The sequence below is a fragment of the Flavobacterium sp. LC2016-23 genome (genome assembly GCF_009674775.1).
Classification (GTDB): domain Bacteria; phylum Bacteroidota; class Bacteroidia; order Flavobacteriales; family Flavobacteriaceae; genus Flavobacterium.
In genome coordinates, this window is the sequence record NZ_WKKE01000003.1 from 1 (window position 1) to 57,671 (window position 57,671).

Consider the following 57,671-nt stretch of genomic DNA (forward strand, 5'->3'; position numbering starts at 1 on the left):
AAATAATTTTTCAGTTTGATTTAGTAACCTGTCAGTATTTCTTAGAACGCTTGTCGCTGTTGCGGGTGCAAAAGTAGCGCCTTTATTTACATTTACAAGCCTTTTCTTTATATAATTTCAACCTTTTTTAAAACTTTTTCTTAACTCTCTGATAACATACTTTTTATAAATTAAACTTTTTTATGTTTTGTGGGAAAATTCAGGTGATGATTATGCTTTTCGCAATCCGGGCGTTTGCCCGTACGCCATTTTTAAGGACTTTACATTTTAAAATGTCTTTTTGCCTATTCTCCTATATAGATTCAGACACTCCCTTTTGTATGGTTTGAGGCGCTTTTTCTTTACTGATTGCTATGGGAAGCTATTTTCTTCTCTTTGTCGTAAAGGCGATAAGTCCCTTTCTTACCTATATAACGCACACCTCTTATGAAAACCACTGCCCTAGCCCCGATGGAAGTGGAAATCCTTTTGTCCGCCGCGGCGGACAAAAGATTGGAGCGGACAGCGGGATTAAGCTCCTTATCAAATTACAATTTCTTAAATTCCAAATTCCAAAAGAGTTGAATTCGGTAAGGGGACGGAATAATCGCTGTATACCTAATGTATCTATAAAAAATAAACCCGACAGGTTTTGAAAACCTGTCGGGTTGGAGAAGCGAAATCCTTCCTTATATATAGGACAAGTTTATCCTTATTATATTCCGAACAAAACCACATACATTATCAGAATCCATATTCTTCTTACATATTATAATATAAACATGTCGATATGTATTGTATGTATTTTTGTAATGCGTTATATTTGCATTCACAAAATTATAAACAATGATTAAGATTACTTTACCCGACGGGTCAATTAGAGAGTTTGCTTCAGGCGTAACTCCGATGGAGGTTGCGAAAAGCATTAGCGAAGGATTTGCCAGAAACGTGATTTCTGCGTCTTTTAATGGTACAACAATTGAAACCGAAACTCCATTGACGACCGACGGTAGTCTTATATTATATACCTGGAATGATGCAGAAGGAAAAAAAGCTTTCTGGCATTCCACTTCGCACGTCATGGCGCAAGCGCTTGAGGAATTGTATCCCGGAATTAAATTAACTCTCGGACCTGCCATTTCTAACGGTTTCTATTATGATGTTGATTTTGAAGATCAGAAGATCGTTGAAGCTGATTTTAAAAAGATTGAAGATCGCGTTCTTGAGATTTCAAGAGAGAAACACGAATTTAAAATGCGCCCTGTTAGTAAAGCTGATGCTTTGGCAATGTATAAGGATAACGTTTACAAAACTGAACTGATTTCGAATCTTGAAGACGGAACAATCACATTTTGTGATCATGCTACTTTTACTGATTTATGCAGAGGCGGACATATTCCGAATACCGGTATCATAAAAGCTTTTAAAATCATGAGTGTGGCCGGCGCATACTGGAGAGGTGATGAGAAAAACAAACAGCTGACTCGTGTTTACGGAACTTCTTTCCCTAAACAAAAAGACCTGACTGAATATCTTGAACTTCTTGAGGAAGCAAAACGTCGCGATCACCGTAAACTTGGAAAAGAATTGGAATTGTTTGCTTTCTCTCAGAAAGTAGGACAAGGTTTGCCTTTATGGTTGCCTAAAGGAGCTGCTCTTAGAGATCGTCTAGAACAATTTTTAAAGAAAGCCCAAAAGAAAGCGGGTTATGAGCAAGTAGTTACTCCACATATTGGACAAAAGGAACTTTATGTAACTTCTGGTCACTATGCAAAATACGGTGCTGATAGTTTTCAGCCTATAAATACTCCTGCTGAAGGGGAGGAGTTTTTATTGAAACCTATGAACTGTCCTCATCATTGTGAGATCTACAATGTAAGACCTTGGTCGTACAAAGATTTACCAAAACGTTATGCCGAATTTGGTACTGTTTACAGATATGAGCAATCCGGAGAACTGCACGGTTTAACCCGTGTAAGAGGATTTACTCAGGATGATGCGCATATTTTTTGTACTCCGGAGCAATTGGATGAAGAGTTTAAAAAAGTAATTGATTTAGTATTATATGTATTCGGATCATTAGGTTTTGAAAACTTTACGGCTCAAATTTCGTTGAGAGACCAGGAAAACAGAGAAAAATACATTGGTTCTGATGAAAACTGGGAGAAAGCTGAAAACGCTATTATCAATGCTGCCGCTGACAAAGGATTAAATACTGTTGTAGAATATGGTGAAGCTGCTTTCTACGGTCCGAAGCTTGACTTTATGGTCAAAGATGCCCTGGGAAGACAATGGCAATTGGGAACAATTCAGGTCGATTACAACCTTCCTGAGCGTTTTGAATTAACCTATAAAGGTGCTGATAACGAATTACATAGACCAGTAATGATTCACAGAGCTCCTTTTGGATCTATGGAACGTTTTATTGCAATTTTACTAGAACACACTGCAGGAAATTTCCCACTTTGGTTAATGCCTGAGCAGGCTATTATCTTGTCTTTGAGCGAGAAATATGAAATATATGCTAAAAAAGTTTTAGATTTGCTAGAAAATCACGAAATTCGCGCCCTAATTGACAACAGAAGCGAGACTATCGGTAAGAAAATTAGAGATGCAGAGATGCAGAAAATACCATTTATGCTTATTGTCGGTGAGGAGGAAGAGAAAAACGGAACAATTTCAATTCGTCGTCACGGTCAGGAAGGAAAAGGGAATATTACAGTTACAATTGATGAATTTGTCGCTATTGTAAACGAAGAAATAAAAAAGACATTAAAAGTTTTTACAGTTTAACTTAAATTATAAAGTCATAGCAATAAGAAGCAACAGAGGTTACCAACCTCGAGTAGAAAAAAAAGACGCACACAGAATAAACAACCTTATTCGTGGTGTGCAAGAAGTGAGACTAGTAGGTGAAAACATCGAACCAGGTGTATTTAAACTTGCAGAGGCTTTACGTTTAGCGGATCAATTTGAATTGGATTTGGTTGAAATTTCACCAAATGCTGAGCCGCCGGTTTGTAAAATCATGGATTACAAGAAATTTGTTTACGAACAAAAGAAACGTGACAAGGTATTAAAAGCTAAGTCTACACAAGTTGTAGTAAAAGAAATCAGATTTGGTCCTCAAACGGATGAGCATGATTACGAATTCAAAAGAAAGAATGCTGAAAAGTTCCTGAAAGAAGGTGCTAAACTAAAAGCATTCGTTTTCTTTAAAGGACGTTCGATTATCTATAAGGATCAGGGTCAGATTTTATTACTACGTTTGGCAACGGATTTAGAAGAGCATGGTAAAGTAGAAGCGATGCCTGTTTTGGAAGGAAAGAGAATGATTATGTTCATTGCTCCGAAGAAAAAGAAATAGTGTTCAGTTTTAAGTCTCAGTGTTCAGTTGTGAACTTGAAACATTAAACTTGAAACAAAAATATAAGTAAGTAAGAATAAATTAAAACACTAGGAAAAATGCCTAAAATGAAAACAAAATCTAGCGCCAAGAAACGTTTCAAAGTTACTGGTTCTGGAAAGATTAAAAGAAAGCATGCTTTTAAAAGTCACATCTTGACTAAAAAATCTAAAAAACGTAAATTAGCTTTGACACACTCAGCGCTAGTTCACTCTACAGATATGAAAAGCATCAAACAACAATTAAGAATTATCTAATAATTCTTTAGGTTAAAAATCATTTAAATATAACCTTGGAGTATGGCCATTAAGTTCCTTTGATTTAATTCAGGACGCCTGCTACAAAAACACATTAAAATTATGCCAAGATCGGTAAATTCAGTTGCTAAAAGAGCAAGAAGAAAAAAAATAATGAAGCAAGCCAAAGGTTTCTTTGGCAGACGTAAAAACGTTTGGACAGTTGCTAAGAATGCAGTAGAGAAAGCAATGTGCTACGCTTACCGCGATAGAAAACAAAACAAAAGAAATTTCCGTGCTTTATGGATTCAACGTATCAACGCTGGAGCCAGATTGGAAGGAATGTCTTATTCTCAATTCATGGGAAAAGTTAAAGCTAACGGAATCGAATTGAACCGTAAAGTTCTTGCAGATTTAGCTATGAACCACCCTGAAGCTTTCAAAGCAATACTTAATAAAGTAAAATAAACGTTTTATAAACTCAATTTAGATTACTTACTTATCATAGAAAAACCATTCGTTAACGCGAATGGTTTTTTGTTTTTATAGAATCAACATTTAAATTAATCAGTTTAAAAGATAACTTCGTGACGAAAAATTTTCTAATCCTATTATTTACAATACACAGCTTGTCTACCATCGCACAAGTAAATAATCTTGACAAAAAGACTATCAATACAATAATTGGTGTAATTGACAAGCAAGATGTCAGTTGTAAATCTGAAATTGAAAGAGCAAAAATGGATTTTAGGTTCCAAGAAATCTTTTATTATATTGAACCCCAAGGATATCTTGATAGCGATTCTAAAAGACACCATCCTTATTTAAATAAATTACTAAAAAAAAGAGGAATTGAATTTCGTGAATCTCCTGAAACAGAATTTGCGTTATTCCATATAGAAGATGATGTAAAAAGTTATCCCGCAATAACCAACTGCTACTGTAAGGCATCTAATGAATTATTAAATCTAAAGTACGGTCGCAACTTTATAAAAGACATTGAAAAAACAGCTGACAGTATGTATGTAATGAGCAGAATAGATGATCCTTTTCAATATCCATCCGGAGTCGACAACTATTGTATAGTATATCCAAAAGCCGCAGATTTCCTTGATCAGAAAATTCAAATTCAAAAAGATTTTTTTTCCAATTTCAAATATCCGGCTGGTTTTATGCATCTAATACATAAAAGAGATTTTATGGCGAAAACCATGTTTACAATAAATAAAGATGACAAAGTCTCTGATATCAAGATAAATCTTGAATTTGAAAATCCCGAAAATCAAAAATTTTATAATGATATCCTTAATCAACTTATTTATTTCATTGAGAATGCAAAATGGAAAGCTGCTGTCTCTGGCGGCATAAAAGTAAACAGCTCCTTTAAGATTAACTTCTACAATGAAATTATTTAGCCTTCTGAATTTAAAAAGTACATTTGTACAACAGCAAATTCCTCTTTATGCACCAACCCCTTTTTGATCATATAGAAAAATTCGTAACACTGGAAGCTTCAGAGATTGATACTTTGGAATCGTGTTTAAGTTTGTTTAAAATTAAAAAGAAAGAACATGTATTGCAGGAAGGACAAATCTGCAACACCCTTTATTTTATTGTTAAAGGATGCATGAGGCAATATATTATTAATTCCAAAGGAACCGAGCAAACGCTTCAATTTGGCATAGAAAACTGGTGGATTACGGACTACCTGAGTTATCATAACCATACCCCTTCCCATTTTTACATTCAGGCTGTAGAAAACTGTGAAGTTATTGCCTTAGAAAAACCGATTCTTGAGTCCATTCTTATTCAGATTCCAAAGCTGGAACGATACTTTAGGGTTGTTTCACAGAAATCATTCGGAGCGGCTCAAATGCGCATCAAGTTTTTGTTTACGATGTCTGCAGAAGAAAGATACCATCATATCAATAACCTGTTCCCCGAATTTGTACAGCGCGTTCCTCAATACATGCTTGCCTCCTATTTAGATTTTTCGGCGGAATTTATGAGTAAAATCAGAGCGGGAAAAGTCTAACCGGCATTTCTTGAAGTAGTTCAAGTTTTGGAAAGCAGATATAAATGAACTTTGTATCAAACTTTAAAAAACAAGTAAAATGAAACCAAGAATCGTTATTCCCAAAGTAGCACCTGAAGCTTATCAGACCATGTTAAGTTTAGAAAAATACATCGCTACAACATCATTAAGTCCTGTTCACAAGGAACTCATCAAAATTAGAGCATCGCAAGTAAATGGCTGTGCATATTGCATTAATATGCATACAGCAGATGCACGAAAATTAGGTGTATCCGAACAACGCATTTATTTATTAAGTGCATGGCGCGAAGCTGATGTTTACACGGATGAAGAAAAAGCAATTTTAGCTTTGACTGAAGAAGTTACCTTAATAAACCATCACGTCTCTGAAGAAACCTATGAGAATACCGCAAAATATTTTGATGAAAAATCACTTGCTGAGATAATAATGATGATCATTACGATCAATGCCTGGAACAGAATTGGAATTGCTACCGGCATGAGAGCAGTATAATTTAAAGATAAGTTTTACAAAAAAAATGCAAATACCAACCCTCGCCTTCGAGGGTTTATTTGTATGTACCTATATATGAGAATTTGGTTGTTTTAATTTGAAAGAATATTCAAAATACCGTATTTATACGTGCTGCCAATTTATAGAATTTTCTATTTTTGGCGCAATGATACCTCAAAAAACACTAATTTACCTTTATATATCTTTTACTCTCCTCTTCTTTTCTTCCTGTCAAAAGAAAGGTATCTTCATTCCAAAAGGAACTAAAAGCAAAAAAGAAGTTCAAAAACTTATCAAAACTGCTGATGATTTTAACACCAATAAACAATTTGACAGCGCTTTTTATTATTACAATAAAGCAAAAATAAATTGTAATTCGGAAAATAACCCTGATGATTATATTTATTGCCTATGCAGTATGGCAGAGATACAACAAAATCAATATGATTTTAGTGGCAGTGAGACGACTATAAAGGAAGCTTTACCACTTTTAAACAGTATAAAGGATTCCGTTTACAACTGGAAGATCTACACCATTCTGGGGATTGACAATACTAATGTCTATAATTATAATAATGCGCTGTATTACTTTTATAAAGCACTATCCCTAAAAACAGATGAAGCTAAAAAACTAAAAACAAAAAATAATATTGCATCTGTTCTTATCAAACAGCAAAAATACAATGAAGCTTTACAGATATTACTTTCCTTATGTGTAGATAAAAACATTCACGAGAATCCGGAATACTATTCTAAAATACTTGACAAGATTGGCTTTTGTTATTTTAAACTTGAAAACAGGATCGCGCTGTTCTACTACACTAAAAGTCTGGAAATTAAATCTGAACTAAAAAATGATTCTGAACTGGGCAAGACATACTACTATCTTGCGGAGTATTATCAAAAACACGATCCTGCTTTATCGATAAAATATGCAAATTTGAGTTACAATAAATATAGTATCACAAACTGTATCGACAACAGATTAAGGACTCTTGGACTGCTTATAAAAAACAATTCCGGTACAGAATTAAAGAGGAACTCCATTACCTACGTTGAATTGACAGATAGCATCTTTGAGATAAAACAAAAAGCAAAAAACCTATTTGCAAGAATTAAATATGATTCGAAAAAAGAAAAAGAGGAAAACTTAAAACTAAAATCCCGAAAAATTAAAAACGAACTGCAATTAGCAAGACAAGAGAACCAGAATATTATCTCTTACATCATAATTTTAGCGGCTTTAGTCTTCATTATCATTCTGTATTTTTATCTCACTTCAAGAGCAAATCGCGAAAAACTAAAGGCAACTTATCATAGTGAGACAAGAATATCGAAGAAGTTACATGATGAACTCGCTAATGATGTCTATCATGCCATGGTTTTTGCAGAAAATACAGATCTTTCAATACCGCAAAACAAACAACTGTTAATAGATAATCTTGATACTATTTATACCCGAACCAGCAATATATCTAAAGAAAAACAACCCATTAACACTGACAAAGATTATATTCTTTCATTAAAACAAATGATTTCCGGATTCTATACCCCGAATATTACTCTTTTGCTAAATGATTTAGATACTATTGTATGGGATGAAATCGAAAAAACGAAAAAGATAACCCTTTACAGAACACTGCAGGAATTACTGGTAAACATGAAAAAACACAGTAAAGCAACATTGGTTGTCCTTACTTTCAAAAGAAACAATAGTACAATCTTAATAAATTATAGTGATAACGGACAAGGTATTGATCTGAAAAAAATAGTACTGAGAAATGGACTTCACAATGTAGAAAATCGAATTTATGCCATAAAGGGAAGCATTGATATTGAATCAACTCCTGGGAAAGGTTTTAAAGTCTTTATTAAATTTCCTTTACACGAATGAAAAATATAAATCGATTTCTAAAAAAAACAGCTATCAAATACTTTCTGCTCAAAATAACGATAGTATTACTGATTATTTCTTCTGTTCATTCCTGCAGAAGAGAAAATCATATTAAACCTGAAGAAAAAAATCATACTGCAGAGATTAAAAAGATCATGGATACAGCAGATCTCTTATTTGATACGAATAAAAGAGACAGCGCTTACAAGTACTTTAATAAAGCCCTGACTATCACAGAACCAACGAAAAATCCGGACGAATATGTTTATTCTCTCGCTTGTATGGCTGAAATGCTGCAGCTTGAAGGTGACTACATTAAAAGCGAGTACCTGCTGACTAAAACCATGCCTTATTTAAATAAAACAACAAGACCCCGATTTAAATGGTATGTATACACCGTAATGGCTAATAACTATCACAATACTTACGATTTTAAAAATGCAGTGCTTTACCACAAAAAAGCATTACTACATACTATTTCTATTTTAAAAAAGAATCAGACTTTAAGCAATATAGCAGGCGTTTACAAAGACCAGGAAAAATATGATGAAGCCATAAAAATATATTTGCCTTTGGTTGAAAAAAAACACATTGATAAAACCAATTTAGATTTCAGCAATAGAAATCGTGCCATAGCACTGAATAATCTGGGGTACTGTTATTATAAAACTAACAATCCTAAGGCTTTACAATGTTTTGAAGAAAGCTTAAAAATCAACCTTCAACTAAATGACCGGGAAGGTGTAATGTTCAATCACAGATTTATTTCGCTCTACTACTTAAAAAACAATCCAAAACTTGCTCCAAAACATGCTGAATTAGCTTATGAGATATCCTGCGAAGATAAATTCCCAACAAAAAGAATCAATTTTTTAAGTGTATTAATACAATGCAGCACCGGGAAAGATCTGAAAAAATACGCTCTCGAATACATTCATCTTACGGATAGTATTAAAGAAGTCAGGCTGAAGGCAAAAAATCCATTTGCCCAAATTAAATATGATTCAGAACTGGACAAGGCAGAAAATCTACAGCTAAAAACGTTACACTCAGAAAACCAATTACAACTGGAACGACAAAAAAACCGAAATATAATATCTTACATCATTATCTTCTGCATTCTGATCTTTATATCACTTCTTTCTTTCCATCTAATTATGAAAGGAAGAAAAGAAAAGAATGAAGCCATATATAACAGTGAAATCCGAATTTCAGAGAAACTAAAAAGTGAACTTTCAAACAACATTTACGAGGCTATTTCTTTTGCAAAGAGCGAAAATCTGGAAAAAAGCGAGAATAAAGAGCAATTATTAAACAATTTAGAAATTATATATTCCCGCACCAGAAATATATCAAAAGAGAACAGTTATATTATAACGGATGAAAATTATGTTTTTATTTTAAAGGAAATGATAGCCGGATTTAAAACTGAAAATGTAAACATTTTACTAAACGGTCTGGATACAATTGCCTGGAATGATATTGACAAGAACAAAAAAATAATTCTTTACCGAATAATTCAGGAGCTATTTGCCAACATGAAAACACATAGTGAAGCTACTTTGGCAAGCATTACTTTTAAAATAAATAATAAAAATTTATTCGTAAATTACACTGATAATGGCGTTGGGATTACAAAAAACACATTTATTTCAAAAAATGGACTACAAAATGTGGAAAGCCGTATAAAAGCTATCAATGGAACTATTAATTTTGACACTTATTCCCAAAGTGGATTTAAATTAAGTTTTTCTTTCTCTATATAAAAAACAGCAGTATGTTCAAAAAGGTTTTAGTTGCAGAAGATTTAGATAGTATAAGCATAGGAATTATTCAGGTTCTTGAAGACCTGAACATACCTGTAATCGATCACGTAAAGTATTGTGATGATGCATTAATAAAAATAAAAAAAGGAATAACAGAAAATAATGCTTACGATTTAATAATAAGCGATCTGTCATTTAAATCGGACCACAGGAAAATAAAGCTTTCTTCGGGTGAAGAACTCATAGAAGCCGTAAATAAGGTACAGCCTTCCATAAAAAAGATTATATTTTCGATAGAAGATAAATCGTATCGCATCAAATCTCTTTTCAACGATTTAAAAATTAATGCATACGTAACTAAGGGACGAAATAGTATTGAGGAATTAAAAACCGCCATTGAGAGAACTTTTGGAAATGAGGAGAGAATAGTATCCTCTGACTTATCGCTTAGTTTTAGCGACAAAGCTTTAATTGAAATTGAATCTTACGATATTTCTATTTTAAACCTTTTGGCTAAGGGGTATACTTTAGAAAATATCTCAAAAGAATTTAAAGTCATTGCATTAACTCCAAATGGAACAAGTAGCATTGAAAAAAGAATCAATAAATTAAAAATATATTTTAAAGCCAATAATAATGTCCATTTAATTGCTATTGCAAAGGATTTTGGATTGATTTAGTTTTAATCTCGTTACGGTTTCCCGTAAGGAAATTTGCTTTTATAAATCTAAATTTGTGTAAAATCTATTTAAAATACTCATGAAACCAAAATACATAATTACTTTAGAAAAAGATAAAAGCAGAAAAATTATCTCGCGAATTAATACACCCAAAAACAAAATTGTAATCAAAGCGATGTTACTCTGTCTTTTTCTTTCCATAAGCTTTGCTTTTGTATCAGAGAAAACAGGATGGATCGAAGTGGACTGGAATATCATTTTTATTCCAACACTTTTAGTTTTGCAAATAATAATTATCACAAGTGCCTTAAAAAACAGATATAAGAAACACTAAATATACGGACTTCAGAAACATTTGTTCGCAAGAAGGAGAAGCGACAAATTTTGAAAATGCTTATATTTGATCCTTTAAATACTGCATGAAAAAAATCCTTCCCCTTTTTATTCTATTCTTTACTTTTCAGTCTTTTTCCCAGATAAAAGTCCTTTCATGGAACTTAGAAAATTTTGGAAAATCAAAAACAGAAACTCAATTAAATTTTATCGCCGGCACGCTTCGCGGGTATGATATTATAACCATTCAGGAAGTTGTGGCAGGTTACGGTGGTGCCAATGCGGTTGCAAGCCTTGTTGAAATTCTGAATAAAAAAGGATCCAAATGGGATTATCGTGTAAGCGATCCCACAAGTGGCAGCAGCTACAAAAAAGAACGATATGCATTTATCTGGAAAACAAACAAAGCACACCTGAAGGGAAATGCCTGGCTGGAAAAAAAATATACGATGGAAATTGATCGGGAGCCGTATTTTGCCAGTTTTGAAGTTGCTAAAAAAACATTTACGCTGGTTACTTTCCACGCGATTACAAAAAGTAAACAGCCTGAAACAGAAATAAAGTATTTCAAATTTCTCCCACAGGAATACCCGAATCTAAATTTGATTTTTATCGGGGATTACAATTGCCCTCAATCACATACTGTTTTTAATCCGTTGAAAAAGATGGGATATGCTCCTGTTTTTCAAAATCAAAAAACAACCTTAAAACAAAAATGTATCGGTGAAAATTGTTTAGCCTCAGAATTTGACAATATTTTTTACAGAAGTACTTCTTTATCTAACCTCAATTCCGGAATAATTCCATTTTATAAAAAGTTTACTTCCTTAAAAGAGGCACGTCAAATATCAGATCATGTTCCGATCTGGTTTGAATTTTCAATCCGATAAACTACGTTTTCAGTTTTTTCTTTCTTGCCGCAGGGAACAATACATTATTGAGGATTAATCTGTAACCCGGAGAATTTGGATGTAAATCTAAAACAGTTGGCGGATCCCCTACCTGATGTTGAAAATCTTCCGGATCATGGCCGCCGAAAAAGGTAAACATTCCTTTCCCTTTTTCTCCGTGAATGTATCTGGACTCCCCGTTAAGTTCGCAAACGCCCATTACCAAAACATTAGATTTTATTAAAGCCGAATCAAAAGAGGTTGTTTGTCCCATAAAGCCTTTTACCAGTTGTGTATGATTTTGACACAACATGCTTGGAATTGGATCCCATTTTGCCGAAAATTCCATCAGAGAGAAATAATCTTTTTCCATCTGAATTTTTCGTTTAGACGTCATATCAATATCTGAAAACTCATATACTTCAGGTTTTCTTTCTAAAGTGAAATTTTTAAAGGCAAAAGAATTGGCATAATTTAATTTAGACTGGTAATTGGATTCACTTGCATCCCCATCAAACATGGCTTCACAAATATCAACTCCATCAGCTGCGAGTGCGATATCAAAACTATCTGTTGCAGAACACATTGCAAACATAAATCCTCCGCCTACGACAAAATCCCTTATTTTTTTTGCAACCGCGCCTTTCTCCTGCGATACTTTGGCATACCCTAATTTTGCTGCGAGTGCCTCGGCGTCCTTTTTTTGATCAATATACCAGGGTGTGTTTTTATAAGCCGAGTAAAATTTGCCATACTGACCCGTAAAATCTTCATGGTGCAAATGCAGCCAATCGTAAAGCAGTAACTGATCACTCAGAACTTCTTCATCGTAAATGGGTGTAAAAGGTATTTCAGCATACGTTAAAACTAACGTTACAGCATCGTCCCACGGTTGTTTCCCCTTTGGTGTATACACGGCAATTTTTGGTGCTTTTTCGAGAACTACGGATTCCATGTTTTGAGAAGGGCTCGAAATATCATTTAAAATCGAAGCTTCTTCACTATCTGAAATTATTTCAAAACTGACTCCCCTAATTTTACATTCTTTTCTAATTTCTTCTGCATCAGGCAACAAAAACGAGCCTCCGCGGTAATTCAGCAGCCAGCTGGCTTTGTAATCTTTACTTAAACACCAGTACGTAATCCCGTAAGCTTTTAGATGATTCTGTTGTGTAGTTTCATCCATCGGTATTAATATGAAAGAGGCTCTGGCAGTTAGTGAAAACAGAAGTATGGAAATATAAACTAATCCTTTATTCATCAGAAAATTATTTTAGTAAAGATATAAAGGAAGGATTAAAAAATGCAACTGCATAACTGTTTTATCTATAAAATTGAAAAATTTGTCAGAAGAATTTGCAAAATCACGTAAAAACACCTGTAATTCAACTACACTTTCTGATTAAATTTGTGAGCAAATAACCAATTATATAAATCAATGAAAAATTTAATCATGAAATCCAATGAAAGCAAGAATGAACCAAAGGGATTAAAAATATTGCAGAAAATAGGTATCTGCGTACTTGTTTTAACTATAATAGTGTATTATGTTTTATCGATCCAGTTTTTAACAAGCTAAATTGTCAAAACTGCGATTTCATTTTGAATTGCATAAACCACTAATCCGGCAATATTCCTGGACTCCGTTTTTAATAATAAATTATTACGGTGTCCTTCGACTGTCCTTGGACTTAAAAAAAGCTGATCAGCAATTTCAGAAGTTGTTTTTTGCTGGCAAATAAGCTGAAGAATTTCTATTTCACGTGGTGACAGAAACCCGGTTTCTAAGTTACACTTATTATTTTTTGAGGAAATGATGGTATCCTGGATTGTTTTTAGAACAGTCTGACTGTAGTAAAACCCTTTTCGGGATACTTCATTAATGGTATGTATTAAATCTTTTGGAGTTGTATTTTTTATCAGGTAGGCAACAGCTCCCACCTGGATCATATTAGCGACGAACGATTTTGTATCGTAACTTGTTAAGGCTATTATTTTTATATCCGGATAGGCTTTTCGAATAATTTTTGTGGCTTCAACCCCATTCAGGACAGGCATCTTTAAATCCATGATAATAATATCCGGTTTTATTTCATTGTCTTCTAAGCGGGAAATTAGTTCTTCTCCGTTTGAAGCTTCAAAAATAATTTCGATATTATCTTCTCTTTGCAGTAAAAAAGAAATTCCTTTCCGAAATAAAATTTCGTCGTCGACTAAAGCAATTTTAATAGCACCGCTCATTTTTTATTTGGTTTTGGTCGTTTAGTATGCCGAAATTACAAAATATGCTTTTAAAAAAACGAAAAATGCCTTTGTTTATTAGTAAAAATTTGACTTTTATCTTAAAACATACTTTAGAAAGTAAACATTACAGCAATACCATTGCCTATTTCAGAATTTATTTGAATTGTTCCGTCCAGAAATGATAAACGGCTGTCTATATTTTTCATACCAAGTCCCTTCTGGTTTTCTACATTTTCCATATCAAAACCTACTCCGTTATCTTCATAATTACAGGTTTTCATATCACCATCATTCCTAAAGGTAATCCAGATTTCGCTCGCTTTTCCGTGTCTCATGGAATTGTTCATTAATTCCTGCAATATTCTGAAAACATGCAGATGCCGGTCGATTTCTTTGTCATCAAAATCAATTTCATTTTTATAATACACCTTTACCGCTTTAGAACTTTCGAACTCTTCGCATAATTCTTCAACAGCAGCATTAAGTCCAAATTTCTCAAAAACGGGCGGCAACAAATTATGTGCAATTTTTCTGGAATTCTCTAAAGCCTTTGTCGTTAAATTTATGATATTTTCTGTAATCTCAAGAGTTTCTTTTTCCGTTAAATCGGGAGCGGTGAGTAAATGACTATTTAACGATACGATATTCAATTTAGAGCTGATATCATCATGTAAATCCTGGGCAATTCGTTTGCGTTCCTCTTCCTGAGTTACGATAACGGCATGTAACTGTTCCTTCTGATACTGCAATACCAAATCTTTTTTTTCCAGTTCTTTCTGAATGATTTTTTTTCTTGAAAAATAGAAGAATACGACTATTGCAATGGCCATCACCACAAAAAAAAGAGAGGTGTATAATATTATCGCAACAATCTCTTTTTCAGGAATTGAATTCATACTCATATAGAAATATTTATTTCGCTTTTAAAACAGAAGCAATTAACCATTACGAATACTTTTAGACTGAGAAATGGTCTTTTTGGAAAAGCTTTTTTTCCATTCGTATAAAATAAACAGTTGATTTACTAAAACTAAAACAGCATTTAACGTCCAGCTTAGAAATTTCAGATTTTCACTTAATCCTATTGTTAAATTACCTACCAGAAACAAAATGGCACTTGCCAGCAAATAAATTATTATACCGACTGTGATAAAGTAATATTCCTTTTTATCCGTAAGCATATCGTACAAATGCAAAAGTGCAAAAAACACAACCAATAAAGAGGTAATCGTAATTTCCAATAAGTTAAACTTAAAAAACATACTTGGATCAAAGAAATACTGAACTGCTAAAACCACTAATCCGGCACAAGTTCCGGTCAGAATTACTTTCTTTTTCAAGACATCTTTCACCAGTAAAAAATAGAATACTGCCAGTAATATTAATTGTCCGACAAAGTAAAAATGAGACATAAACAGATTTACTTTTTTACAGTAAAGCAAAATGACACAGATAAGCTGTACAGCAACTAATAATGCAAGATAAGCAGTAAAAATTTTATAGGCCTTTCCAAATTTGGAAAAGCCTATTATGTATAAAATAAGGTTAAGTAGTAAAAAGAAATAACCTGTATTTGCAATTAATTGATACATTTTTTTAAGGATTCATAGGACTTGTAGGATCACCATTTGGAGGACATGGCTGTGTCATATTATAAACAACGCCGCCACCACCGTCAGTTGCAGCTGCACTATCTTTAGCGGCAACTCCTGTTTTGAATACATCTTTGTAGATACCCGTTTTAGCATCCAATTTTGTACCTACAAACATTAAAACCTGCTGACCTGCATTGTTAATCCCTTTGTAAGCACGCACCGCATCAATATCCTGGTCCAGTACTTGTCTCAGTGTTTCCAATGGAATTAAGTAAGCGTCCACTTTGTTTTTACCATCTTCCTCAAGGCCAGATGATTTTCTGTATTTATCAGCCCATAATTTTCCTTCAGCCAAAGGAATTTCTACACTTCCTAAATTCTCTTTTTCTAACATAATATAATTTTGTTTTTGGTTACAAGTTACTATGCAATTATTTTATTAACTGCATTGCTAAACTACAGAATTATATTAAGAAAATTCACAATAAGAGATAAAAAAAAAGCCTTAAAATAAGGCTTTACAATTTCTTAAAATGGTACATCACTGTCATCATCGTCGTCATTTAAGTTACTGCCAAAGGCTTCATTTGCCGAAGGCAGGTTTTTTGTTATAAACGGATTTTCCTCATGATTCATTTTAGAAGGCAAATCGTCATAATTACCTGAAAAATCATCAAGGTTATCGAATTTTCCAAGATGTCCTATAAATTTCAACCGGACGTTTTCGATACCACCATTACGGTGTTTCGCGATCATTATCTCTGCCTGGCCGGTAGTTGGCGAAGCCTCATCATCATCCCATTCGTCAATTTTATAATATTCCGGTCGGTACAAAAACGAAACAATATCAGCATCCTGCTCAATCGCTCCGGATTCACGAAGATCCGACAGCAACGGACGTTTACTGGAACCACGTGTTTCAACGGCACGCGATAGCTGCGAAAGTGCTATTACCGGAACGTTTAGCTCTTTTGCCAAAGCCTTTAAATTTCGGGAAATCGTAGAAATCTCCTGCTCACGATTTCCTCCTCCTTTACTGTTTCCTCCGGCAGTCATCAATTGCAAATAATCCACAATGATGATTTTAATACCGTGCTGTGAAACCAGACGACGGCATTTTGCTCTTAAATCAAAAATAGAAAGTGAAGGCGTATCGTCAATAAACAGTGGTGCTTTTTCTAAGTTTTTAACTTTGGTACTCAGCATCTCCCATTCGTGAGGTTCTAATTTACCCGTACGTAATTTTTCTGATGACAATCCTGTTTCTGATGAAATTAACCTCGTGATCAACTGAACCGATGCCATCTCCAAAGAGAACAAGGCTACCGGATGCCCAAAATCAATCGCCATATTTCTGGCCATTGAAAGTACAAAGGCAGTTTTTCCCATCGCCGGTCTCGCCGCAATAATAATTAAATCACTCGGCTGCCATCCGGAAGTCAGCTTGTCTAAGTTCGTAAAACCGGTTTCAACCCCGCTCAGACCTTCTTGTTTTGCAATTTCCTCAATACGTTTTTTGGCCTGAAGTACTAAACTTTGGGCAGTTTCAGAACTACGTTTAATATTTCCCTGTGTTACTTCATAGAGTTTTGATTCGGCTTTATCCAGCAAATCAAATACATCTGTTGTTTCATCATAAGAGTCTTCGATAATTTCAGTCGAAATACGAATCAAACTCCTCTGAATAAACTTTTGAAGAATAATACGGGAGTGAAATTCGATATGCGCGGAAGACGCTATTTTTTGTGTAAGCTGAATTAAATAAAAATCACCGCCTGCCAGTTCTAATTTTCCATTTTTTTTAAGCTGGGTGGAAACGGTTAACAAGTCAATTGGCTGCGTTTCGGTAAAAAGCTGTACGATAGCTTCAAAAATAAATTTGTGAGCGTCTTTATAAAAAGCATCGGCTTGTAAAATATCAATTACATCATCGACCCCTTTTTTATCAATCATCATCGCCCCAAGTACAGCTTCTTCTAAATCAAGTACTTGAGGCGGTAATTTCCCTCTTTCTAAATTAATAATTGTGGTTTTATCGACCTTTACAGGATTTATGTTTTTGAAATTTTCCATATAGCGAAAGTAGCAAAATTTAAAAAAACAATGCTATCGAGTTATAACTATTAATTGTTTATAAATATGTTTTTTTGTTCATAACCAAAAAAAAATCCGAAACGGTAAGGCTTCGGATTTTTAAATAAATTGTAAGAATTTACTCTTTAAACTCGCCCATTTTACTATATTTGTCCATTCTTTGGGCAATTAAGTCGGCTGTTGATAAGTCTTTCAATTCGTTATACCCTTTAGTGATATATTCCGCCACGGTCTTAAAAGTAGTTTCGCGATCGTAGTGCGCTCCTCCAAGCGGTTCCGGAATTACATCATCTACTAATTTTTGCCTTTTCATGTCAGATGATGTCAATTTTAAAGCATCAGCTGCACGTTCTTTGTACTCCCAGCTTTTCCATAAAATGGAAGAACAGGATTCCGGTGAAATTACGGAGTACCATGTATTTTCCAACATGTATACTTTATCTCCCACACCTATTCCTAAAGCTCCTCCGGAAGCACCTTCCCCCACAATGATGGTAATGATTGGCACTTTTAAACGAACCATCTCAAAAATATTTCTGGCAATAGCTTCTCCCTGTCCTCTTTCTTCAGCTTCAAGTCCAGGATAAGCACCCGGAGTATCTACAAGAGTTAAAACCGGAATACCGAATTTCTCTGCCATTTTCATCAAACGCAACGCTTTACGGTACCCTTCAGGATTTGCCATACCAAAATTACGGTATTGACGTGTCTTGGTATTATATCCTTTTTGCTGACCCACAATCATAAAAGATTGTCCGTTTACTTTTCCTAAACCGCCAACCATTGCTTTATCGTCTTTAAAACCTCTGTCTCCGTGAAGTTCTAAAAAAGTATCACCGCAAATAGCCCTGATATAATCTAAAGTATAAGGCCTGTTCGGATGTCTTGACAATTGTACCCTTTGCCAGGCTGTAAGGTTTTTGTATATTTCTTTCTTAGTTTGTTCTAATTTCTTGTTGATTTCCTTACAAGTTGGCGTAACATCAACGTCAGATTCTTTTCCAATTATAACGCACTTTTCTAACTGTTCTTCAAGTTCTTTTATTGGAAGCTCAAAATCTAAATATTCCATGGATTTTTGAATTTTGTTTGTAAATCGAACCGCAAATATAAAAATATTATATCATTGGCAGAATTAAATGTTATTTAATATGTAAAAATGCAATTTAAAAATAAGGTAAATATTACACTTTTTTCTTATTTTGATAGTGTTTAAATACGCCGTTTAAAATAACTGTGATAACAATTATTACCGCACCAATATAAAATTCCGTGCTCATTTTTTCTTTTCCTCCAAGAATGAAATACGCCAGCATAATCCCGTAAACAGGCTCTAAATTAGTGGTTAACATCACCGTATAAGGCGTTAAACGCTGCATTACTTTTACTGAAGCAGTAAAAGCATAGGCTGTACAAACTGATGCCAGCACGAGTAACAAACCCCAGTTGTTCAGTGACATTGAAAAGAAATCCGCCTTAAATTTTCCCTGAAATAAAAAATAGACAGAAATAAAGAAAACACCGGCGCCAAACTCATAAAAAGTAATTACCGATGGTTCATGATCCGCTATTAATTTTCCATTCATAAGCGTAAACAATACACCCAGAATAATAGAAGCCAGTGCAAAATAAACCCCCTGCAGGTATTTAATTTCCACCTGAAGGATCAGTCCTAAACCTCCAATGATGATAAGTCCGAAGAAAACTTCGTACCACAGGATTTTTCGTCCATAAAATATGGGCTCTAAAAGAGATGCAAAAAATGCCCCCAGCGAAAAGATCGAAAGTGTAATGGAAACATTAGAAATATGAATGGCTTTAAAAAAGAAGATCCAGTGTAAAGCAATCAGAAGTCCGACAAAAATAAGTTTAAAAAATTCTTTTACGGGAACCTTAAAAGATTGTCTTTTGCAAACAATAAAAATGCCCAGAAAAATCCCGGCAAGAAGCATTCTGTACCATACCAGATTTTCGGCATCAATGGTAATCAAAGCGCCCAAAATGGCTGTAAATCCCCAGATAAAAACTATTAAATGAAGGTTTAAGTAACTTTTTAAATTATCGTTTCGCATTACGTAATAAGTAAACGGCCAGAATTCCAAAAACAATATTCGGAAACCAGACAGCTAGTAAAGGTGAGAAAGTAGATTTTTCGGCAAGAGTACCAAATATTTTATCAAAAAACACAAAAGAAAAGGCAATTGCGATTCCGATTGCCAGATTTGTTCCCATACCCCCGCGACGTTTCATTGAAGAAACGGCAACGGCAATAATAGTCAGGATAAAAGCAGAAACCGGAACACTGTATTTTTTGTACAGTACTACCAAATAGGTATTAATATTCCCTGAACCTCTTTTTCGTTCTTTTTCAATAAATTTATAAAGTTTCCCTAAACTTAAAGTTTCAGCAATATAAACAACCGGAGTTAAATCTTCTAACTCAAATTTAAAGGCCATATTTTTTTCAGGAACTTTTTCAATTACGTCATTTAATTCATTGACTGTTCTTTTTGTATAATCGTAAAGTATATAAATCTTTTTCTTCGGATCCCATTTGATGCGGCTCGCCGTGATTTTATACTTCAGCTTATCCTTGTCAAAATGCTCTAAGGAGAAATTAAAGGCTGTTTTAGATTCTTCATTGAAACTATTCACAAAAATAAAATCATTATCATTAATTTGTCTGTAGACATTGGTATTTTCACCCCGCATCAGCTGTTTTCCGTTTCCTTTCAGGTATGTATACCTAAAATTATTAAACCCTTCACTGGCAGCAGGAACAATAAAAAAACCCATAAGTAATACAAAGACCGAAATAATACTGGCCCCAATGATGTAAGGCCTTAGAAATCGTGTAAAGGAAATCCCGGAACTCAGAATCGCAATAATCTCTGTATTATTAGCCAGTTTTGAAGTAAACCAGATAACCGATAAAAACAAAAATATCGGAAATAAGGAGTTCGCAAAATAAATGGTAAAGTTGTAATAATAGATCGCAATATCCATAAACGGAATTTTGTTCTCCAACATCTTATTCACCTTTTCAGAAACGTCAATTACAATTCCGATCGGAATAAACAGCATGATCATCACCGTAAAAGTGGCTAAATAGCGTTTTAAAATATACTTATCTATTATTGTTAGCATAGATTTTTTTTGTTTTTCTTGTTTTATGTTTCAGGTTTCAGGTTCTGTTGGAAAGAACGTGAAACCTGAAACAAAAATAACCTGAAATTTTTTACAGTCGTTGACTCATATTTTTAACCATCATTTCTTTCCATGGTCTGAAATCGCCTGCTAAGATATGTTTTCTGGCCTCACGAACCAACCACATATAAAAACCAAGATTATGAATCGTTGCAATTTGTTTTCCTAAATATTCATTAGCAGCAAACAAGTGACGCAGGTAAGCCTTTGTATATTCTGTATCTACAAAAGTATGTCCCATTTCATCGATTGGCGAAAAATCAGCTTCCCATTTTTTATTTTTAATATTAATCGTTCCGTTTGACGTAAACAACATACCGTTTCTGGCATTACGCGTTGGCATTACGCAATCGAACATATCGATTCCTAAAGCAATGTTTTCCAGAATATTGATCGGAGTTCCTACTCCCATCAGGTAACGGGGTTTATCTTCCGGTAAAATTTCGCACACTACTTCTGTCATTGCATACATTTCTTCAGCAGGCTCCCCTACTGACAAACCTCCGATAGCATTTCCCTGCTGACCTGAATTCGCAATATATTCTGCCGACTGACGTCGTAAATCTTTATAGGTACTTCCCTGAACAATTGGAAAAAAAGTCTGTTCATATCCGTATTTATAAGGCACTTTATCTAAATGACTGATACAACGATCCAGCCAGCGATGCGTCATGTGCATCGAGCGTTGTGCATATCTGTAATCGCACGGATAAGGTGTACATTCATCAAAAGCCATGATAATATCGGCTCCGATGGTACGCTGAATTTCCATTACATTTTCAGGCGTAAAGAAGTGGTACGAACCATCAATATGGGATTTAAATTTTACCCCTTCTTCCTTAATTTTTCTGTTATTCGAAAGTGAATATACCTGATATCCACCGGAATCTGTCAAAATATTACGGTCCCAGTTCATAAATTTATGCAATCCACCGGCTTTTTCCAGGATTTCAGTTTGCGGACGCAAATATAAATGGTAAGTATTTCCAAGAATAATGTCGGGATTGATATCTTCTTTCAGTTCGCGCTGATGTACTCCTTTTACAGAAGCTACCGTTCCGACAGGCATAAAAATAGGCGTTTCAATTACGCCGTGATCTGTAGTAATACTCCCCGCTCTCGCTTTTGATTGCGGATCTTTTTGTAATAAATCAAACTTCATCTGTTTCTTTTTTCAGTCGGCAAAGATAGTTTAATTTGAGGAAAATCTAATTAATTAGAGAATTAGTCAATTAGAAAATTAGATAATGATTTTGATTGTCGGGAAAACTGGCTTTCTAATTAGAGAATGTGTCAATTTAGAAAATGAGATAATGATTTTGATTGTCCGGAAAACTGGCTTTCTAATTAGAGAATGTGTCAATTTGAAAATGAGATAATGAGTTTGATTGTCGGGAAAACTGGCTTTCTAATTAGAGAATGTGTCAATTTGAAAATGAGATAATGAGTTTGATTGTCCGGAAAACTAGCTTTCTAATTAGAGAATGTGTCAATTTAGAAAATGAGATAATGAGTTTGATTGTTGTGAAACCTAGCTTAAAATTAGAGAATGTGTCCATTTGAAAGTGAGATAATGATTTACGCTCGGCATCTGCGTTAGGGATAGCAGCGGCATCCTTTTGTGACAGAGGTCCGGTCTTATTTGACAATGAATTTTCGGGAACAAAAGATATAGCGGATAGCCCGACCCCTGGGGAACGCCCAAAATAATGAAGTAAAAGAATGTAAAAAGTACAATATCTAAGTACTAAAAGTGTAACAGAATGAGATGATTGATTGTTTAATTTAGTAAAAAGGAAATTTAAATTTAAAACATAGAAATCATGATAAATTCAGAAGAAAAAGACGCCATAAAAGAAGATCAGATTGAAAAAAACCTTGAACAATTGGATTATCCGGCCTCAGAGGACATTTATAACAATGAGGAAAAACTAAAAGATATCGATCCGGATCATATTACCAATGGAAACACAATTGATCAGAAAGAAGGAGAATGGAATGAGAATTCATTCAACATTGACAAAGAAGACCAGACCGGAGAAGATCTTGACGTACCTGGCTCCGAACTCGATGATCAGCAGGAAGAAATCGGATCTGAAGATGAAGAAAACAATTATTACAGCGAAAGCGACACTAATTAAAAAGCATTACAATATTTATCAAAAGTTTATTTGCCACAGATTAAAGGATTAGTACCGGTTTTTTAAAATCAATCGAATCCCTTAATCTGTGGCAAAACTTTTATACACTGCAACAATACTTCAGTCTTTTTTTAAGATCAATAAAAAAAGAAACAAAATTTAACAATTCTGACAAACTAAAGCAAAAAATCATTTGTCTCTCCGCAAAATAACGATTACTTTTGCGTCAGTTTAACTTTTACACATAAAATGAAGCCTAACACACAACAATTAAGCGATTTAACTATCCAAGTAAGAAGAGATATTCTTCGTATGGTACATGCTGTAAACTCAGGCCACCCGGGTGGATCACTAGGTTGTACAGAATTTTTGGTTACTTTATACCAAAACATCATGGACCGTAAAGAAGGTTTTGATATGGACGGAATCGGAGAAGATCTTTTCTTCCTTTCAAACGGTCATATTTCTCCAGTTTTTTATAGCGTTTTAGCCCGAAGCGGTTATTTCCCTGTTTCAGAATTAGCTACCTTCAGATTATTAAATTCCCGCTTACAAGGGCATCCAACCACTCACGAAGGATTACCTGGTGTTCGTATAGCTTCCGGTTCATTAGGACAAGGTTTATCTGTAGCTCTTGGGGCAGCTCAGGCGAAAAAATTAAACGGAGACAATCATATCGTTTACAGCCTTCACGGTGATGGTGAACTACAGGAAGGTCAAAACTGGGAAGCGATCATGTATGCTTCTGCTAAAAAAGTAGATAATATCATTTCAACTATTGACCTTAACGGAAAACAAATTGACGGAACAACGGATCAGGTTTTACCAATGGGAAGCATTCGTGCCAAATTTGAAGCTTTTGACTGGGACGTTCTTGAAATTAAAGAAGGAAACAACATCGACGCTATCCTTGCAGGTCTTAATGATGCCAAATCAAGAACAGGAAAAGGAAAACCGGTTTGTATTTTACTATATACTGAAATGGGTAACGGAGTTGACTTTATGATGCACACGCACGCGTGGCATGGAAAAGCGCCAAATGATGAACAATTGGCAAATGCATTGGCTCAAAACTATTCTGCAGATCAAATCGATTATTAAAAAAGTGATAAGCTTTAAGCGGTAAGCTTTATGCCTATTGCCTACGGCCCTATTGCGTACAGCAAAAAAACAAAAATGAAAAAATATATAAATACAGGAAGTAAAGATACCCGTTCTGGTTTTGGAGCGGGAATGACTGAATTAGGTCAGAAAAATGAAAATGTTGTTGCCTTATGTGCCGATTTAATCGGTTCATTGAAATTTGATGATTTCAAGAAAAATCATCCGGAACGTTTTTTCCAGATTGGTATCGCTGAAGCCAATATGATCGGTATTGCGGCGGGTTTAACCATTGGAGGAAAAATTCCATTTACAGGAACTTTCGCTAACTTCTCTACAGGAAGGGTTTACGATCAGATTCGTCAGTCTGTTGCTTACTCGGATAAAAACGTAAAAATTTGTGCTTCTCACGCCGGATTAACCCTTGGTGAAGACGGAGCAACACACCAGATCCTTGAAGATATTGGTTTAATGAAAATGTTACCGGGAATGACTGTAATCAATACTTGCGATTATAATCAGACCAAAGCAGCTACTCTTGCCCTGGCAGATCATCATGGTCCTGCGTATTTACGTTTTGGACGTCCGGTTGTACCTAATTTCACTCCTGCTGACGAGCCTTTCGTAATTGGAAAAGCAATTTTATTAAACGAAGGTACCGATGTTACTATTGTAGCAACAGGACATTTAGTTTGGGAAGCCCTTATCGCTGCCGAAGCTTTGGAAGCAAAAGGAATTTCTGCTGAAGTGATCAACATTCACACGATTAAACCTCTTGACGAAGAAGCAATTCTGAAATCTCTGGCTAAAACAAAATGTGTGGTAACTGCTGAAGAACATAACATTCTTGGCGGTCTTGGAGAAAGCATCTCAAGAGTATTGGCTTTAAACACTCCTGCCCCACAAGAATTTGTAGCCGTAAACGATAGTTTTGGTGAGTCAGGAACTCCTGAACAATTAATGGACAAATACAAACTAAACAATCAGGCCATTGTTGAAGCCGTAGAAAGAGTTATTAAAAGAAAATAATTTTAAAATTCTCTTATTTATATACAAAACCTCGAAAGTGATTTCGAGGTTTTTTTTTAAACCTACCACACTTAAACCCAAATTACTACCCTGAGCGAAGTCGAAGGCTTATGAAAACAGTATTTTGATTAAAGCGTTTTCATACTATATTATGAACCTCTAAAACAGGAGGCTATTCAAAAATACAATGATATAATAATCACGCCAAGTCACAAAGTCGCCAAGTCTTACGATTATTCTCAAAGCCCATTGTCAATCTGAGCATTCTATTATAAAAACAAAAAAACTCAAGAATACAAAAAACCCCGAAATCACTTTCGGGGTTTTCTATATTCTTTATTTAAAAATCATTACGGCTTAGGCGTATGATGTGCTTTATCAACGTGAAGCCTCAATCGGTTTGGAGAAGTATAATCCGGCTCACCAGTTGCTGCAAATGCAGGAATACCCCTTGGCTCCGTTTCATCTGTATTTGGCGTGTTAGGATTATCTGCAACAAGACTAAAAGGATAGTACTTGCTTATTCCGTAGTTAACCGGAACACCATTTTCTATAACGATACCCACCTTATCAGTTGGCTTGGTAATCTCAAGAAGAGTTGTAAAGCCATCGCCGTCATCATCAACATCAATAAAATCAGCAAGACCGTCTCCATCAGTATCATCAAACAAAGTAGTCGGTGGATTTGGGTACTTTGTTGTATTTCTAAAATCATAAAGATAACCATCCTTGTTCAGATCTTCCTCAAAATCAAAAACACCATCAGAATCATGATCTAATCGCTGAAGACCCAGCAATTTAAAACTAAACACCAAACAAGAATAAGCTGGTATATCCGTCTGCCCGGAACCATAATAGGCTAATCCTGAAGGTAAAAACATTACACCTGCTCCGTAATTATCATACGTTATCGTACCACTACCATCGGTTGCCGCTGTCGCTGTACCTGTTTTAAACTTAGGGAAAATTTCTGACCATCCTTCTATTACAGAAGTAGTCAAATAAGGTTCTAAGCTAAAATCTCTCGCTACCCCATAAGAGGTATCAAAAACTTTTCCGTTTAAGGTATTTCCCGAATAGGAAGCCGAAATTTTATCGTAATTAGTAGGAGCCTGTCCCGTACCTTCTCTTAAAACAAGGTAATATACTTTATAAGTAACATCATTACTGTAAACATCTCTTGACTGTAATGGATATTGAGTCTGATCGAAAATAGAAACCTGAGTGCCTCCTGCCGGAATTTTAGATATTTTTATATCGTAATTGGCTGAAACGCTTTCAATATAATTATTCTTTAAATATTTCATAATGGAATCACTGTCAGCTTTGTATTGCTCCTTATAATCTCTTAAAGGAACTATTTCCGCATCGTCATCACTTTTATTACAAGAAACTATAGCAATACCTGCAAGTAATAAAATAAAATAATATTTAAATTTGTTCATTATTCTTAATTTTTTAGGTGCGCAAGATACAATATTGATTTATTTTTGTAAAGATTTTAACTTCTATTTTAGAAAAATTATGAGAATAGATAAATACCTGTGGTGTGTGCGTTACTACAAAACCAGAAATATGGTTACTGAAGCCTGCAAAAAGAACCATGTTACTGTAAACGGGCAGGTTGCAAAGCCTTCAAAAGAGGTCTTCCCTACAGACAGGATTACCTTCAGAAAAGATCAGATTACACAAATCATAACCGTGCTTGACATTCCGGAAAGTCGTGTGGGGGCAAAACTTGTTGATATATACCGAAAAAATGAAACGCCGGCCGAAGCTTATGCCCATTTAGAATTACTAAAACTGTCCAAAGAGCATTACCGCAAGACCGGAACAGGAAGACCCACAAAAAAAGACAGAAGAGATATTGACGAATACGGCAATGATATTATTGACGACGAAGAAACCAATTAAATTGCAATTTTTAAAATTCCAAATTTAGAAGGGAATTCCACATTTTAAATTTGGAATTTGGAATTTATAATATTGGAATTTCAAATTTCATATAGTGGAATTTAAAACCCTAAATTTGTATTTTAGCAAAAAAAAACAATCATGAACAAGAACATCATCTTAACCAATCAGGAAATCGAACATAAAATAAAACGCATCGCGTATCAAATTTACGAGACTTTTGTGGATGAAGATGAAGTTGTGATTGCCGGAATTGCGTCTAACGGATCTGTTTTTGCTCAAAAAATAGCCGTAGCGTTAGGCAATATCTCTACCCTTAAAGTTTCTCTTTGCGAGGTGAAAGTTGACAAACAAAATCCGCAGCTGCCTATACAGACTTCCTTACCAGCGAGCGAATACTCTAATAAAGGATTAGTACTGGTAGATGATGTCTTAAACTCGGGCACTACTTTAATATATGCCGTTCGTCATTTCTTAGACGTTCCGCTAAAGAAATTTAAAACTGCAGTACTAGTAGACAGAAACCACAAAAAATACCCTGTAAAAGCCGATTTTAAAGGAATCTCCCTTTCAACCTCATTATTGGAGCACGTTCAGGTTGTTTTCGATGAAAATGGCGGTGATTATGCTTTTTTAAGCTAGTATCCCCATAATATCCTGAACCGTTTCTTCGACTGACTTATTATCAACCGAAACTTTATGTTGTGCCTGATTGTAATAAAAACTTCTGTCGAACAAATGTTTTGCGATAAACTCTCTCATTTCCTCTTCGTTCATATTTGCGATCAAAGGCCGTTTGCTCTTATTATGAATTAGTCTGTTATATAAAGTCTCTATGGAAGCTTTTAAATAAATTGAATTCACATCCTCTCTTTTCAGTAATTCATGGTTATTGGCATAACAGGGCGTTCCTCCGCCCAAACCAATTATGCTGTTTTCTGCAGATTGAAGCAATTCTACAAAAATTTCATGCTCTAATTTTCTAAAATGGATCTCACCATGCTGCTCAAAAATTTCATTTATGGATAAATTTGCTCTTTTTTCGATGCATTTATCCAAATCGAGAAACGGAATATTTGTAATTTTTGACAAATTTTGGGCAATTGTTGACTTTCCGCACCCCATATAACCTAATAACACAATTTTTTTCATATTAATAAAACCTTATAAACTAAGACGTTGTGAACTTTTCGTAAAAAAAGACAAATTTATAATAAAAATGCTTGGAAACTTCGAAAATAACTCCTTATATTTGCACCCGCATTCAAGGAATTAAATGACTCGATAGCTCAGTCGGTAGAGCACATCACTTTTAATGATGGGGTCCTGGGTTCGAGCCCCAGTCGGGTCACAAATTTTGTGATTAACAAATTAAATTCCTTGATAGCAATGACTCGATAGCTCAGTCGGTAGAGCACATCACTTTTAATGATGGGGTCCTGGGTTCGAGCCCCAGTCGGGTCACAAAGGTCGAGTAATTTATATTACTTGACCTTTTTTCATTTACGGCCACGTGGAGAAACGGTAGACTTGCCATCTTGAGGGGGTGGTGCTCGTAAGGGCGTGTGGGTTCAAATCCCACCGTGGTCACAAGAAAAATTAAAAGCCTGCAAAAATTGATTTTGCAGGCTTTTTTTGTCCGGCAGAATTAGAAACAACTTTATTCTCCCTTTTAAATAAAAGTCATTCTCACCCTTCCTATTTTGTTTTTATTTGCATAATCAATGTTCCCAGACAAAATCAGACTATATTTGGCCATTATTAACAGAGAATTAGAAAGAGGATTACCTAATCTCTTATTCAAAACTCAGAATTCTTGTTTCAAGTCATAATGTTGAATAAACAAAATTTCCTAAAAGCAACAACCTTTGTTCGTTCCAAATCCTTTTAGGCTTTTTCATTTATTTTTTACAACCTGCTTAATAGCCCCAACATTATGACATTGATATCCAAAGAAAAATTTTCTGAAGCTTCCGGCCTTTCAAAAATTCCCATACCGGGACTGTCTTCTTATTTAATGAAAGTAATGAAAATTAATAATTTAAATACGATGGTCAAAGAGGCAGGCAATATCGAAGGTGCCGATTTTGCTGATTATGCTTTAATGAAAATTGGTGTAAAAGTTCAATTTGACGCTGCTGAATTACTAAACATCCCTATTGAAGGCGCCTTTATAGTGGTTGCCAATCATCCTTATGGAGGTATTGAATCATTGGCTTTATTAAGTACTATTGCTAAAATACGTCCTGATACCCTATATATGGGAAACTTTCTATTAAAGGAAATTCCAAATCTTGAAAAATGCATTATTGCAGTAAATCCATTTGAAAACGTGCAAAATTCCGCGAGTATTACAGGGCTAAAAATGACACTCAAAACCCTGGCAGAAGGTATTCCCGTTGCAATATTTCCTGCCGGAGAAGTTTCTTCTTATGATTTTAAGACCAGCAAAATCACAGACCAGGAGTGGCATCCTGTTGTAGGGAAAATTATCTGCAAAGCAAACGTGCCCGTTCTACCGGTATATTTTCATGGAAACAATGGTTTATTCTTTAGCATGTTAAAATCAATTCACCCCATGTTACAAACTTCAAAGCTGATATCCGAACTTTTCAACAAGCAAGGATACACTCTTAAAATGACCATTGGAAAAGCTATTCCTATGACCGGAACAAAAGATCCTTTACTGCTAAAAACCCTAAGAAACAAGCTTTATGCACTAAAAAACAAATCTCATATTAACTGACAGGCACTAAAAGTCATTATAATTATAGTAATAATATTTTTTTTATTTACTAACTATTATTTCACAAAAGAAATTCTCTTACAAATAAATCTTTCTTAAATTCGTCTCAGAATTAATTAACCTACTAATCCCAAATTAGTCTATGAAACATTTATTATTACTATCATTTCTTATGATTACGTGCTCCGGTATTGCACAATCTGCAACCGGTTATTTTGACAAAGCCATGAAAAAAGCGGAAGCCGGAAACACTAAAGGCGCTATTGCCGACTACACCAAAGCGATAAGCATGAATTCTAAATTTGTTGAAGCCTACCAAAACAGAGGAGTTGCCAAGTACAAACTCAATGATTTAACCGGAGCTTTGGCTGATTTCACTAAAGCAATCGAACTAGACACTATGAATTCTGATGCTTTTACAGGAAGAGCCAACGTCAACTACAAATTAATGAATTACGACGCTTCTATTGAAGACTGTTCTTATTGCCTTATGATGAACCCTAAAGATTATATCGCTTATAATTTAAGAGGTTTGGCTTACAATAAAATTGGTGAGAAGAAAAAATCCTGCAGCGACTTCACTAAAGCCATTGAATTAGGAAGCAAAAGTGCTATAAAAAATAAAGCTACTTTTTGTAAATAGAACCCAAAAACAGAGCTCTTAATTGAAAAGCAATCTGCAAAAGTTTATTTTTCCAGATTGCTTTTCTACCTATACACTTCCCTGTTTTCATACCAAAATATCAGTACATTTGTCAGCATAAATTAAATAGTAATGGTGCTCCTAAAAAAAATAAACCACAAGGCTAAAACAGATGTAAACTCCGGATTTGGAACCAACGCAAGCAATTACGGCGGAAGATTTGTAAACAAAAACGGAACACACAATATTGAAAGAAGAGGCATGCACTTACTGCGTCGTATCAGTTGGTACCATACTATGATTGAGATGCCCAACTGGAAATTCATGCTTATTCTGTTTTCTTTTTATGTCATCATCAATTTTATTTTTGCGGTTGTTTATTATGCTATCGGAATACAGCACCTCGATGGAATAGCAGCTTCCGGAAACTTTTTAACCCAATTTGGACAAGCCTATTTTTTTAGCGCACAAACGTTCACCACCGTAGGTTACGGACATATCAGCCCTACAGGATTTCTCACCAGTGCCTTATCTGCAGCCGAAGCATTAATTGGACTGCTGAGTTTTGCTATTGCAACCGGTTTGTTCTTTGGAAGATTCAGCAAGCCGACCGCTTTCTTAAAGTTTTCTCACAATGCCCTGATTTCACCTTATGGCGATCATAAAGGATTAATGATACGGCTTGTCCCTTTTAAAAACACCAATTTAACAGATGCAAAAGCAAAAATAACACTTGGAATGAGTGTTGAAGAAAACGGAAAAATGACGAACAAGTTCTACAATTTAGAACTGGAACTGGATAAAATAAACGCGCTTTCATTAAGCTGGACATTAGTGCATCCGATCACAGAAAACAGTCCTTTGTACAACTTTACAGAAGAGGATTTCAGGAAAAATCACGGTGAAATTTTGGTTTTCATTACTGCTTTCGACGACATGTTCAGCAATACTGTCGCCGCAAGAACATCCTATACTTTTGACGAAATTATTTATGGTGCAAAATTCCAGCCCATGTACAACAGAAGTAAAGATGGCTCCAGGACTATTTTACATCTCGACAAATTAAATCAGTATGAGACTACATAATTCCTCATATTTCTTGATTTTAATTAAGATTTAAAGGTAATCTCAGATTTTATTCTATTTTTGTTTACCAAAATGTAGCATAATGATAAACAACATAAAGACTGTTTTCAGCATAAAGGATCTTGAAAACTTATCTGGAATAAAAGCACACACGATTCGTATCTGGGAAAAGAGATATAACATTCTTGAACCCATGAGAACGGATACCAATATCAGACTTTATAATTTACAAAACCTACAGAAACTCCTAAACATAACGTTACTACACGAATACGGCTATAAAATTTCTAAAATTGCAACTTATTCTGAAGAAAAAATTCCACAATTAGTTCGTGAAATCATTTCAAAAAAGAATTCACAGAACTATGCTATTACTTCCTTTAAAATGGCAATGATGAATTTTGACCAGGAAATATTTTTCAACACTTTTGACTGGCTGATTTCTGAAAAAACGTTCAAGGAAGTTTTCAAGGAAAATTTCCTTCCTTTACTGAAAGAACTGGGATTACTATGGCAATCGGAAACTATAACTCCTGCAAATGAGCATTTTATGAGCCATTTGATCCAGCAAAAAATATTAATCTACACCGAAAGCCTTCAAATACAAAAGCCAACCAAAACCGATCGCGTTTTTGTACTTTCGTTACCTTTAAATGAAATTCATCAAATCGGGTTACTTTACCTGCAATATGAGATTTTATCCAAAGGCTACAAAACCATCTACCTGGGAGAAAGCATGCCGGTCGAAAACCTTCAGGATCTTACCCGCCATTTCGACAACATCACTTTTATATCCTTTATGACGATCCAGCCGGACCGCAGCGTTATCAATCAATATGTAAAATCGATGGGGCAAAAATTACTTCTGAAAAACAACGAAATCTGGCTTATGGGCAAGATGGTGGAACACATTGATACTAAAAATTTACCTGACCGAATATATATTTTTAATTCTATGAATGAAACAATAGAAAGAATATAATTTTTTTGTTTAAAGTTTTTGTACATTTGTTAAACAAATGAAAAAAACTATCATCATTATAGGATCAGGCTTTTCTGCACTAGCAGCTTCCTGTTACCTTGCACAGCAAGGAAACAGCGTCACTGTTTTTGAAAAAAACGAAACAATTGGCGGAAGGGCGAGACAATTCAAAAAAAACGGCTTTACTTTTGACATGGGGCCAAGCTGGTATTGGATGCCCGATGTCTTTGAGCGTTTCTTCAATGACTTTAACAAAAAGTCATCCGATTACTACGAACTTATAAAACTAAATCCTGCTTACAGGGTTTATTTCGGCGTTGCTGATTTTATAAATATTTGTGATAATCTGGAAGAAATAAAAAGCACTTTTGAAAACATCGAAACCGGAAGCGGACAAAAACTGGAAGCGTTTATCAACGAAGCAAAAAGCAATTACGACATCGCCATTAAAGATCTGGTGTATCGCCCCGGAGTTTCTCCATTAGAATTAATTACACCACAGACGGCTTTAAAACTAAATCAGTTTTTCAGCACTGTCAGCCGTGATGTGAGAAAGAATTTTAAAAACGAAAGACTGATACAGATTCTGGAATTTCCGGTTTTATTTCTTGGAGCAAAACCGACCAAAACCCCTTCGTTCTATAATTTTATGAACTATGCCGATTTTGGATTAGGAACCTGGCACCCCAAGACAGGAATGTTTGATGTGGTTCGGGCTATTGAAAAATTAGCAATCGAACTGGGCGTAACCATAAAAACCGATTCCCCAATAGAAAAAATAGTCGTCGAAAACAAAACGGCTACAGGAGTTATTATAAATGGAAATTTCATAAAGGCAGATATTGTTTTAAGCGGAGCCGATTATCACCACACCGAAACTTTACTTGACGAAGTACATCGTGCCTATTCTGAGGAATATTGGAAAAGCAGGGTCTTTGCACCTTCTTCGCTCCTTTTCTTTGTAGGCTTTGATAAAAAAATAGAAAATATTTCGCATCACGCTTTATTTTTTGACGTGGATTTCAATCAGCATGCAAGTGACATTTACGATGATCCAAAATGGCCGGAAGCGCCTTTGTTTTATGCTAATTTTCCGTCTAAAACAGATGAGACTGCTGCGCCAGCCGGAATGGAAAGTGCTTTTTTCCTGATCCCTTTGGCTCCGGGAATAGAAGACAATCAAACCCTTAGAGAAGAATATTTCGAAAAAATAATTACTCGTTTTGAGCAACTTACCCAACAAAAAATAAAAAATAACATTATATTTAAGAGGTCTTTTTGTAAAAACGATTTTGTGGAAGATTACAATGCTTACAAAGGAAATGCCTACGGAATGGCAAACACCCTGCTGCAAACCGCTTTTTTAAGACCTAAACTGAAGAGTAAAAAAGTCAGAAACTTATACTTTACGGGGCAATTAACCGTCCCCGGACCAGGTGTTCCTCCTGCTTTAATTTCAGGAAAACTAGTTGCTGAATTAATCCGTAAATCTATTAGATCCCAAAAAGATGAAATCACTATTTGACACTACCTCATTCAAATGCAGTAAACTGGTCACCAAAAGTTACAGCACTTCTTTTTCGCTTGCGGTACACATGCTGGCACCAAGTATCAGGGAAGCCATTTACAGCATTTATGGATTTGTTCGTTTTGCTGACGAAATTGTCGATTCCTTTCATGAATATGACAAAGAATACCTCATCAATGATTTTGAAAAAGAATATTACAAAGCAATAGAAATGGGTATTAGTTTAAATCCAATTCTAAATTCTTTTCAGCACACCGTAAAGCAATATAACATTACAGACGATTTGATTCAGGCTTTTTTAAAAAGTATGAAACTTGACCTCATAAAATCAACCTACAACACACAAACAGAATACGAAGATTACATATACGGATCGGCTGATGTTGTTGGCTTGATGTGTCTTAAAGTTTTTGTTGCCGGAAAAGAACAAAAATACGAACAGCTGAAACAGGAGGCCATGCGACTGGGATCTGCTTTTCAGAAAGTAAATTTCCTGCGGGATTTAAAAGATGACAATCTGGTTTTAAACCGAAATTATTTTCCCGGAATCGATCTCAAATCTTTTGATGAGAATGCAAAAAACGAAATCATTAACGAGATTGAAGAAGACTTCAGAGTGGCTTATCAGGGAATAATAAAACTTCCGATTGAAGCGCAGTTTGGTGTTTATACCGCTTTTGTTTACTATAAAAAACTCTTGAAAAAGCTAAAAAACACACCTTATTACGAAATCGGAAATTCGAGAATCAGAGTTTCCAATTATACCAAGGCAGGACTTTTGGCACAATCTTTTGTCACTTACAAGCTAAAACTGGTCTGATACTGTTTTGCGTTATTCTTTTTTCTTTAAACCTATTTTTGGAGCAGTTGTGTCGACAACTTAATATTTAAAAAACATACAATGATTTCTTTTCTAATATTTTTAGGTGTTTTTTTATTCATGGAATGTGTTACCTGGTTTACACACAAATACATTATGCACGGCTTAATGTGGTATTTTCACGCAGACCATCACCAGCCAAAATATGAAAACACTTTTGAGCGAAATGATATTTTCTTTGCCATTTTCGCCACTCCGAGTATTGTTCTTTTTTATTTAGGTGCTCAGGGCGGATTTAATTATTTGTTTTTCATAGCCTGTGGAATCACTTTGTACGGAATCTGTTATTTCTTAATTCATGACGTTTTAATCCATCAGCGCTTTAAGTGGTTCAAAAACACCAAAAACAAATACCTCATCGGATTGCGAAAAGCACATAAAATACATCATAAACATTTAGGAAAAGAACACGGTGAATGCTTCGGAATGTTATTTGTGCCCTTCAAATATTATAAAATGTAGTAAGAACTGATTATGAAATTATACAAAATAGAAACCGTTCAATATATAAACTCCAGTTTAGAAGAATGCTGGGATTTCTTTTCAAATCCAAAGAACCTTCAAACCATCACATTAGATAATATGAGTTTTGAAATTCAGGATTTTGACCACAAACGCATGTATCCCGGACAAATCATCTCTTATACCCTAAAGCCGCTATTGGGAATTAAAATGTCCTGGGTAACGGAAATTATTGTTTCAGAGGAAAATCAGTATTTTATAGATCTGCAACGATTTGGCCCTTATAAATTCTGGCACCACAAACACTTTTTTGAAGCTACTGAAACCGGAATAAAAATGACTGATGTTGTACATTACGCCTTACCCTTTGGTTATTTAGGACGCCTTATGAACAAATTGATTGTTGAGAACAAACTAAAAACCATCTTCGCTTACCGCTATAATAAAATTGAAGAATTGTTCAATTCGAAAATAAAATGAAACAAAAAGTTACCTTTTTCTGGTTCCGACGTGATTTGCGATTAGAAGACAATGTTGGATTGTTTCATGCCCTGCAATCTGAATTTCCCGTAGTTCCTTTATTTATTTTTGATGAGGATATTCTTGAAAATCTTCCTAAAAATGATGCAAGGGTTGGTTTTATTTACGATTCTCTTGAGAAAGTAAACGAACAGCTTAAAGCAATTCAGTCGTCTCTTTTAATAAAAAAAGGAAAAACAGCCGAAGTCTGGAAATCCTTGTTAACTGCATTTGACATTCAGAAAGTAGTATTCAACAAAGATTACGAACCGTACGCTATCAAACGCGATGTAGAGATTGGTCAGTTATTGCAACAAAATGGTGTGGAATCTTTATCCTATAAAGACCATGTTATTTTCGAAGAGAAAGAAATAACAAAATCAGACGGGCTGCCTTACACGATTTACACTCCCTATAAAAACAAATGGCTGCAGAACTACCATCTTTCAGGACAGGCTCCGGATTATGATACAAAACCTTTGTTTTCGGGCTTCGCTAAAAATGAATTTGAATTTCCGGAATTAGCTGAAATAGGATTTGAAAGAAGTTCCATAAAAGTGCTTCCTCATAACTTAACACAAATTGCAAATTATAAGGAAACCAGGGATTTTCCGGCTTTAGACAGTACTTCTTATCTGTCTCCGCATTTGCGTTTTGGTACTGTCAGTATCCGAAAATTAGTGAATTGGGCCAACAAAAAGAACCAGACTTTTTTAAGTGAACTGATCTGGAGAGAATTTTTTATTCAGATCCTTTTTAGCTTTCCGCATGTGGTCCATCATAATTTCAAACCAGCCTATGATGGTATTCAATGGCGCAATAATGAAGACGACTTTAAACGATGGTGTTCCGGAACAACCGGCTACCCTATGGTAGATGCCGGCATGCGACAGCTCAACGAAACCGGTTATATGCACAATCGCGTACGAATGGTAGTAGCCAGCTTTTTATGCAAACACTTACTCATTAACTGGCAGTGGGGTGAAGCTTATTTTGCCGAAAAATTATTAGATTTCGAATTGGCTTCCAACGTAGGCAACTGGCAATGGGCTGCCGGAACGGGTTGTGATGCTGCACCATACTTCCGGGTTTTCAATCCTGAAATTCAACAAAAGAAATTTGACGAAAAAGGAAGTTACATCCGTAAATGGATTCCTGAATTTGATCTTGGTTATAATGAACCAATGGTAGAACATGCTTTTGCAAGAGACAGGGCAATCGCCACTTATAAGGAAGGAATACTTAAATAAATTCCAAAATTTTAAATTCCAAATTCCAATTGTTTTGTTTTATTACAATTGGAATTTGGAATTTTTATATTGGAATTTTCCGGCTTAATATTTCAAAAAATTATTCACTGCTATTTTTGCTTTCAGATCGAACATTAGATTATACAAACCAAAGAACGTACGGTTCATATAAATAAAGTGTTTGGAACCGCGATTTCCGTTCATTTTTTTGAGGTTGGTATCGTTTGAGAAACGCTCTCCTAATTGGGCAATGCTTTCAAAAAAGCTTTCATCCGAAAAATCGAAGGTATCTTCCTGAAACGGTTTTGTGAAAAGCGATAACAAGTCATGAAACATCTCGGTAAAATATTCAATTTCTTCTGGTGAATCATCCGGACGAAGAATCTCCAGCTCAAACAGTTTCTGATTGAAAAGCGCCTGCTCTGTAATGACATTTTTGTTGATTAATTCAAAATACGGCACATAAAAATCTTCCGGAATTTGTTTCATACACCCAAAATCAAGAGCAATTAGGTGGTTCTCATCATCAACAAGGAAATTGCCGGGATGTGGATCTGCATGTACTTTCCTCAAAACATGAATCTGGTACATATAAAAATCCCAAAGAGCCTGACCAATTTTATCGCCAACTTCCTGATCTGTGTTTTTAGCTGTAAATTCAGAAAGGTGAATTCCCGTCATCCAGTCCATGGTGATAATTTTTTCGGATGAAAACTCCGGATAATAATTCGGAAAAAGGAGGTTTTCGATTTTACTGCAGGCTTCAACAACTTGCTGGCTTTGTTGAAGTTCCAGTAAATAATTGGTTTCTTCGATAAGCTTGTCTTCTACTTCCTTAAAATATTTATCAGAATCTTTTCCCTGCAGGTTAAACATTCTGACCGCAATGGGCTTTACCAAAGCCAAATCTGATGAAATACTGTTGGCAACACCCGGATACTGAATTTTAACGGCGAGTTTTTTTCCGTCTTTCACAGCCAGGTGCACCTGACCAATACTTGCCGCATTTACGGAATTAGCATTGAATTCATCGAAAATTTCGTAAGGTGTTTTTCCAAAATTGGTTTTAAAGGTCTTTAGTACCAAAGGCGCAGAAAGCGGTGGCACAGAAAATTGGGACAATGAAAATTTCTCCACGTAGGCCTGCGGAAGAAAGTTTTTATCCATACTGAGCATCTGGGCTACTTTAAGCGCACTTCCTTTCAGGCTTTTTAAGCCATCGTAAATATCTTCTGCGTTGTTTTCGTTTAATTTATCTCGGGTCAAATCAGAGTTTACCATTTTTTCGGCATAATGCTTAATATAGTTCACTCCTACTTTTGCTCCTGTCTGAACCAGTTTTGTGGCTCTTTCTATTTTTGAGGTGGGTATATAATCGATTGTTTTCATTATCTGCTGTAAATTTTTTCTTTAAATAGAAATTTTCCAAGATCTAAAAGATGATTCATTGGGGCAACCTTCATTAGTTCAAATGAAGCATTGACCGATTTTTCGATAAAAATATCTGTTTTCTCAAACGCAGGCGAGGCATCATCCATCCAGAATTTCAGGGTGAGCATTAATTGCACCCAGGCCGATTCCTGAATTGTTTTTTCCTGAAATTTCTGAAACCTTTCCTGTTCCAATCTGTATTCATCAGTCAGAATTTCGGAAACATATCCTTTAAAAGCATCTCGCAGTGCGCTTAATTGCGTCAAATTTCGAATGGGATTCGGATTCGATTTTAAAGTTTGTAAAACATAACTCCTGTTTGCCGTTAACATTTCGAAAAATGTAAAGTAAAAACTCAACATTTTGTTCTTCATATCGTATTCCGGATAATCGGTGTTTTTGTGCAGCAAATTAACTGTATTCTCGAAAAACAATCTGAATATTTCTTTTTCTAAACCTTCAAGCGTTCCGAAAAAGTTATAAAATTCAGCTTCTGAAAAATCTTTTCCTTTAGCAAAATGAAATACTGAGGAAGGCTTTTTTCCTGCTTCCAAAACTTCATTCATGTAGGCTGAAATGATTTCATCCTTAGTAATTTCCTTTTTTTTAGTTGCCATCATATTAAAATTTAGAATTTGCATTAAAGGTAATGAATGTTTAACTATCTTTATTAATCGTTAAACAAAACTCTGTGTTAAATAAATGATAAATGAAATGGCTAAAAATGTACTAATTACCGGGGGAACCGGATTTATTGGCAAATACCTGACAGATGTATTAATTGAAAATGGTTTTTCGGTATCAGTTCTGAGTCGCGGCGATAGGAAAAACACCACTTTTATTACCTATTACAAATGGGATCTAACGCATGATTATATAGATGAAAATGCAATTCTTAAGGCTGATTACATCATTCATCTGGCCGGAGAAGGAATTGTAGAAAAACGATGGACGGAAAAAAGGAAAAAAGTAATTTTAGAAAGCCGTACGAAACCAATTGAACTTATTCATGCTATTCTGAAAAAACACAACAAATCACTGGATGCTTTTGTTTCCGCTTCTGCAATTGGAATCTACGGTGCTGTTACAAGTCAGAAGATCTGTACGGAAGAAACACCACACACAAATGACTTTCTGGGCGTAACATGTCAGCAATGGGAAAACTCAGCCGATACCATTGGAGCTTTGGGCATTAGAACGGCAAAGATCAGAACCGGAATTGTATTTGGAAAAGACGAAGGCTTTCTGAAAAAAGTCGCTCCCGGTTTCAAAGCCGGTTTCGGATCAATTTTAGGAAGTGGTAAACAATACCTGCCCTGGATTCATATAGAGGATTTGTCTCAAATTTATCTGAAATCGATTACAGACGCAGAGATCCAAGGTCCGTATAACGCAGCGGTTACAGACAATACTACCAATTCGTCATTCTCAAAAATACTCGCTAATCTGTACGGATATAAGCTATGGTTACCCAGAGTTCCTGAATTCCTTCTTAAAATTGTCCTGGGTGAAATGAGCGATGCCGTTTTAAAAGGTCAGCGGGTTTCTTCTGAAAAAATACAAAAAACAGGTTTTAAATTTCAATACTATGACATAGAAAAAGCACTTTCGAGCTGTTTAAAATAAAGATTATTTCATAATACCGCTAAGATCGGTCTGGACTGTTTTTGATATTTTATTAGCCACTACATAAGGAATTTCGATATTAAAATCTGAAACCGAGAGTGGAAAATTGGAAACAATCTGTATTCCGTCAGGCACTTTTTTGATTAAAGCTTTTACAGCAATCAGCTTGGATTTGCCATGAAGGTAAATTTTGCCTTTGACATCATATTCTTTTTCATCTTCGGTAATGTCTTTCAGATCAAACTTTTCGATTTTACCTTTAAAAACAGCTTTTGGATAGCGACGGCTTTCAATATAATTTTCGTTGAAATGTTCCTGCATTAAATCCATTTTAAAACGAAAATCCCTGATTACGACAGTACAGATAAGCGTACTTGTCTGAGGTTCCAGGACAATAGTCCCGAGCTTATTTACCGCTTTTACTTCTTCAAAAAAAGGAACAGAAGCCTGAAAATTTACAATCGCCGAATTGGTTTTGAATTTATCCTGAGCGAGCAATGAAAATGCGGTAAAAAGAAAAATAAATAAAGTAGTTTTTTTCATAATCGTCAATAATTAAACAATTATGTCATTCGATTCTTTTTAATTTAAGAGGAGAAAAAAACTGAACTTAAGTAAGTCTGAAAAAATCAAATGGCAATACTCCGTGAAAACTTAGTAACCTAAACGATGTACTTAAAGTTACGAAATTATCTGCCATGCAGTTCTTGATTTTTCCTAAATCTTTGTGAAAAAAAATGTCTTTTATCAAATGATTTTTGTGAAAGGTAAGAAGTGGGCAAAACTATCTTTTACCCCTAACCAGCGCCTGAATCACATTTATAACGAATACAGCCTGCATGCCGAGCATAATGAAGAAAGTAATCCATATTCCCCAAGTCATTTTAGCATTAAAATCAATATCATCCAGAACCGATTCAAAATCCCCCGGAGCAGTTTGACGAATAAGCTTGAAAAACAATAAAATCAAAAAAACACCTCCAATAGATACAATAACATGTGTGAACGTAATCCATTTAATTAAAATAAAATTCAACTTTATTAAAACAAAATAAATTACGGCAATAAAACTATATATGAAAGACAAAAGCACTCCGAAATGCCCGTAAGAAATAACAAAATAAGTATCGTAAATATTGATATCCAGTGTTTTTTGATCATTCAAAAAACCACCAATCAAAAAAAATGCTATTAGGAAAAGAAATAGAAAATAAGGTTTACGCAACAGGTATTTCATCTATATAAAAAAATCGTTATAGCATTTCACTCATAACTCACAACTCATTTAACCCTCCACTTCCGTACAAATCTCAATTAAAAAACCATCTAAATCCCTTACATAAGCCACAATCTGACCCCACGGTTTCCGGGTAGGCTCTGTAACCAGTACCGCTCCGAAAGTGGTTGCTTTTTGTACGGTTTCGGTAACATCATCGGTGATAAAACCAATTTCTGTCGCAAATGGCTTTGCTTCCAGATTACTTTCGATAAAACCTTCCTTTAAATTTTGAGCGGCCAGTTTCTTTGATGCAAACGAGAGAGTGGTTTCACCCGTAATTAATTCGCCGTAATCATTCTCCGGTGTGACAAATTTTCTTGAAAATCCGAAAGCATTTTCATAAAAAGCAACCGCTGTTTCCACATTTTCAACATATAAAATGGTGTATCCGAACTTTATCATTTTTCTCTTTTTAAATTAGTACAAAATCTTATTTAACCCGACAGGGCGACTATCCTATTTCCAGCAACACATTATATTTATCGAGGCTTGCCAAATCTTCAATAGAATTTACACTGGTAATTTTAGCGTGCTCTTCGATTTCTTTTTTAGTTTCAATTTGTTTGATGCATTTTCTAAAGCGGCGCACTTCGTCAAGACTGGATAAAATAAGCCCTGGTACGGGAACACTTTTTCCTTCTTTATCTTTGGCTACCATGGTGAAATAAGACGAATTACAATGTTTTACCGCTCCGGTCTGAATATTCTCCGACTCCACACGGATTCCAACAATCATAGAACTTCTTCCTACATAGTTTACAGAAGCTTTCATGGTAACCAGCTCCCCCACTTCAATTGGTTTCAGGAAATTTACGGTATCGACAGATGCGGTGACACAATAATTTCCGGAAAATTTTGAAGCGCAGGCAAAAGCAATCTGATCCAGTAAAAGTAAAATATATCCTCCGTGTATTTTTCCGCTAAAATTGGTGTGTGAGGGAAGCATTAGCTCGGAAATACTTACTTTGGAAGAAGAAACAGGTTTAAAATCGGCAGTCATGTGGTAATATTTTTAGTATTTATTTTTAGTTTAGTTGTTCATTTTCGTCAGTATTTGCCCTGGCGATAATAGTTTCGGGCAGTGCTTTTTTGGCTTTAGCTCCCATTTTCTTTAACTTCTCAACGCTTGAAATCAGATTTCCTTTTCCGTCTACCAATTTGTTCATAGCACTGTCGTATTCGGTTTTGGTATCTTTAATTTTATTGCCAATTCGAACCAGGTCCATTACAAAACCTTCAAATTTATCGTATAAGGCACCGGCCTGTCTCGCAATTTCGAAAGCATTTTCCTGTTGCTTCTGGTTGGCCCACATACTGTCAATCGTTCGTAAAGTCGCAAGCAGCGTGCTTGGCGTTACGATTACTATATTTCTGTCAAAGGCTTTATTGTACAGGGCAGAATCCTCATTTAAAGCAATCGCGAAAGCAGGTTCTATAGGAATAAAGAGCAGTACAAAGTCCGGACTTTCTATTTGATATAAATCGTGATAATTTTTATTCCCGAGCTGCTCCACATGTCTTTTAATAGAATTTACATGTTCTTTCAGGAATTCAATTTTAAGGAGTTCCGATTCTTCGTTGATCCATTTTTCGTATGCTACCAAAGAAACTTTAGAATCGACAATCATTTTCTTACCGTCCGGCAGATTAATAACCACATCAGGAAAAACCCTGGCACCATCGCTGTTTGTAAAACTTTGCTGTACTTCGTATTCACGCCCTTTTTCTAAACCCGATTTTTCCAGCACGCGTTCTAAAACCAGTTCTCCCCAGTTTCCCTGCATTTTGCTGTCGCCTTTCAGTGCTTTGGTCAAATTGAGGGTTTCTTTGCTCATTTGGGCATTCATTTCACTTAAACCCACAATCTGCTGGCGTAAAGCCGCGTGATAATCGATACTCTCCTTGTGGGTTTGCTCGACTTTTTGTTCAAATCCATGAATTTTATCCTGCAGGGGCAAAAGGATATTTTTCATGTTTACCGTATTTTGTTCTGTAAATTTAGCCGTCTTTTCTTCGAGAATCTTATTGGCCAGGTTCTCAAATTCCCTGGTTAATTTTTCCTGTAATTCGGTGATTTCGTTTTTTTGTTCTTTATGACGTTCCCACAAATTTTCAAAATCAACTTCTTTTTTGGAAAGCTGAATGGCCAAGCTGTCTTTTTCAGTACGGATGTTTTCTTTTTCCGAATTATTCGAATAAAGCTGTTTTTCAAAAGCACTTCTTTCTTTTTCAAACTGCTCTTTTTGCAATTGCAGTTGGTTAAATGCAGCATTTAATCGCTCATTCAGACTTACTTTTTCGGATTGGGAACGGGCTGTAAATAATAATTTGCCTAAGTATATCCCAACGAATAAAGCGACGATAAAAGCAAACAAAACCGGAAGAAAGTCAAGCATAACTAAGTTTATTTTTAAGTAAAAGTACGCAATAATACGTAGTGCCAGATTTTTAAAACTGAAATTTCATCAATAACCGTTGATTCTAAATTAAATAAAGATTCTGAAATAAAAAATGTTTTTTGCCACGCAACCATTTTCTAAAATTACATCTTCTAAATATAACCTATTTAAAAAATTATGAAAAAATTAATACTTGGCTTATTTATAGCTTTTGGAATTAGCGCTTGTTCAATAAGCAATGATGATCTGAATGTTGATTGCGGATCAAATGTAGACTCCCCTTTTACAGGAATTCCTTTTTTATGTAATTACAGCGTAAAAACACTGCCTCAAAATCCCGCTGCCTATATAATCAATACACAGGAAAGACTGGAAACTTATTTCACTAAACACGAAAATACGTGTCCAAATCCAACTGATCCTGCTATCGATTTTACCAAATATTATTTAATAGGGATTTTTTCCGGGCCAAAACCTACAAGCGGTTATGATATAAAAATGACATCGATTGTTGAAAATAACTGTGAAATCATTATTAATTTCTATGAAAAGGCACCACTGGCCGGTGAGGCCATAACACAAACGCCAACTTATCCTTCTGATTTTATTCTGATTCCTAAAACGGCCAAAACCATTCTTTTTAACAGAACTAATGAAAGTTCCGATAAAATCGTAATTGGAAGTTTTGCCAGCCAATGTACCGGTGCTGACTGTCAGAAGTTTTTTCAACTGAATGATTACAATATTCTGAAATTTCAAAATGTAGTAGCCGGAAGCTATGATTTTAACCAATATAAATACACTGCAACGGGCAAGAGAGGTGAATATACTTTATTCCTGAAAAATGTACCGGCTGAGATTGCTGCCTTGAAAGGACAAACCAAAACATACGGTTCTCCGGATACAGCAGGTCACGGTGGTGTTTATTTTGAACTGCGTCAGGGTGCAGTCATTACCAAAATCTATATTGACAACACGGACACTGACGATCAGAATGCAGCCATAAAAGCTTTCAAAAAGGCAATTCAGGATAAAATAACACTCCTTAAATAATAAAAAAATTAATATACTTTATTATCGGTTCCGGTTTTGATCCCTGGTGACAATCCGGAATCGGGTAATTTAGATAACGAGGTCATTACTTTTGAAAACCAAAGCTCTTTACTAATCAAAATACTGACAATCAAAACATAACAATCCGAAGCACTCTTACGGATACTACTCAGACTATCTGTAAAAGATAGTTTTCTGAGTTAAAAAAAACTAATTTTGCCAAAATAAATTTAACCACATTTTTGAAAGACGATTTAGAAAAATATATTAAGCAATGCATGCAAAATGAAAGAGAAGGGCAACTGAAAATTTATCAGCTGTTCTCTCCTGTTTTGTATGGAATCTGCTTGAAATATATGAAAAACGAAGACGATGCTAAAGATGTTTTTCAGGAAGCATTTGTGATTGTTTTTCAAAAAATAAGTCAATACAAGTTTGAGGGAAGTTTTGAAGGCTGGCTGAAACGTATTTTCATCAATAAACTTATTGAGGCTTTGAACAAGAAGAAAAAGGAAAATTTCTTTCTGGATGTTTTTGATCCTGATATCGATTATACTGAAGAGGAAGAACTGGACAGTATTCCGATCGAACAGGAAAAGTTACTCGAATACATCCGGGATTTACCCGATCAGTACAGGACCGTTTTTAATTTATATGTTTTCGAAAAAATGAAACATAAAGAAATAGCCGAAGTATTGAAAATTTCAGAAGGTACATCAAAATCAAATTTAAACAGGGCCAAGGGAATTTTACAAAAAAGAATTTTGAGTATAAAAAATTTTAAGACAGCATGAAGAAGCAAAAAATAGAAGATATTTTTTCATCACTGGAAAACTTTTCAAGTGTTCCGCCACCTGAATTGTGGGGTCAGATTGAAGAAAAACTAAATAAACCCAAAAAGAAGAAAAGAGCAATTCTTTGGTGGTCGGCTGCTGCATGCTTATTATTAGGTTTAATGCTCCCTTCTGTTTTACATTTTAATTCAGGTTCTGAAATTAAAGATTTCAATGCGAAAGCTACAGAAAATAACAGTATCGTTCTGGAGGAAAACCAGACACAATCCAATCCGGACAAAACAATTTCCGGGGAGAAAAATACGATCGGCCAAAAATCCGCCACTCTTGACAGTGCAGAAGAGCTTGCAAAAGAATCCGTTTCTTCACAAGAAAAAGTACAAAGACAAGAAAAGGCAGTTGCTCCTGCTGATGCTACTAAAAATAACATTTCCAACAGTCCGAATCAAGAACTGACAAACGCAAATCAGGCTGTAGCCGAAAACGATTTTACTCCTGAAAAAGAAAACACATTAAAATCAACTTCCAAAAATCAAATAGCAAACACTAAAAAAAGAAATGCGAATCAAAGTTTAGCGGAAAAGACACTTAGTACAGGAAAGGAAAATCTATTCAGTACCCGTTCAAAAAATCAACCGTCGGCTGCTGAAACTAAAAATACAAATCAAGGTTTAGCGGAGAAAACCTGGAGCAACGGAAATCAAAATCTATTGAATTCCGATTCAAAAAATCAACCATTAGCTGGTGACAAAAGAAATGTAAATCAAGTTTTAGCGGATAAAACACGGAGCACCGGAAAGCAAAATCCGTTTAATGCTGATTCAAAAACGCTGGCAACAGATGCAGAGAAACGAAAAGCTAATCAGGTTCTTGCCGAAAAGACATTTACTACCGCAAAGCAGAATCCGTTTAATGCAAATTCGAAAAATCAACTATCAAATTCTCTTTTTGAAGATAAGCAGCATTCGAAAAACAGTAAAAACAACACTAACAGCTTCGCTTTACATTCTTCTCAGCCCTTTTCAAATGATTCGCAAAGTAAAATGAATCAAAGCGGAAAAGAATACAAAAACGAATTGGCTGTAACTGAAAAACCTTTTGCGGAGCATCAAAAAAGCAATTCAAAATTTGGTGATGTATTAACCAAACAGGATTCAGTTCAGTTAGCAGAACTTCAGAAATTAGAAAAAGGTATTGTTACTTCTGAAGCGAAAAAAGAAACAGAGAAAGAAATAAAATCTAAATCCAATGGCGAAAAATGGGATGTTGCAGTTTTTGCGGGCGTTGCCAATTCTGAAAATTATAAAAATGAAAAAACGTTAGGCCATGTCAATGACTCGAAACAAAGTAATACTTATGGCGTAAAAACAAAATACAAAATCAATAAAAAATGGGCTGTTGGTTCCGGTTTTAAAATCAACGAACTGGGTCAGAGTATCGCTAACGTTTCCTACGTGAATGTGAGTGAACGAAATAATGCCCTCGCAAGCTACAATGATTATTACATTCAGAGTTCTGCTACTCCGCAAATTGCATCAAATAGTGATTATGTATTTGTTTCGAACAGCAGCAAAGAGGTACTGAAAAGTAATAATGTCCAGACGGGTAATTTAGACCAGAGTTTAAAATATATCGAAATGCCTTTAGAAGTTTCGTATGCCGTTTTTAGTAAAAACAAAACGAGTATCAGCCTAAATACAGGCGGTTTTGTGGGCAAATTGATTTCAAATAATGTCGCTTTGGACGGTAATTCAATTGGGAAAAATATTGAAGCCAATGACTTTGTTTACGGTTCCGTATTAAGCAGCACGCTGCAATACCGCATTTACAAGAAAACAAATGTATTTGTTGAGCCCGCTATGAATTATTATTTAAACCCATTAAATAACCAGTCTTTCAATCAGTTTCAATGGGGGTTTAATTTTGGTTTGAATGTTTCGTTTTAGACTATTTTTTGTTGTAATTTTCAAAAAAACAGCAACAAAAACAACTCTCTCAGAATGAGCATTAAAAATAACTGGAATACTCAAAACTCCATTCCGAACGACTTACTTAGGGCCGGGGAATTGGTTTATGACCTGCTTGATTTAGAATGTACCGAACCTCATCCGGAAGCAGAAAGTGCGGAATACAGTGCTTATCGTTTTCAATTGAACGGGAAAGACATTTGCTATCGGGAAGCTAAAATTACACCCACAAAAACGGGTCAGTTTGTCACTTTATGGAAACGCAATCAATCCTCAAAAACTATTGAACCTTTTGATACGTCAGATGCTATTGACTATGTTATAATCAGTGTCAGAAAAAATGAATTGTTCGGACAGTTTATTTTCCCAAAATCAGTTTTATTGGCGAAAGGAATATTTTCTACTGCCACAAAAGAAGGAATAAGAGCTACAAGAGTTTATCCGCCCTGGGACGAAACCAAAAGCAAGCAGGCTCAGAAAACACAGCATTGGCAATTGGATTATTTTTACGAAATCCCTGTCAGTCAGCCGATAGATTTAAACCGGGTCAGAAGTTTAATTAACAATGATTAAAACACTTAAATAATAAAGGCAGCTTAAATAAGCTGCCTTTATAGTTTACAAAAATAGAAGCTTCTCTATTTTTTAATAATTTTATCACTGTAAATGACCTTATTGTTTTCAGTCAGTGTATAAATATAAACCCCGGTTTTAAGGTTACCAATCGGAATCACCGAATTATTTTTCTCCTGAGTTCCTTTTACTTCAATCGGACTCATTACTAAACGTCCTGATATATCATAAATTCTTAATTTCAGGTTTTTATCATCCGCTGTTTTCACTGTAAGGTTTACAACATCTGATGCAGGATTAGGATAAGCCTGAACAAAATATCCCTTTTTGTTTTCAAAATCAGTGGTGGATAAATTATCTGCTTTTAATTCGAAACGGGCAATTACAGGTCCGTGATCTGAAGTTGTAGTGGTATAACCTGAAATATCCGCGCGCGGATCGTATACTGCAATGGAGTTCGGAATGTATTGATCTGTCAGTTCATTTGAAATAACAATATGATCCAAAAATCCTCCAGAACTTAAAAAACTATAAGCTCCTGCCTGACTAATGCCTAATGTTAATGCATTGTAACGGTCTGTATCTTCTACTATTTTCTGATAAGAGGAAGGAATAGTTGGTCCCACCACTGATATTTTTACATCATCGTTAAAATCGCCCAAAATCATAAAATTCGAATTTGGATATTCGGCATCTAAAGCATCTTTTAAATATTCGGCATCGTATTTACGCTGATTGTATTTCATCATATCGCTTCCACTATTGGCACGAGCATGAAGATCAATCACGTTAATTTCCTTTTTGATTCCACCAATATTAGTTTCAATCTTCACTAAATAAGGCAAACGGCCTGAGGAGAAAAAACTGTCATCATTGATTTGAGGAGTCTCTGTTCCGGGATAACCCGGTAAAACTGTAGTTCCGGCACGAACAGCATCATACAAATCCTTAAACAATACTTTCGTACTTTTTACCGTAGTGGTTTGTGTGTTGTACAGCACCACCAGTTTCTGAGGTGGAAAATTAGGTTCCGGATCATTAAAAGAATAAGACCAGGAAGTAGAAATTGTTTTGTCGAATGTTTTTCCGTTTATATTGATTAGACTGATCAAATCTTCTATAGAAGAATCATCGGAAACTTCCTGTACTACATAGACATCGGCATTTAGCTTATTCATTACTTTGGCAACATTCTCTATTTGTAAAGCATCATCGGTTGGGCCGAATTCAGTTCCGCTTTTGTCTTTTACGTCAGAACCGAAAAACTCCAGATTGTAAGTCACAACATCAAAAGTCTCTGCTTTTGGTAAAGATGAACCGGTTAAAGCTCCGATTTGTTTGTTTAGCCCGGCCCCTGTTACTGTTAATGCACCGGAGATCGTTAATGCTTTTACAGAAGGTGCAAATCGTGCGTACAATATTTTACCTGCTACAGCGTCTGCGGCACTAACCACAATACTGGATTGAAAGAAACTATTATCTAAAGAGATTTCATAATCTGAAGGAGCTGTAACGGTAATATCCCCGTAACCATCTGCTTTAAAATCAAAAGGTTTGCTGGCTGATATGGCATTAGGACTAACATCTCCAAAATCCAAAACCGGATTTGAAGCCACATAGCCTGTTTCATTAGTAACCGCATAATCATCAAATGACCATTCTGAGGCATTATTGGTTCCTCCAGCAGTAGTTTCATAAACCCAGGCCAAATACGTATGACTTGTTTTATAAGCTCCTAAATTGATATATTGTGACTGAATATAAGTTCCGGTCGTCGTTGGAAAATTACCGTTTATTTCTGTCCACGTCGCAGTTTCCGGACTGCTTTTTCCGTCATAATCAACAGAAACCAATAATTTCAAACCCGGGCCTGCATAAAACTTACGGGTGTAGAATGACAATAAAGGAAATTGATTAAAATTATCTAAACGTAATCTTGGTGATATTAACCAATCCTTACTCGCACCGGTATCTGAAAAACCATTCATAAGAACCGCGCCGGTTCCGGAATTCACATTTCTTGTCACGGTAGTGGTTGACCATTTATTAATTGGACCCGATACATTATATTGGGTCCAGCCACTGTTTGTGAAAACACTTGCATCATTAAAGCCCTGCACATACGGATTAATACCTCTTCCTGCCAGAGTAACTGTTTTGTTTGCTGCACCGGTTGATTCATGTGTTATCTGGCCTGAAAAAACACCAGTTGCATCCGGAGTAAACTTCACATAAACGGTTGGTGTTGCATTACCCGAAAAATCAGACAGGTTATAGGTTAGCGAAGATTGAAAATTGGTATTGTCTTTAGAAACTGAAAAATTAGCTCCCGCACTAACTACGACATCATTCGTAAGGTTGCTCCCCTGAATCTGATAAGATAACGTTTCCGAATCAAAATTTGCTTCAGAAAATCCCAAATCCAGTGAAGTCGTTGTTGTGGATAAAGACGGAATTGCAACACTTGAAGTAGTAACATCCACTTTATTTACCGTGGATTGAATATTGCCGTAAAGATCTTCAGAAATAGAAAAAACAGAATACGAAGTATTAATAATCAAACCATTGAAGGTTTTCACATATACCTGAGAAGGATCTGTAATATCCAGAAATCCGGATTGTAAAGCTGCAGTTCCAGTGGCGTCAAGACCGGATTTTATCTGTGTAGCAGTTGGCTCTGCACTTCCGGATGGTACTAATACATAATATGTTTTCGCGGCCTCATCTACTTTATTAGAAAAATCAAAGCTTTCAGACAATACGTTACTGGCCTGTGGATAACCTGAAGCATTAATCGGGGCTGTGTTATCACTTCTTATATCTATGTTATCAATCGCAAAAGAAGGACGTGCGCCCCCGCCTGAATTTTGTTTGGAAATCCATCTGATTTGCACAACAGGCTGATTTTCGCATTCTGCCGGCAAGGTTACTTTGATGGTTTTTACATTTTGTGGAGTAGTAACAGCGGTGATCTGTTTTACATCATTGTTCACATAAGCAGTTGGCAATAAAGAAACAAAAGCAGCAGTTGTTCCAATACGATATTGTAAAACCATTTCATTTATACGCGTATTAGTGTTCGCTGGCGGTATATCATACGGATTACGGATGGTCATTGCATCATATTTAACCTGAATCGCTGTCTGACCAATTGTTGAAAAAGCAAATCCTATAGCCAGATCAAGAGATCCTGTATTCAGGAACCCGATCTTTCCATCGTAATTATGAAAATTACCACTACTTGTGGCAGCGGTACTACTGACTGCCAGCGGTCTGTCGGCAACCATAGTGGCAGCCGTGGCATATTGACTTGTACCTGATGGGTTTGATGTCGACACTGTCCAGCCCTGAAAACCTGCCGGATAGGCTACTACTGTTGCAGCAAATGAAAATTCCTGCGTGTAAGGTAAACTTTGAGCTGCCGGCATAGTCTGTGCCACAAGGCTCACCGAAAAGCAACAAAAAAGACTTAAAAAAGTCATTACGTTGCGTAAAGAGTAAATGTTTTTCATACGTTTGAAAATAGGGGTTTTTAGAAATCAAATTTATAGTCTTTAATATTAAGGGAATATTGTAAAATCTTAAACTTATTGCACCCAAAGTGATGAACTTACACTAATGAAAAGGGAATTATTGGCAAATTTATTTCATTATTATCAACAACAATACGGTTTAACAGCATTATACGTTATCCGAAAAAATTACTTACAAGATACTAATTTATAAGAAATAACTTTATATTATTATTTTTAATATGTGAAAAATAAACAAAAAAAGACCCTCTAACATTAGAAGGTCTTTTTTTTGTATGTGCGAAAATACCTGTAAACCGTGGTATAACTGCGATTTTAAAAGTGTACCATCTAAAATCAACGCCTATTATTCATCTAATTTCATGTTTCCTCTGTCTTCATGATTGTCCGGATGGGAATTCGGATAACGATTAGGCGTTACATCAGAATTCCTGTCTTTGTTTTCAACCGTTTTTTTTACTTCTTCTTCTGTAGCAACACCGCGATTTGAATTTTCGCTATCGGTCTGATCTGAAACTTTCTTTATTTTTTCGTTTTCATTTCTTGCTCTGTCTACAACCTCTTTATTACCATCTGCATCTGTTACTACTTCTTTCTGTAGTTTTATTTCGTCCGGTTTATAATCCTGAGAAATATTTTTCCCTTTCAAATCATCACTGTTTTTTTGTACTCCATTTATTTTTTTAGAGCCTAAATCATTAGTTCCCATATTTTTATTTTTTAAGATTGCTATTATAATATTACGAATTCCAAATCCGAAAACTTACTGTTTTAACATAGCGTTTGGATAATAAAACGTTCTTCTTTCAATTATAATCAAACAAAACTATCTTTGCAGAAAAATAAAACATGCACCAGCACTTCATTCTTTTTAAACCTTATGGCTATCTGAGCCAGTTTATTTACGAATTAAAAAGAAAGAAAAAGCTTCTGGGCGAATTGTATGATTTCCCGGAAGGCACAATGGCTATTGGCCGTTTAGATGAAGACTCTGAGGGCTTACTTTTACTGACAACCGACGGAAAGGTAAGCGAACAGATCAGAAGTAAGAAGGTCGATAAAGAATATTATGTACAGGTTGATGGTGTAATCACTGCCGAAGCTATTGAACAACTGCAAAAAGGGGTTGAAATTGGTTTTGACGGCGGCAAGTACATCACCAGACCCTGCAGGGCTTTTATCGTGACCGAAATTCCGGACTTTGGGCCAAGGGCTAAAAAAATAAGGGATGAACGCCATGGGCCGACGTCATGGGCATCGATAACGGTCAATGAAGGTAAATTTCGTCAGGTGCGAAAAATGACAGCTGCTGTTGGTTTTCCGACCTTACGGTTGGTTCGCGTCCGGATAGGAAATGTATATTTGCAAAACTTAAAAGCCGGAGATGTTCTTGAAGTTCAGGATTTTTTTAAATTAGATCAGGAGGCAATTTGATAATTAGATAATTTGACAATTAGATAATTAGATAATTTATAGAACTTTTAACTTATACCTCTATAACTAATAACCCATAACTAACAGCCAATAACTAATAACCAACAACTAATAACTAATAACTAACAACTAATAACCAATAACTCAAAAAACAATGCTAAACGTAGTTCTTGTAGAACCTGAAATTCCAAATAATACCGGAAACATTGGACGATTGTGTGTGGGTACCGAAAGCCGTCTGCACTTAATTCACCCTTTTGGATTTGTGATTAATGACAAGAATCTGAAACGTTCCGGCTTGGATTACTGGGTACATCTTGATGTGACGGAGTATGCCAATATTGAAGAATGGATCAAACAGATTCCGGATCAGTCGCGCGTCTTTCTTATGAGTTCACATGCTGAGAAATCCTATCTGCAAACTGATTTTCAGGATGGGGACTGGCTGGTTTTCGGAAAAGAAAGTGTGGGTTTAAGCAAAGAAGTTCTGGCCCGTTTTGAAAATCACCTGACGATTCCCATGTCAAAATTGATCCGAAGTTTTAATATTGCCAATTCCGTGGCTTTTGTGGTTGGTGAAGCTAAAAGACAAATTGGATTAAATATTTAGTCTGATATCAATTCCTGAATGGTAATGAGATTTAATAATATTACGTAATTATAAATTTTACTAATTCTCTTATAAAAACTGATCTCCCCTCCTAGCCCTGATGGGAACGGCATCCTTTTGTGGTGGGGTTCACCACAAAAGATATAGTGGACAGCAGGATGAGCTCCTTAAAAAAATCTAAGTAATAATAAACTTCCCTTTTTCGGCATCAAAAGCAATATGTTCATCTTTGAATAAAGTGGCAAAACTTCCTTTTGAAATTAAATTACAAGGTTCATCCTGAACAACTAATTCCGGTGTCATAATAATCATTTCATCGCTCAGCTGTATCGCCAGATCAATATCATGCGTCGAAAAAAGAATACACTTTTGCGTTTCCTGTGTGAGCTTTTTCAATAATTTGAAAAGGGAAACTTTGTGAAGTAAATCAAGATGTGTCGTAGGTTCGTCCAGAATGATCAGCGGTGTATCCTGCGATAGCGCTCTTGCGATTAAAACTTTTTGCAATTGTCCGTCACTTATTTCGAAATGTTTTTTAAGCGCCAGATGGCTGATTTGTGTTAACTCCAGAGCTTCATTTACTTTTGCAATATCTTCGGGCGTTAAAGTACCAATCCAGTTGGTGTACGGCTGGCGCCCCAAAGCCACCAGCTCAAAAACAGAAAGATTGCTTGGAGGCAATTTTTCTGTTAAAACCAAACTTAAATTCCGGGCTAAATCTAAAGGTTTATACGTATTTATATTTTTATCACCGAGATAAACCGTTCCTGCCAAAGGCGCCTGAATTCCAGTAATGGTTCTTAGTAAAGTCGATTTCCCTATTCCGTTTGCACCAATTAAAGCAATGAGTTTTCCCGAATCAAAATTTAAATTCAGATTTTCGGCAATGGTCGTAGTTTCTCTCTTCGACTTGTAGCCAATGCTTAAATTTGAAGTTTTTAGAATTGATTTCATTTTTTTTTAAGATACTAAGGTTGTAAGTAGCTAAGGCCCTAAGTTTTTTTTACTGAAAATTTCTTTTTTTCATTAATAACCATACCACAACAGGCGCACCAATCAGAGACGTAATCGCATTGATGGGCAATGTTGTTTCCAGGCCCGGTAACTGTGAAGCAATATCACAAAACAGCATGATTATTCCGCCATAAAAAAAAGTGCTCCAATATAAAATTCTGTGATTACTGGTCTGAAAAGTTAGTTTTGCAATATGAGGTACTGCCAAACCAATAAAAGCAATCGGACCGGCAAAAGCAGTGATACTTCCCGCGAGAATACTGGTGGCAAATATGATGATTAATCTGGTTCTTTTATAATTCAGCCCCATACTTTTAGCATAATTCTCTCCTAAGAGCAAAGCATTTAGCGGTTTAATGCTACCTGCACTTAAAAGAAGACCGAGACCCACACAAACTGCCAAAATGCAAATCGATGTCCAGGAAAGATTTCCCAGACTTCCCAGTGACCAGAAAGTAAATTTCTGCAACTGCTCTGCGGAACTAAAATGAGTCAGAACCCCGACAATAGCACTGGTAAAACTGCCAAACATCAATCCCACGATTAAGATTGCCATTGTGTTCCTGAGCCGTTGTGCCACCAATAAAACCAGCAGCAAAACCGAGATACTTCCCAACGTTGATGCGAGCACAATTGTATAGGACGATAATAAAACGGTATTCAGAAAAGACGGTAAAAAACCAGCACCGAGAATAACAACAGCCACCGCTAAAATGGCTCCTGAACTCAGTCCCAAAACATCCGGGCCTGCCAATGGATTCCGGAATAAAGTCTGCATCAGCAAACCGCTTACAGACAATCCAACACCAACCAAAACAGCTGTAATGGCTTTAGGCAGACGGTAATTGATAATAATGTATTCCCAGGTCGATTTAGTGGCAGTACCCCCCGTCAAACTTGTATACACTTCTTTAAACGGAATGGTAACCGACCCTAAACTAATGTCGAGAAAAAACATAAACAAAAGTGCTAAAGCCAGCACAAAAAACAGGACTATATTTCGCTTTTGAGAGATCAATTGGCTTAATTTAATTTGGATGCAAAAGTAAATTCATAACCCTGTAACAAATCAGGATGAAAAATTTTGATATAATCTTTTAAAACCAAATCAGGACGGCTTGGTGCTGATTCATAATAAATAACCCCTCCGGTTGCTCCAAACTGACTTTCAAAAGTATATACATTTTTATTTTTAAAAGCGTCAAACTGCGTATAATGCGGATTCGTTTTTCCAAACTCCGCCAGTGTTTTAAACGATCCGGCTGCTATCCAGAAATTAGCGGTCTTGGCTTTCACTAAAACTTTTTCAAAGGACAAACCTTCGCTTCCGGTTCCTTGTAAATCGGCCCATAAGTAATTGGCCTGTGCATCTTTCATAAATTCTGCCACCCAGCTGTTTCCTTTCGCAACATACCAGACATCTTCATACATCGATCCGTACAAAACCGTCGAAGTGGCTTTTTGACCTGCTGCTAATTTCTTAGTCTGATTGTAGCTTAAAACAATTTTATCAAACAATTCCTTTGCTTTATCTTCTTTGCCAAACAGGGCACCATACAGTTTAATCCATTCTGCTTTTCCAAGCGGGGACTGCTCCATCCAGTCGGCCTGGATAAACACATTTAAACCGCTTTTCTTTAAATTGTCCAGCGTCGGATTGTTGTTGTCTACTCCAAAAGTAACAATCAGGTCCGGCGACAATTCGATAAGCTGTTCGATATTTAATTTTTCATTCTGACCTACATTCTTAACAGCCCCTTTATCGATCAATGCTCTTGTTTTCTCTGAAGAAACATAATCGGTATGCGGAAAACCAACCAGTTTATTTTCTACTTCCAGCATTTCCAAAAACGGAATATTGGTGGTTGAAGTCACTACTACAGATTCCAGCGGAACTTTTATCATCGTATACGATTGCAAGCTGTCCGGAACTTTAGCTTCTTTTTCTTTTAAGATATAAGTGAGTTTTTTATTGGCATTTGGCCATGGATTTGAAACTGTTACGACTGAATATCCCTCATGTTTCACAATAGAAAGCCCGGAAGCATACTCAATACTATTTTTTGAAGTTTCCACTTTAACGTTCGATGTCTCCTCCTTTTTTTTACATCCAATAACGAGCAGAAAAGAAAAAATAAAAATAAATTTAGGTAATAAATGTTTCATCTTTAGGTTATATATTTTTAGGGTATGGTATTTGTAATTCCTTCTTATCAGATATGATTTTTGAATTATTACAATTTCATATTTACATTTCAATGATGGCAAAGGTAAACCAATTTCTATTTTTTTTGTTTACCTTTATTCTTACAAAATTAAACAAATGTTATCTTTACTTAAATGAATACCACAAAAACAAAAGTTTGCTCAGGCTGTGAATCTTCTTTCAGCTGCGGAGATATTTCTGTTGAAAACAAATGCTGGTGCAATGATTACCCTCCTATTTTCAATCTTTCTGAAGGAGGCGACTGTCTTTGTCCGGTTTGCTTTAAAGAAGCATGTGAAGATAAAATTGATGCCTATATTGAAACCCTTACCCCGGAAAAAGCAATTGGTAATAAAGCAGCGGCCCTGCCGAAATCAGAACAATTAATCGAAGGAATTGATTATTACCTCGAAAACGGAAAATATGTTTTTAAAGCCTGGTTTCACTTAAAAAGAGGAAGCTGCTGCGGCAACGGCTGCAGGCATTGTCCCTATTGATTTTTTTTTGTTGATTATAAATTCATAAATTCGTCTTTGCGTTAGGGATAGGAACGGCATCCTTTTGTTTTTTTCTTTAAAAAACAAAAGATAAAGTGGAT

58 protein-coding genes and 3 tRNA genes are annotated in these 57,671 nt (G+C 35.4%); 37 read left to right on the plus strand and 24 right to left on the minus strand.

Going from position 1 to position 57,671, the window contains the following annotated elements:
- Positions 1 to 825: 825 nt before the first annotated feature.
- From thrS to GJU43_RS02870, 12 genes are all read left to right on the plus strand, one after another.
- The gene (gene thrS, locus GJU43_RS02815; protein ID WP_154339335.1) at positions 826 to 2,772 is read left to right on the plus strand and encodes a threonine--tRNA ligase; all 1,947 of its coding nucleotides are present in this window, start codon (positions 826 to 828) and stop codon (positions 2,770 to 2,772) included.
- A 22-nt stretch (positions 2,773 to 2,794) separates the two neighbouring features.
- Positions 2,795 to 3,346, plus strand: coding sequence for a translation initiation factor IF-3 (gene infC, locus GJU43_RS02820; protein WP_081491471.1), 552 nt, complete (start codon positions 2,795 to 2,797; stop codon positions 3,344 to 3,346).
- A 98-nt stretch (positions 3,347 to 3,444) separates the two neighbouring features.
- Positions 3,445 to 3,642 (plus strand): 50S ribosomal protein L35, encoded by a 198-nt coding sequence (gene rpmI, locus GJU43_RS02825; protein WP_007810722.1) that lies wholly within the window; start codon positions 3,445 to 3,447, stop codon positions 3,640 to 3,642.
- Positions 3,643 to 3,744: 102 nt separating this feature from the next.
- A complete protein-coding gene (gene rplT, locus GJU43_RS02830) occupies positions 3,745 to 4,089 on the plus strand; it encodes a 50S ribosomal protein L20 (RefSeq protein ID WP_007810721.1) in 345 nt (114 codons plus the stop codon).
- Positions 4,090 to 4,250: 161 nt separating this feature from the next.
- The gene (locus GJU43_RS02835) at positions 4,251 to 5,036 is read left to right on the plus strand and encodes a hypothetical protein (protein WP_154339336.1); all 786 of its coding nucleotides are present in this window, start codon (positions 4,251 to 4,253) and stop codon (positions 5,034 to 5,036) included.
- A 47-nt stretch (positions 5,037 to 5,083) separates the two neighbouring features.
- Entirely contained in the window at positions 5,084 to 5,656 is a 573-nt protein-coding gene (locus tag GJU43_RS02840; protein ID WP_154339337.1) for a Crp/Fnr family transcriptional regulator, read from the plus strand.
- Positions 5,657 to 5,735: 79 nt separating this feature from the next.
- On the plus strand, positions 5,736 to 6,170 hold the full coding sequence (locus GJU43_RS02845) for a carboxymuconolactone decarboxylase family protein (protein ID WP_154339338.1): 435 nt from the start codon (positions 5,736 to 5,738) through the stop codon (positions 6,168 to 6,170).
- A gap of 418 nt (positions 6,171 to 6,588) precedes the next feature.
- A complete protein-coding gene (locus GJU43_RS02850) occupies positions 6,589 to 8,064 on the plus strand; it encodes an ATP-binding protein (RefSeq protein WP_195760011.1) in 1,476 nt (491 codons plus the stop codon).
- Positions 8,061 to 9,830, plus strand: coding sequence for a tetratricopeptide repeat-containing sensor histidine kinase (locus GJU43_RS02855; protein WP_154339339.1), 1,770 nt, complete (start codon positions 8,061 to 8,063; stop codon positions 9,828 to 9,830). The genes GJU43_RS02850 and GJU43_RS02855 overlap by 4 nt, the downstream gene beginning before the upstream one ends.
- 11 nt (positions 9,831 to 9,841) lie before the next feature.
- Complete coding sequence (locus GJU43_RS02860) at positions 9,842 to 10,510, plus strand: response regulator transcription factor (RefSeq protein ID WP_154339340.1); 669 nt, start codon at positions 9,842 to 9,844, stop codon at positions 10,508 to 10,510.
- A gap of 79 nt (positions 10,511 to 10,589) precedes the next feature.
- Positions 10,590 to 10,844: a hypothetical protein gene (locus GJU43_RS02865; RefSeq protein WP_154339341.1), complete on the plus strand. Its 255-nt coding sequence runs from the start codon at positions 10,590 to 10,592 to the stop codon at positions 10,842 to 10,844.
- An 85-nt stretch (positions 10,845 to 10,929) separates the two neighbouring features.
- A complete protein-coding gene (locus tag GJU43_RS02870; RefSeq protein ID WP_154339342.1) occupies positions 10,930 to 11,733 on the plus strand; it encodes an endonuclease/exonuclease/phosphatase family protein in 804 nt (267 codons plus the stop codon).
- Between the two features lies 1 nt (position 11,734).
- On the opposite strand, the gene GJU43_RS02875 is transcribed toward GJU43_RS02870, so the two are convergent.
- The 10 genes from GJU43_RS02875 to tgt form a co-directional block, all read right to left on the minus strand.
- A complete protein-coding gene (locus GJU43_RS02875) occupies positions 11,735 to 12,994 on the minus strand; it encodes an asparagine synthetase B (protein WP_154339343.1) in 1,260 nt (419 codons plus the stop codon).
- A 314-nt stretch (positions 12,995 to 13,308) separates the two neighbouring features.
- Entirely contained in the window at positions 13,309 to 13,974 is a 666-nt protein-coding gene (locus GJU43_RS02880; RefSeq protein WP_154339344.1) for a response regulator transcription factor, read from the minus strand.
- A gap of 113 nt (positions 13,975 to 14,087) precedes the next feature.
- Positions 14,088 to 14,879 carry a sensor histidine kinase gene (locus tag GJU43_RS02885; RefSeq protein ID WP_154339345.1) on the minus strand — a complete coding sequence of 264 codons (792 nt, stop codon included), beginning with the start codon at positions 14,877 to 14,879 and terminating at the stop codon, positions 14,088 to 14,090.
- Between the two features lie 36 nt (positions 14,880 to 14,915).
- Positions 14,916 to 15,389 carry a hypothetical protein gene (locus GJU43_RS02890; RefSeq protein WP_154339346.1) on the minus strand — a complete coding sequence of 158 codons (474 nt, stop codon included), beginning with the start codon at positions 15,387 to 15,389 and terminating at the stop codon, positions 14,916 to 14,918.
- A 184-nt stretch (positions 15,390 to 15,573) separates the two neighbouring features.
- Positions 15,574 to 15,966 carry a hypothetical protein gene (locus tag GJU43_RS02895; protein WP_154339347.1) on the minus strand — a complete coding sequence of 131 codons (393 nt, stop codon included), beginning with the start codon at positions 15,964 to 15,966 and terminating at the stop codon, positions 15,574 to 15,576.
- Positions 15,967 to 16,100: 134 nt separating this feature from the next.
- On the minus strand, positions 16,101 to 17,645 hold the full coding sequence (gene dnaB / locus GJU43_RS02900) for a replicative DNA helicase (RefSeq protein WP_154339348.1): 1,545 nt from the start codon (positions 17,643 to 17,645) through the stop codon (positions 16,101 to 16,103).
- Between the two features lie 139 nt (positions 17,646 to 17,784).
- A complete protein-coding gene (locus tag GJU43_RS02905; RefSeq protein ID WP_154339349.1) occupies positions 17,785 to 18,738 on the minus strand; it encodes an acetyl-CoA carboxylase carboxyltransferase subunit alpha in 954 nt (317 codons plus the stop codon).
- Positions 18,739 to 18,850: 112 nt separating this feature from the next.
- Positions 18,851 to 19,738 (minus strand): DMT family transporter, encoded by an 888-nt coding sequence (locus GJU43_RS02910; RefSeq protein ID WP_154339350.1) that lies wholly within the window; start codon positions 19,736 to 19,738, stop codon positions 18,851 to 18,853.
- Positions 19,725 to 20,813 (minus strand): LptF/LptG family permease, encoded by a 1,089-nt coding sequence (locus GJU43_RS02915; RefSeq protein WP_154339351.1) that lies wholly within the window; start codon positions 20,811 to 20,813, stop codon positions 19,725 to 19,727. Before GJU43_RS02915 ends, GJU43_RS02910 begins: the two co-directional genes overlap by 14 nt.
- Positions 20,814 to 20,904: 91 nt before the next feature.
- Positions 20,905 to 22,035 (minus strand): tRNA guanosine(34) transglycosylase Tgt, encoded by a 1,131-nt coding sequence (tgt, locus tag GJU43_RS02920; protein ID WP_007807692.1) that lies wholly within the window; start codon positions 22,033 to 22,035, stop codon positions 20,905 to 20,907.
- A 661-nt stretch (positions 22,036 to 22,696) separates the two neighbouring features.
- Here tgt and GJU43_RS02925 point away from each other — a divergent pair.
- From GJU43_RS02925 to GJU43_RS02935, 3 genes are all read left to right on the plus strand, one after another.
- Positions 22,697 to 23,014, plus strand: coding sequence for a hypothetical protein (locus GJU43_RS02925; RefSeq protein WP_154339352.1), 318 nt, complete (start codon positions 22,697 to 22,699; stop codon positions 23,012 to 23,014).
- Positions 23,015 to 23,263: 249 nt separating this feature from the next.
- Positions 23,264 to 24,115 carry a transketolase gene (locus GJU43_RS02930; RefSeq protein ID WP_154339353.1) on the plus strand — a complete coding sequence of 284 codons (852 nt, stop codon included), beginning with the start codon at positions 23,264 to 23,266 and terminating at the stop codon, positions 24,113 to 24,115.
- A 75-nt stretch (positions 24,116 to 24,190) separates the two neighbouring features.
- On the plus strand, positions 24,191 to 25,144 hold the full coding sequence (locus GJU43_RS02935; protein WP_154339354.1) for a transketolase family protein: 954 nt from the start codon (positions 24,191 to 24,193) through the stop codon (positions 25,142 to 25,144).
- A 350-nt stretch (positions 25,145 to 25,494) separates the two neighbouring features.
- Here the strand turns inward: GJU43_RS02935 and GJU43_RS02940 are convergent, their stop codons facing one another.
- Positions 25,495 to 26,589 carry an FKBP-type peptidyl-prolyl cis-trans isomerase gene (locus GJU43_RS02940; protein ID WP_154339355.1) on the minus strand — a complete coding sequence of 365 codons (1,095 nt, stop codon included), beginning with the start codon at positions 26,587 to 26,589 and terminating at the stop codon, positions 25,495 to 25,497.
- Between the two features lie 79 nt (positions 26,590 to 26,668).
- On the opposite strand from GJU43_RS02940, the gene GJU43_RS02945 reads away from it, so the two are divergent.
- Together GJU43_RS02945 and GJU43_RS02950 are read left to right on the plus strand one after the other, a co-directional pair.
- On the plus strand, positions 26,669 to 27,058 hold the full coding sequence (locus tag GJU43_RS02945) for an RNA-binding S4 domain-containing protein (RefSeq protein WP_154339356.1): 390 nt from the start codon (positions 26,669 to 26,671) through the stop codon (positions 27,056 to 27,058).
- A 141-nt stretch (positions 27,059 to 27,199) separates the two neighbouring features.
- Positions 27,200 to 27,700: a phosphoribosyltransferase family protein gene (locus tag GJU43_RS02950; RefSeq protein ID WP_154339357.1), complete on the plus strand. Its 501-nt coding sequence runs from the start codon at positions 27,200 to 27,202 to the stop codon at positions 27,698 to 27,700.
- Here GJU43_RS02950 and GJU43_RS02955 read toward each other — a convergent pair.
- On the minus strand, positions 27,692 to 28,210 hold the full coding sequence (locus GJU43_RS02955) for a shikimate kinase (protein WP_154339358.1): 519 nt from the start codon (positions 28,208 to 28,210) through the stop codon (positions 27,692 to 27,694). The genes GJU43_RS02950 and GJU43_RS02955 overlap by 9 nt on opposite strands.
- A 126-nt stretch (positions 28,211 to 28,336) precedes the next feature.
- On the opposite strand from GJU43_RS02955, the gene GJU43_RS02960 reads away from it, so the two are divergent.
- The 12 genes from GJU43_RS02960 (at position 28,337) to GJU43_RS03015 (ending at position 37,154) form a co-directional block, all read left to right on the plus strand.
- A tRNA-Lys gene (locus GJU43_RS02960) sits at positions 28,337 to 28,409 on the plus strand.
- Positions 28,410 to 28,449: 40 nt separating this feature from the next.
- Positions 28,450 to 28,522, plus strand: a tRNA-Lys gene (locus tag GJU43_RS02965).
- Between the two features lie 43 nt (positions 28,523 to 28,565).
- Positions 28,566 to 28,648, plus strand: a tRNA-Leu gene (locus GJU43_RS02970).
- A gap of 346 nt (positions 28,649 to 28,994) precedes the next feature.
- Positions 28,995 to 29,804 carry a hypothetical protein gene (locus GJU43_RS02975; RefSeq protein ID WP_154339359.1) on the plus strand — a complete coding sequence of 270 codons (810 nt, stop codon included), beginning with the start codon at positions 28,995 to 28,997 and terminating at the stop codon, positions 29,802 to 29,804.
- 142 nt (positions 29,805 to 29,946) lie between these two features.
- Positions 29,947 to 30,447, plus strand: a complete 501-nt coding sequence (locus GJU43_RS02980; protein WP_229654989.1) for a tetratricopeptide repeat protein — start codon at positions 29,947 to 29,949, stop codon at positions 30,445 to 30,447.
- 132 nt (positions 30,448 to 30,579) lie between these two features.
- Positions 30,580 to 31,533 carry an ion channel gene (locus GJU43_RS02985; RefSeq protein WP_154339360.1) on the plus strand — a complete coding sequence of 318 codons (954 nt, stop codon included), beginning with the start codon at positions 30,580 to 30,582 and terminating at the stop codon, positions 31,531 to 31,533.
- Positions 31,534 to 31,615: 82 nt separating this feature from the next.
- Positions 31,616 to 32,515, plus strand: coding sequence for a MerR family transcriptional regulator (locus GJU43_RS02990; protein WP_154339361.1), 900 nt, complete (start codon positions 31,616 to 31,618; stop codon positions 32,513 to 32,515).
- A 37-nt stretch (positions 32,516 to 32,552) separates the two neighbouring features.
- Positions 32,553 to 34,040, plus strand: coding sequence for an NAD(P)/FAD-dependent oxidoreductase (locus GJU43_RS02995; protein ID WP_154339362.1), 1,488 nt, complete (start codon positions 32,553 to 32,555; stop codon positions 34,038 to 34,040).
- Positions 34,024 to 34,863, plus strand: coding sequence for a phytoene/squalene synthase family protein (locus GJU43_RS03000; RefSeq protein WP_154339363.1), 840 nt, complete (start codon positions 34,024 to 34,026; stop codon positions 34,861 to 34,863). Before GJU43_RS02995 ends, GJU43_RS03000 begins: the two co-directional genes overlap by 17 nt.
- A gap of 81 nt (positions 34,864 to 34,944) precedes the next feature.
- Positions 34,945 to 35,385 (plus strand): sterol desaturase family protein, encoded by a 441-nt coding sequence (locus GJU43_RS03005; protein WP_154339364.1) that lies wholly within the window; start codon positions 34,945 to 34,947, stop codon positions 35,383 to 35,385.
- 12 nt (positions 35,386 to 35,397) lie between these two features.
- Positions 35,398 to 35,865, plus strand: a complete 468-nt coding sequence (locus GJU43_RS03010; RefSeq protein ID WP_154339365.1) for an SRPBCC family protein — start codon at positions 35,398 to 35,400, stop codon at positions 35,863 to 35,865.
- Entirely contained in the window at positions 35,862 to 37,154 is a 1,293-nt protein-coding gene (locus GJU43_RS03015; RefSeq protein ID WP_154339366.1) for a deoxyribodipyrimidine photo-lyase, read from the plus strand. Before GJU43_RS03010 ends, GJU43_RS03015 begins: the two co-directional genes overlap by 4 nt.
- Positions 37,155 to 37,238: 84 nt before the next feature.
- On the opposite strand, the gene GJU43_RS03020 is transcribed toward GJU43_RS03015, so the two are convergent.
- Both GJU43_RS03020 and GJU43_RS03025 read right to left on the minus strand, forming a co-directional pair.
- Positions 37,239 to 38,543 carry an AarF/ABC1/UbiB kinase family protein gene (locus GJU43_RS03020; protein WP_154339367.1) on the minus strand — a complete coding sequence of 435 codons (1,305 nt, stop codon included), beginning with the start codon at positions 38,541 to 38,543 and terminating at the stop codon, positions 37,239 to 37,241.
- Positions 38,543 to 39,202: a TetR family transcriptional regulator C-terminal domain-containing protein gene (locus tag GJU43_RS03025; protein ID WP_154339368.1), complete on the minus strand. Its 660-nt coding sequence runs from the start codon at positions 39,200 to 39,202 to the stop codon at positions 38,543 to 38,545. The genes GJU43_RS03020 and GJU43_RS03025 overlap by 1 nt, the downstream gene beginning before the upstream one ends.
- Before the next feature lie 97 nt (positions 39,203 to 39,299).
- Here GJU43_RS03025 and GJU43_RS03030 point away from each other — a divergent pair, with 97 nt between their 5' ends.
- The gene (locus GJU43_RS03030) at positions 39,300 to 40,211 is read left to right on the plus strand and encodes a TIGR01777 family oxidoreductase (protein ID WP_154339563.1); all 912 of its coding nucleotides are present in this window, start codon (positions 39,300 to 39,302) and stop codon (positions 40,209 to 40,211) included.
- A 3-nt stretch (positions 40,212 to 40,214) separates the two neighbouring features.
- On the opposite strand, the gene GJU43_RS03035 is transcribed toward GJU43_RS03030, so the two are convergent.
- The 5 genes from GJU43_RS03035 to rmuC all read right to left on the minus strand — a co-directional run bounded on the left by GJU43_RS03035 (position 40,215) and on the right by rmuC (position 43,886).
- Positions 40,215 to 40,754: a YceI family protein gene (locus tag GJU43_RS03035; protein ID WP_154339369.1), complete on the minus strand. Its 540-nt coding sequence runs from the start codon at positions 40,752 to 40,754 to the stop codon at positions 40,215 to 40,217.
- Positions 40,755 to 40,995: 241 nt separating this feature from the next.
- Positions 40,996 to 41,376, minus strand: a complete 381-nt coding sequence (locus GJU43_RS03040; RefSeq protein WP_154339370.1) for a hypothetical protein — start codon at positions 41,374 to 41,376, stop codon at positions 40,996 to 40,998.
- A 120-nt stretch (positions 41,377 to 41,496) separates the two neighbouring features.
- Complete coding sequence (locus GJU43_RS03045; RefSeq protein ID WP_154339371.1) at positions 41,497 to 41,892, minus strand: VOC family protein; 396 nt, start codon at positions 41,890 to 41,892, stop codon at positions 41,497 to 41,499.
- 49 nt (positions 41,893 to 41,941) lie between these two features.
- Entirely contained in the window at positions 41,942 to 42,490 is a 549-nt protein-coding gene (locus tag GJU43_RS03050) for an acyl-CoA thioesterase (RefSeq protein WP_127339799.1), read from the minus strand.
- Between the two features lie 25 nt (positions 42,491 to 42,515).
- The gene (gene rmuC, locus GJU43_RS03055) at positions 42,516 to 43,886 is read right to left on the minus strand and encodes a DNA recombination protein RmuC (RefSeq protein ID WP_154339372.1); all 1,371 of its coding nucleotides are present in this window, start codon (positions 43,884 to 43,886) and stop codon (positions 42,516 to 42,518) included.
- Positions 43,887 to 44,066: 180 nt separating this feature from the next.
- Between rmuC and GJU43_RS03060 the strand changes: the two genes are divergently transcribed.
- From GJU43_RS03060 to GJU43_RS03075, 4 genes are all read left to right on the plus strand, one after another.
- Positions 44,067 to 44,942 (plus strand): protease complex subunit PrcB family protein, encoded by an 876-nt coding sequence (locus GJU43_RS03060; protein WP_154339373.1) that lies wholly within the window; start codon positions 44,067 to 44,069, stop codon positions 44,940 to 44,942.
- 242 nt (positions 44,943 to 45,184) lie between these two features.
- Entirely contained in the window at positions 45,185 to 45,736 is a 552-nt protein-coding gene (locus tag GJU43_RS03065) for an RNA polymerase sigma factor (RefSeq protein WP_154339374.1), read from the plus strand.
- Positions 45,733 to 47,682 carry a hypothetical protein gene (locus GJU43_RS03070; RefSeq protein ID WP_154339375.1) on the plus strand — a complete coding sequence of 650 codons (1,950 nt, stop codon included), beginning with the start codon at positions 45,733 to 45,735 and terminating at the stop codon, positions 47,680 to 47,682. The genes GJU43_RS03065 and GJU43_RS03070 overlap by 4 nt, the downstream gene beginning before the upstream one ends.
- A 54-nt stretch (positions 47,683 to 47,736) precedes the next feature.
- A complete protein-coding gene (locus GJU43_RS03075) occupies positions 47,737 to 48,276 on the plus strand; it encodes a MepB family protein (RefSeq protein WP_154339376.1) in 540 nt (179 codons plus the stop codon).
- A 65-nt stretch (positions 48,277 to 48,341) separates the two neighbouring features.
- On the opposite strand, the gene GJU43_RS03080 is transcribed toward GJU43_RS03075, so the two are convergent.
- Positions 48,342 to 51,788 (minus strand): T9SS-dependent choice-of-anchor J family protein, encoded by a 3,447-nt coding sequence (locus GJU43_RS03080; RefSeq protein WP_154339377.1) that lies wholly within the window; start codon positions 51,786 to 51,788, stop codon positions 48,342 to 48,344.
- 367 nt (positions 51,789 to 52,155) lie between these two features.
- The gene (locus tag GJU43_RS03085) at positions 52,156 to 52,518 is read right to left on the minus strand and encodes a hypothetical protein (protein ID WP_154339378.1); all 363 of its coding nucleotides are present in this window, start codon (positions 52,516 to 52,518) and stop codon (positions 52,156 to 52,158) included.
- Positions 52,519 to 52,658: 140 nt separating this feature from the next.
- On the opposite strand from GJU43_RS03085, the gene GJU43_RS03090 reads away from it, so the two are divergent.
- Both GJU43_RS03090 and GJU43_RS03095 read left to right on the plus strand, forming a co-directional pair.
- Positions 52,659 to 53,243, plus strand: a complete 585-nt coding sequence (locus tag GJU43_RS03090) for a pseudouridine synthase (RefSeq protein WP_154339379.1) — start codon at positions 52,659 to 52,661, stop codon at positions 53,241 to 53,243.
- A gap of 154 nt (positions 53,244 to 53,397) precedes the next feature.
- A complete protein-coding gene (locus GJU43_RS03095) occupies positions 53,398 to 53,853 on the plus strand; it encodes a tRNA (cytidine(34)-2'-O)-methyltransferase (protein ID WP_154339380.1) in 456 nt (151 codons plus the stop codon).
- Positions 53,854 to 54,030: 177 nt separating this feature from the next.
- Here GJU43_RS03095 and GJU43_RS03100 read toward each other — a convergent pair whose 3' ends face one another.
- The 3 genes from GJU43_RS03100 to GJU43_RS03110 are packed head-to-tail and all read right to left on the minus strand — an operon-like array spanning position 54,031 to position 57,033.
- Positions 54,031 to 54,807 (minus strand): ABC transporter ATP-binding protein, encoded by a 777-nt coding sequence (locus tag GJU43_RS03100; protein ID WP_154339381.1) that lies wholly within the window; start codon positions 54,805 to 54,807, stop codon positions 54,031 to 54,033.
- A 49-nt stretch (positions 54,808 to 54,856) separates the two neighbouring features.
- Positions 54,857 to 55,885 (minus strand): iron ABC transporter permease, encoded by a 1,029-nt coding sequence (locus GJU43_RS03105; protein ID WP_229654990.1) that lies wholly within the window; start codon positions 55,883 to 55,885, stop codon positions 54,857 to 54,859.
- Positions 55,886 to 55,890: 5 nt separating this feature from the next.
- The gene (locus tag GJU43_RS03110) at positions 55,891 to 57,033 is read right to left on the minus strand and encodes an ABC transporter substrate-binding protein (protein ID WP_154339382.1); all 1,143 of its coding nucleotides are present in this window, start codon (positions 57,031 to 57,033) and stop codon (positions 55,891 to 55,893) included.
- Positions 57,034 to 57,207: 174 nt separating this feature from the next.
- On the opposite strand from GJU43_RS03110, the gene GJU43_RS03115 reads away from it, so the two are divergent.
- A complete protein-coding gene (locus GJU43_RS03115; RefSeq protein WP_154339383.1) occupies positions 57,208 to 57,570 on the plus strand; it encodes a DUF5522 domain-containing protein in 363 nt (120 codons plus the stop codon).
- Positions 57,571 to 57,671: the final 101 nt, after the last annotated feature.

Excerpts from the sequence above, each read along its gene's own strand:
- thrS (WP_154339335.1), top strand. The coding sequence starts at position 826 with ATGATTAAGATTACTTTACCCGACGGGTCAATTAGAGAGTTTGCTTCA.
- rpmI (WP_007810722.1), top strand. The coding sequence starts at position 3,445 with ATGCCTAAAATGAAAACAAAATCTAGCGCCAAGAAACGTTTCAAAGTT.
- rplT (WP_007810721.1), top strand. The coding sequence starts at position 3,745 with ATGCCAAGATCGGTAAATTCAGTTGCTAAAAGAGCAAGAAGAAAAAAA.
- GJU43_RS02840 (WP_154339337.1), top strand. The coding sequence starts at position 5,084 with ATGCACCAACCCCTTTTTGATCATATAGAAAAATTCGTAACACTGGAA.
- GJU43_RS02845 (WP_154339338.1), top strand. The coding sequence starts at position 5,736 with ATGAAACCAAGAATCGTTATTCCCAAAGTAGCACCTGAAGCTTATCAG.
- GJU43_RS02850 (WP_195760011.1), top strand. The coding sequence starts at position 6,589 with ATGGCAGAGATACAACAAAATCAATATGATTTTAGTGGCAGTGAGACG.
- GJU43_RS02855 (WP_154339339.1), top strand. The coding sequence starts at position 8,061 with ATGAAAAATATAAATCGATTTCTAAAAAAAACAGCTATCAAATACTTT.
- GJU43_RS02860 (WP_154339340.1), top strand. The coding sequence starts at position 9,842 with ATGTTCAAAAAGGTTTTAGTTGCAGAAGATTTAGATAGTATAAGCATA.
- GJU43_RS02865 (WP_154339341.1), top strand. The coding sequence starts at position 10,590 with ATGAAACCAAAATACATAATTACTTTAGAAAAAGATAAAAGCAGAAAA.
- GJU43_RS02870 (WP_154339342.1), top strand. The coding sequence starts at position 10,930 with ATGAAAAAAATCCTTCCCCTTTTTATTCTATTCTTTACTTTTCAGTCT.
- GJU43_RS02875 (WP_154339343.1), bottom strand. The coding sequence starts at position 12,994 with ATGAATAAAGGATTAGTTTATATTTCCATACTTCTGTTTTCACTAACT.
- GJU43_RS02880 (WP_154339344.1), bottom strand. The coding sequence starts at position 13,974 with ATGAGCGGTGCTATTAAAATTGCTTTAGTCGACGACGAAATTTTATTT.
- GJU43_RS02885 (WP_154339345.1), bottom strand. The coding sequence starts at position 14,879 with ATGAGTATGAATTCAATTCCTGAAAAAGAGATTGTTGCGATAATATTA.
- GJU43_RS02890 (WP_154339346.1), bottom strand. The coding sequence starts at position 15,389 with ATGTCTCATTTTTACTTTGTCGGACAATTAATATTACTGGCAGTATTC.
- GJU43_RS02895 (WP_154339347.1), bottom strand. The coding sequence starts at position 15,966 with ATGTTAGAAAAAGAGAATTTAGGAAGTGTAGAAATTCCTTTGGCTGAA.
- dnaB (WP_154339348.1), bottom strand. The coding sequence starts at position 17,645 with ATGGAAAATTTCAAAAACATAAATCCTGTAAAGGTCGATAAAACCACA.
- GJU43_RS02905 (WP_154339349.1), bottom strand. The coding sequence starts at position 18,738 with ATGGAATATTTAGATTTTGAGCTTCCAATAAAAGAACTTGAAGAACAG.
- GJU43_RS02910 (WP_154339350.1), bottom strand. The coding sequence starts at position 19,738 with ATGCGAAACGATAATTTAAAAAGTTACTTAAACCTTCATTTAATAGTT.
- GJU43_RS02915 (WP_154339351.1), bottom strand. The coding sequence starts at position 20,813 with ATGCTAACAATAATAGATAAGTATATTTTAAAACGCTATTTAGCCACT.
- tgt (WP_007807692.1), bottom strand. The coding sequence starts at position 22,035 with ATGAAGTTTGATTTATTACAAAAAGATCCGCAATCAAAAGCGAGAGCG.
- GJU43_RS02925 (WP_154339352.1), top strand. The coding sequence starts at position 22,697 with ATGATAAATTCAGAAGAAAAAGACGCCATAAAAGAAGATCAGATTGAA.
- GJU43_RS02930 (WP_154339353.1), top strand. The coding sequence starts at position 23,264 with ATGAAGCCTAACACACAACAATTAAGCGATTTAACTATCCAAGTAAGA.
- GJU43_RS02935 (WP_154339354.1), top strand. The coding sequence starts at position 24,191 with ATGAAAAAATATATAAATACAGGAAGTAAAGATACCCGTTCTGGTTTT.
- GJU43_RS02940 (WP_154339355.1), bottom strand. The coding sequence starts at position 26,589 with ATGAACAAATTTAAATATTATTTTATTTTATTACTTGCAGGTATTGCT.
- GJU43_RS02945 (WP_154339356.1), top strand. The coding sequence starts at position 26,669 with ATGAGAATAGATAAATACCTGTGGTGTGTGCGTTACTACAAAACCAGA.
- GJU43_RS02950 (WP_154339357.1), top strand. The coding sequence starts at position 27,200 with ATGAACAAGAACATCATCTTAACCAATCAGGAAATCGAACATAAAATA.
- GJU43_RS02955 (WP_154339358.1), bottom strand. The coding sequence starts at position 28,210 with ATGAAAAAAATTGTGTTATTAGGTTATATGGGGTGCGGAAAGTCAACA.
- GJU43_RS02975 (WP_154339359.1), top strand. The coding sequence starts at position 28,995 with ATGACATTGATATCCAAAGAAAAATTTTCTGAAGCTTCCGGCCTTTCA.
- GJU43_RS02980 (WP_229654989.1), top strand. The coding sequence starts at position 29,947 with ATGAAACATTTATTATTACTATCATTTCTTATGATTACGTGCTCCGGT.
- GJU43_RS02985 (WP_154339360.1), top strand. The coding sequence starts at position 30,580 with ATGGTGCTCCTAAAAAAAATAAACCACAAGGCTAAAACAGATGTAAAC.
- GJU43_RS02990 (WP_154339361.1), top strand. The coding sequence starts at position 31,616 with ATGATAAACAACATAAAGACTGTTTTCAGCATAAAGGATCTTGAAAAC.
- GJU43_RS02995 (WP_154339362.1), top strand. The coding sequence starts at position 32,553 with ATGAAAAAAACTATCATCATTATAGGATCAGGCTTTTCTGCACTAGCA.
- GJU43_RS03000 (WP_154339363.1), top strand. The coding sequence starts at position 34,024 with ATGAAATCACTATTTGACACTACCTCATTCAAATGCAGTAAACTGGTC.
- GJU43_RS03005 (WP_154339364.1), top strand. The coding sequence starts at position 34,945 with ATGATTTCTTTTCTAATATTTTTAGGTGTTTTTTTATTCATGGAATGT.
- GJU43_RS03010 (WP_154339365.1), top strand. The coding sequence starts at position 35,398 with ATGAAATTATACAAAATAGAAACCGTTCAATATATAAACTCCAGTTTA.
- GJU43_RS03015 (WP_154339366.1), top strand. The coding sequence starts at position 35,862 with ATGAAACAAAAAGTTACCTTTTTCTGGTTCCGACGTGATTTGCGATTA.
- GJU43_RS03020 (WP_154339367.1), bottom strand. The coding sequence starts at position 38,543 with ATGAAAACAATCGATTATATACCCACCTCAAAAATAGAAAGAGCCACA.
- GJU43_RS03025 (WP_154339368.1), bottom strand. The coding sequence starts at position 39,202 with ATGGCAACTAAAAAAAAGGAAATTACTAAGGATGAAATCATTTCAGCC.
- GJU43_RS03030 (WP_154339563.1), top strand. The coding sequence starts at position 39,300 with ATGGCTAAAAATGTACTAATTACCGGGGGAACCGGATTTATTGGCAAA.
- GJU43_RS03035 (WP_154339369.1), bottom strand. The coding sequence starts at position 40,754 with ATGAAAAAAACTACTTTATTTATTTTTCTTTTTACCGCATTTTCATTG.
- GJU43_RS03045 (WP_154339371.1), bottom strand. The coding sequence starts at position 41,892 with ATGATAAAGTTCGGATACACCATTTTATATGTTGAAAATGTGGAAACA.
- GJU43_RS03050 (WP_127339799.1), bottom strand. The coding sequence starts at position 42,490 with ATGACTGCCGATTTTAAACCTGTTTCTTCTTCCAAAGTAAGTATTTCC.
- rmuC (WP_154339372.1), bottom strand. The coding sequence starts at position 43,886 with ATGCTTGACTTTCTTCCGGTTTTGTTTGCTTTTATCGTCGCTTTATTC.
- GJU43_RS03060 (WP_154339373.1), top strand. The coding sequence starts at position 44,067 with ATGAAAAAATTAATACTTGGCTTATTTATAGCTTTTGGAATTAGCGCT.
- GJU43_RS03070 (WP_154339375.1), top strand. The coding sequence starts at position 45,733 with ATGAAGAAGCAAAAAATAGAAGATATTTTTTCATCACTGGAAAACTTT.
- GJU43_RS03075 (WP_154339376.1), top strand. The coding sequence starts at position 47,737 with ATGAGCATTAAAAATAACTGGAATACTCAAAACTCCATTCCGAACGAC.
- GJU43_RS03080 (WP_154339377.1), bottom strand. The coding sequence starts at position 51,788 with ATGAAAAACATTTACTCTTTACGCAACGTAATGACTTTTTTAAGTCTT.
- GJU43_RS03085 (WP_154339378.1), bottom strand. The coding sequence starts at position 52,518 with ATGGGAACTAATGATTTAGGCTCTAAAAAAATAAATGGAGTACAAAAA.
- GJU43_RS03090 (WP_154339379.1), top strand. The coding sequence starts at position 52,659 with ATGCACCAGCACTTCATTCTTTTTAAACCTTATGGCTATCTGAGCCAG.
- GJU43_RS03095 (WP_154339380.1), top strand. The coding sequence starts at position 53,398 with ATGCTAAACGTAGTTCTTGTAGAACCTGAAATTCCAAATAATACCGGA.
- GJU43_RS03100 (WP_154339381.1), bottom strand. The coding sequence starts at position 54,807 with ATGAAATCAATTCTAAAAACTTCAAATTTAAGCATTGGCTACAAGTCG.
- GJU43_RS03110 (WP_154339382.1), bottom strand. The coding sequence starts at position 57,033 with ATGAAACATTTATTACCTAAATTTATTTTTATTTTTTCTTTTCTGCTC.
- GJU43_RS03115 (WP_154339383.1), top strand. The coding sequence starts at position 57,208 with ATGAATACCACAAAAACAAAAGTTTGCTCAGGCTGTGAATCTTCTTTC.